Source organism: Ancylobacter sonchi, from assembly GCF_018390695.1.
Taxonomy (GTDB): Bacteria; Pseudomonadota; Alphaproteobacteria; order Rhizobiales; family Xanthobacteraceae; genus Ancylobacter; species Ancylobacter sonchi.
Genome location: NZ_JAHBGF010000010.1, coordinates 1 through 56548, shown reverse-complemented (window position 1 = coordinate 56548; position 56548 = coordinate 1). Strand labels below are relative to the sequence as shown.

Here is a 56548-nt window from a genome sequence, read left to right as displayed (position 1 = left end):
AGAAGCAGTGGTGATCCCATGCCCGGAACCGGCCTTGGCCACGTCGCAGTCCGCCCGATACGGCGGACCCTCGCTCCCGGCCGCGAAGCCCTCTGCCGGTGTCCGGTCCTGGCGAGACCGGCCCCCGGGCGACATCCGGGGAGCGCCAGGCCGTGAGCGCCCGCCTCTTCGTGGACATCTCCCTGCTGCGCCGCAACGCGTATTTCCGCAATCTGCTGATCGCGCGCACCATCTCGCTGATGAGCCTCGGCATGCTCACGGTGAGCGTGCCGGTGCAGGTCTACGAGATGACCGGATCGAGCGTGCAGGTCGGCCTCGTGGCGGCGCTGGACGGCCTCGGCATGTTCCTCGGCCTGCTGCTGGGCGGCGTGCTCTCCGACCTGCATGACCGCCGCCGGCTGATCCTGTTCGCCCGCTCCATCTGCGGGATCGGGTTTCTCGGGCTTGCCGCCAACAGCCTGCTGGAGACGCCCTCCCTCATCGCCATCTACGGCCTCGCCTTCTGGGACGGCTTCTTCGGCGCGCTCGGCGTCGCGGCGCTGATGGCGGCCATGCCCTTCATCGCCGGCCGCGAGAACCTGATGCAGGCCGGCGCCCTCGGCATGCTCGCCACGCGCTGCGCCACCATCGTCTCCCCCGCACTCGGCGGCATGGTCATCGCCTTCGCCGGCCTCGGATGGAACTACGGCATCGCCGCGGCGGGCACGCTCGCCACCGTGCTCACCCTGCTGTCGCTGCCGCGCATGGTGCCGGAGCGGCCGGAAGTCACCCATCCGCTCCGCATGATGGGCGAGGCCTTCGGTTTCCTGTTCCGCCATCGCAAGCTGCTCATGGTGTTCGCCATCGGCACGCTGCTCACCATCACCACCTCCATCCGCATCCTATTCCCGGCGCTGGTCACGAACACCTTCGGCGGCGGTGCGCTGGAGATCGGCTTCATGTATTCGGCCGTACCGGTGGGAGCGACCCTCGGCGCCCTGCTGAGCGGCTGGGCGCGCGGCCTCAACCGGCCGGAACTCACCATGTCCGGCCTGTGCGTGCTGGCTTTTGCCTGCGTCGTCGCGCTGGGCGCGGCGGGACATATAGCGGCGGCGATGCCGGTCCTCGTCGTCTACGGCTATGCCACCGCCATCGCCAACCTGCTGCAATACACCATCATCCAGGACCACACGCCGGACGCCTATCTCGGCCGCATCAACAGCCTGTGGGCGGCGCAGGACGTGACGGGCGACAGCATCGGCGCGGTCGGCATAGGCGCGCTGGCGCAACTGCTGCCAGGGGCCGGCGTCATGCTGCTCGGCGCGGCGGCGCTCGGCCTCGGCGGCCTGTTCACGCTGGGCTTCCACGCCATGGGGCGCGCCGATGTCGAGCCTGCGCTTCCCGCCTCGCGGCCCGTCGCGGAAGAGGGCTGAGGCATCATGGCCGCGTCCCGCCGAACCCGTCTTGCCCTGCGTTCCGCCGGCATCGTGGCCCTCATCGGGCTGGCGGCGGGTGGAGCGATGTTGCTGGCCGATGCCCGGCTGAATGCCGGCACGCCGGCTGAGGCCTTCGAGACCGCCCCCGTCACCCGCGGCGACATCGAGGAGAGCGTGTCGGCGCTCGGCAAGCTGCAACCGCGCGACTATGTCGATGTCGGCGCCCAGGCCTCCGGTCAGCTCCTGAAGCTGCATGTGCGCGAGGGCGACAAGGTCGAGGCGGGCCAATTGCTGGCAGAGATCGATTCCGCGCTGCAGGAGGCGCAGGTCGAGGCCGGCGAGGCCGAGCTGGCGCGGCTTCAGGCCCAGATCCTCGATCTCGAGGCGCGCGCGCGCTTCGCCGCCAGCCGCGAGGAGCGCCAGGCCCGGCTGGTCCGCAACCAGTTCACCAGCACCGAGGAACACGATCGCGCCGCCATGGAGGCCGAGACGGCGGCAGCGCAGCTGAAGATGACGCAGGCGCAGATCCGTCAGGTGAGCGCCACGCTGCGCTCGAACCGCGCGCAGCTGGACTATACCCGCGTCTACGCGCCGATGGCCGGCACCGTCGTCTCGGTGGAGGCCCGTCAGGGCCAGACGCTGGTGGCGACCTACCAGACGCCGCAATTGCTGCGCATCGCCGATCTGTCGGTGATGACGGTCTGGACGCAGGTCGCCGAGGCCGACGTGCCGAAGCTGAAGCTCGGCATGCCCGTGTGGTTCACCACTCTCGGCCACCCCGAACGGCGCTGGGAAAGCCGGGTACGGCAGATCCTGCCGGGGCCGAGCACCAGCGGCAGCGCCGGCGCCAGCAGCGGCACGACGGCAAATAGTGGCGTCGTCTTCTACACGGCGCTGTTCGACGTCCCGAATCCGGAAGGCGAGCTGCGCCCGCAGATGAGCGCCCAGACCTTCTTCGTCACCGCCGGTGCGCGCGGCGTGCTCGTCGTGCCGACGGTCGCCCTCGCGCCGGTCGAGGGCGAGGCCGACGTCTTCACCGCCCGCGTGCCGGGCGCGGACGGCAGGCCTGAGACCCGCCGCCTGCGCGTCGGCGTGCGCACCCGCTTCAAGGCCGAGGTGCTCGAAGGGCTGAAGGAGGGTGAGCACGTCATCGTCGGCGAGCGCAACGAGGAGGTGCGGACCGCCATCCGCTTCACTCAATGACAGCTGGTTCCCACGTCCCCCTCATCGCGCTTCGCGGCGTGCGCCGCGCCTTCACCCGCGGCAGCGTCACCACCGAGGTGCTGTGCGGCGTCGATCTCACCATCAATCGCGGTGAATTCGTCGCCATCGTCGGCGCCTCCGGCTCAGGCAAGTCGACGCTGATGAACGTCATCGGCCTGCTCGACCGGCCGACCTCCGGCAGCTACCGCTTTGACGGCCGCGAGGCGGGGGCGTTCGGTCGCAACGAGCAGGCCCGGCTGCGGCGCGAGGTGTTCGGCTTCATCTTCCAGCGCTATCTGCTGCTGCCGGGCGTCGACGCTTGCGCCAATGCGGAGCTGCCGGCGGTCTATGCCGGCATCCCCGCCGGGACGCGCCGGCAGCGCTCGACCGCACTGCTCGACCGCCTCGGACTAGCGGATCGGCTGGACCATACACCGGACCAGCTTTCCGGCGGGCAGCAGCAGCGCGTCTCCATCGCCCGCGCGCTGATGAACGGTGGTGCCGTCATCCTCGCCGACGAGCCGACCGGCGCGCTCGACAGCGCCTCGGGCGCAGCGGTGATGACGCTGCTCGGCGAGCTCGCCGACGAGGGACACACCGTCATCCTGGTGACCCACGACGCGCAGGCCGCGCGCGCCGCCCGGCGGGTGGTGGAGATCCGCGACGGCCTCGTGGTCTCGGACAGTGGCGAGACGATCCCCGCCATGCTTGAGCGGAGCGGGGAGGAGCGGCCGAAGCGGCACGCGCCCGGCCTGTTCGCGCTCACCGAGGCGCTGCGCTCCGCCTTCGCCGCGCTGGCGGGCAACCCGTTCCGGACGGCGCTGACCCTGCTCGGCATCGTCATCGGCACCGCCGCGGTGGTGGCGATGCTCGCCATCGGCGAGGGCACGCGGCGGGACGTGATGGCGCGCGCGGCAGCGACCGGCACCGACTGGATCGTCGTCATGCCCGACAACGACAATCCGACCCTGCCCGGCGGGCGCCTGACGCTCGCCGACGCCGAGGCGCTGGCCACGCTGCCCAATGTGAAAGCCGTGACGCCGGGCCGCTGGACCACCGTGACCCTGACCGCCGGCGCGACCAGCCTGCGTTCGGAGGCCTTCGGCACCTCCACCGCCTATCCCGAGACCTTCCAGTGGGGCACGCGCAGGGGCGGCTTCTTCACCCCGGCGGACGAGCGCGCCGGCGCGCCGGTCATCGTGCTGGGTACGGCGGTGGCCGCCCGGCTCTTCCCGGACGAGGAGGACCCGTCCGGGCGCTACGTGCTCGCCAACAACATCCCCTTCCTGGTCACCGGAGTCTTGGTTCCGAAGGGGCCCGACGAGCGCGGCACCGACCGCGACGACCGGGTCGTGGTGCCGCTGCTCACCGCGGCGAGCCGCCTGATCGGCAGCACGGATCTCGGCGGCATCCAGCTCACCGTCGCCGACACCGCGCGGCTGGAGGAGACCAAGCAGCTCGTGCGCGAGACGCTGCGCGAGCGCCACCGCATGGAAGATTTCTTCATCAACGACATGGCGGCCCGCATCGCGGCGGTGGCCGAGACCCAGTCGGCGATGGCCGGCCTGCTCGCCATGATCGCCGGCATCTCGCTGCTGGTCGGCGGCATCGGCGTGATGAACATCATGCTGATGAACGTCACCGAGCGCACGCGCGAGATCGGCATCCGCATCGCGGTCGGCGCCTCGGCCGCGGACATCCTGCGCCAATTCCTGCTCGAAGCCCTCGTGCTGGCGGGTGGCGGTGGAATCGTCGGCGTCGCGCTCGGCCTTGCCATCGGTGTCGGCGCGTCCCTCGTGCTCGGCCTCTCGGTGGTGTTCCAGCTTACCGCCATCGTGCTCGCCCTCGTCGCGGCGATGAGCATCGGCGTGCTGTTCGGCTACATGCCCGCCCGCCGCGCGGCGCGGCTCAATCCGGTGGAGGCGCTGGCGCGCGAGTAGATGCGCTCATGCCGCTCGCCAAACACCCTTATGGAGGTATCGATGACTGCTGCATCCCAGCCTGCCCATCTGCCACCGGCGTCGAAGGACGCCCTGCGCGTCCAGCTGATGCGCTTCCTCGACGAGGAACCGGAGGATGACGACAACCTGATGGACTACGGCCTCAACTCCATCACCGCCATGCAGCTGGTGACGGAATGGAAGGCGGCGGCCATCGATGTGAGCTTCGTCGAGTTCGCCCGCTGCCTCACCCTCGGCACGCTCTGGGCCCTGCTGGAAAGCAAGGGCGCCGGCCGCTCCTGACTTTATCCGTACCGAACCGAAGGCTCCGTCATGGACGACCATCATCTGAACCCCTTCGACGACGAGCGTCACCTCTTCCTGGCTCTCGTCAATGCGGACGGCCAGTACAGCCTGTGGCCGTCCTTCCGCGACGTGCCGGAAGGCTGGCGCTCCGTCCACGGCCCGGACGACCGCGCCTCCTGCCTGCAGCTGATCGAACGGGAGTGGCAGGACATCAGCCCCGCCACCCGCCGGATATCGGCCTAGCCCGACCGACCTGACCGCGGCGGCGCGACCGCCTCCGCATATCGAGGAAGAAGACTCTCACCCGGCCGGCCTGCGCCACAGGCCCGCCGGCGGGGTTTTTCATTGCCCGCAAGGACACCGCCATGCGCATCCTGCCGCTCGTCAGCACCCAGCTCGGCATCTGGCTCGCCGACCAGATCGCCGAACGGGGCAACGCCTATCTCATCGCCCATGCGGTGGAGCTCGCCGGCCCGGTCGACCCGGAGCTGCTGGCGGCGTCCATCACGGAAGGCCTCGGCGAGGCCGACACCGTCTCGGCCCGCTTCTTCGCCGACGAGGCCGGGGCCTGGCAGGTGCTGCGGGAGGCCGGCGACGAGAGCCGCCTGCCGCCGATCGAGCGGCTCGATTTCAACGACCATGCGGATCCGCAGGCGGCGGCCCGCGCCTTCATGCAGGCGGACATGGCCACGGAACTGCCGGCAGCGGGCGAGCATCCGCTTTCGCGGCAGGTGCTGATGAACCTGACAGGCAGCGACGGCGCCCCGCGCTGGTTCTGGTACCAACGCTATCACCATTTGATGCTGGACGGCTTCAGCTTCGCCGCCCTCACCCGCCGGATCGCAGAGATCTACACCGCCCGGCTCGCCGGACACACGCCCTCGCCCTCGCCTTTCACCGACGCCGCCTCGGTGGTGGAGGAGCACGACGCCTATGTCGCCTCTCCCGCCTTCGCCCGCGACCGGGAGTTCTGGCGCGGCTATTGCCGCAACCTGCCGCCGCCCTGCGACCTGTCGCTGCGCGACGTCCATGTCGACACGCCGAGCGGCACGGCGGCGGCGGGCGGAGAACCCGCCAGCCTGGTCACCCATACCCATGCCCTGCCGCCCCGCCTCCTCGTCGCCCTTGAGGAGACCGCCCGCGAGCACCGGCTCGCCGTGTTCGACCTCATCATGGCGGCGGTGGCGACCTATCTCTACCGCGTCTCGGCGACACCCTCGCAGGTGCTCGGCGTGCCCTTCATGCGCCGCATGGGCTCGGCGGCGGCGAGCACGGTGGTGCCGGCGGTGAACGTGCTGCCGGTGCGGATCGAGGTCGATCCGTCGGCGCCGCTCGCCGCATTGGGCGAGCAGGTCAAGCAGGCCCTGCGCGACGCGCGCCGGCATCAGCGCTACGATGCCGAGCGCATCCAGCGCGACCTCGGAGTGGTCGGCTCCGGACGGGCGCTGTACGGACCCGTCATCAATTACCGTATCTTCGACTACGATCTCGCTTTCGGCGCGGTCGCCGGCCTCACCCACCATCTTGCGGTCGGCCCGGTGGACGACATCGATTTCGGCGTGCTCATCGCCGACGGCCGGATCAAGCTCGAACTGCGCGGCGAACCCCGACGCTACAGCCGCGACGATCTCGCCCGCCACGCCCGTCGCCTCGAATGCCTGATCGACGGCTTCAGCCGCGACGCCGCGACGCCGGCCGGCCGGCTTCCGGTCACCGAAGGCCACGAAGGGCGCCTCCTCGCCGCCGCCGCCAGCGGCCGGACGGTCGCGCCACTCGACGGCGCCCGCACTGTCCTCGACCTCTTCGCCGCGCAGGTCGCCCGCACGCCCGAGGCGACGGCGTTGGTCGGCGGGGCGACACGGCTCTCCTTCGCCGAGGTCGCCGGGCGGGCGCGGGCGCTCGCCCGGCACCTCTCGGCCGAGGGCATCGGGCCGGGCGACATCGTCGCCCTGGCGGCGCCACGGGCGGCGGAAACGGTCACCAGCCTACTCGGCATTCTCGAAAGCGGCGCCACCTTCCTGCCGCTCGACCTAGACCATCCGCCGGAGCGCCTCGCCGCCATGTGCGAGGATGCGCGCCCGCGCCTCGTCCTCACCACGCGTGGCGCCCGGTGGCAGCTGCCCGCCGGCTTGCCGGTGCTGTGCCTCGACGAAGCGGAGATCGCCAGCCGCCTCGACGCGCTGTCCGGCGCATGGCTGGGCGAGGACGCGACGTCCGTGCAGCCCACCGCGCAGCACGTTGCCGCCCAAGGTGTCGCGGCCCATGACATCGCGGCCATCGTGTTCACCTCCGGCTCCACCGGCCGGCCCAAGGGGGTGATGCACACCCATGGCGCCCTGATCAACCTGATCTCCTCCCACTGGGATGACATCTACGCACCGGGTATCGCGGCGGCCCGCCATGCGCATCCGGGTCGGTCGCTCAGGGCGGCGCACACCCATTCCTTCTCCTTCGATTCCTCCTGGCTGCAGCTGTTCTGGCTGTTGCTCGGCCAGGAGCTTCACGTCATCGACGAGGAGATGCGCCGCGACGCCCACGGTCTCGTTGCCCATCTGCGCACGGCCGGCCTCGACGCCATGGACCTGCCGCCCTCCTTCTGCGCCCAGCTGATGAGCGCCGGCCTCATGGAAGGCGCTCATCGCCCCACCGTGCTGCTCATTGGCGGCGAGGCGGCCTCGCCGGCGCTCTGGCGCGCCCTGCGCGCGCATCCCGAGCTACAGGCGCACAACCTCTACGGCCCGACCGAATACACCGTCGACACGTTGCGGGCCCCGGTGCACGAGACGGCGCAGCCTGTGGTCGGCCGCCCCATCGGCAACACCCGTGCGCATGTGCTCGATTCCCATCTCCAGCCAGTTCCGGTCGGGGTGGTCGGCGAGCTCTACATCGCCGGCGAGGGACTGGCGCGCGGCTATCTCGGCCAGGCCGCCCGCACCGCCGAGCGCTTCGTCGCCAACCCCTTCGAGGCGGGACAGCGCATGTACCGCACCGGCGACCTCGTGCGCTGGACCGCCGACGGGCGGGTGGAGTTCATCGGCCGTGCCGACCATCAGGTGAAGGTGCGCGGCTATCGGGTGGAGACGGCGGAGATCGAGGCGGCGCTCGCCGCCCGCCCCGATGTGGAAACCGCCTTCGTCGTGGCAGAGGCCGTGAACGACAGCCACCGCCTCATCGCCTATTGCACGCTGCGCCGAGGCGATCCGCGCCAGCGCGACCAGCAGGCGCAGGAGCTCAGGAACAGCCTCCGCCAGCGGCTCCCCGACTACATGGTCCCGGCGGCGGTGATGATCCTCGACGCCTTCCCGCTCTCGGTGAACGGCAAGGTCGACCGTGCCCGCCTGCCCGCTCCCACCGCCCGCGTCGAGACGCTGCCCTCCACCCCGGAGGAGATGCGAGTGGCGCGCTCCATGGCCCGCGCCCTCAAGCTGTCGGCGGTAGGCGCGGAGAGCGACTTCTTCGCCCTTGGCGGCGACAGTATCAGTGCCATCGTGCTGTGCAACGCGCTACGGGCCGAGGGCTATCTCTTGCGCCCACGCGACGTGTTCCTGGCCCGCGACCCGCGCCGCATGGCCCGTGCGCTCACCCCGCTCGCCGCCGAGGCGGCGGACGCGCCCGGCACGGCCGAGGCTGCCTCGCCGGTAGAGGTCATGGCACTGCGCGCCCGCTATGGCGCGATCGCCGCAGTGCTGCCGGCGCTCTCCACCCAGAAGGGCATGTTGTTCCATGCCGCAACCGGCGGGCAGGCGGAGAACTACAACGCCTTCACCCGGCTGGAACTCGACGGCCGTCTCGATGCCGCCCGCCTGCATCGCGCCTTCGACGCCGTGCTGCGGCGCCATCCCCAGCTCGCCGGGGTGTTCGACACCGCCGGCGAGGAGCCGCTGCTGGCAGTGCCGCCGCTCCCGGAGGAAGGCCCGCTCTGGCCAATGGCCGAGCACGACCTGTCGACACTGGAAGGCGGGGAACTGGAAAGCGCGCTGGCCAAGCTGGAGGCTGCGACGATCGAGCGGGCGCTGGTGGCGCCGGCCTTCTGCCGGCTCATCCATGCCGAGCTCATCCGCCTCTCGTCGGAGCGGCATGTCCTGCTGATCCTCGTGCACCACCTGATGATCGACGGCTGGTCGACCCCGCTGCTGCTACGCGACCTCACGGAGGCCTATCGCGGTGACGCGCCGCTACCGCCGCTGGCGATCGGCTATGACCGGGTGGTGCGCCAGCTTGCCGCCCGCGACCGCTCGGCAAGCCGCGCGGTGTGGGCGGAAGCACTGTCCGGTGTCCGCCCCTGCACGCTGTTCGACCATCTCTCACCGACGGCGACCGTCGAGGAGCACGAGGTCGCGCTCTCGGCCGAGCACAGCGCTCTCCTCCTGGCGGAGGCGCGCCGGCGCGGGCTGACGCTCAACATGGTCATGCAGGCCGTGTGGGGAGCGGTGCTCGGCGCCATGGCCGGGCGCGACGAGGTGGTGTTCGGTACCCCGGTCTCCGGCCGCTCGGCCGAGATACCCGGCATAGGCGAGCAGGTCGGCCTATTCCTCAACACCGTGCCGATCCGCGTTCGCCTCGAACCGCATGCCGCGCTGTGGGACGAGATGGAGGCGCTGAAGGCCCAGCACGCCCAACTGATGGAGCATGACGGCCTGAGCCTCGGCGAGATCCAGGAGATCGCCGGCAGCGGCGCGCTGTTCGACACGCTGCTGGTAGTCGAGAACTATCCCGACAGCGACTATATCGGCCACGACCTCGGCGGCGTCGCGGTGCGCGACATCCGCAACCGTGGCTACAGTCATTATCCGCTGGCGCTGCTGGTGCTGCCCGGCCGGCGCCTGACGCTGCTGGTCGAGAATCGCGGCGCCGTCGCCGACGGGGCGGCGCTGGCCCGCCGCATCGCCGGCGTGCTGGAGGCGCTGGTGACACGTCCCACGACCACCGTCGCCGGCCTGCCGCTGACCACCGCCGAGGACGAGGCCCGCATCGCAGCCATCAACGCCACCGTCCGGCCGCTGCCGGCGCTCACCTTGCGCGACCTATTGGTGGCGCAGGCCGCGCGCACGCCCGAGGCGGCGGCGCTCGTCGATGCCGAGAACAGCCTCAGCTATCGGCAGGTGCGCCACCAGACGCTCGCCCTCGCCGGACGGCTGCGGGCGTCCGGCGTCCGGCCGGGCGACGTGGTCGCGGTGGCGCTGCCCCGCTCGGCACGCCTCAGCCTGGCGCTGCTCGGCGTGGTGGAGGCGGGAGCCGCCTTCCTGCCGCTCGACCTCAGCTATCCGCCGCAGCGGCTCGCCTTCATGCTGGAGGATGCCGGCCCGCGCCTCATCATCGCCGACGCCTCCTCGCTCGGCCTGCTGCCCGAGGGCACGCCCGTGCTGCGCTTCGACGCCCTCGCCAAGGAGGATGGCGAGGCCGGCGAGCTGCCCGCCGATGACGGGCTGCGCCCGGCCCATCCCTGCTACGTGCTCTACACGTCCGGCACCACCGGCCGGCCCAAAGGGGTGGTGATCTCGCACGCCGCCATCGTCAATCGCATCTTGTGGATGCAGCACGAATACCCGCTCGGCGCCGACGACGTGGTGCTGCAGAAGACCCCCTGCGGCTTCGACGTCTCGGTGTGGGAGTTCTTCTGGTCCTACATGGTCGGCGCCCGGCTGGTGATGGCGCCGCCCGGCGCCCATCGCGAGCCGGAGGAGCTCGCCGGCCTCATCGCCCGGCACGGCGTCACCACCCTGCATTTCGTGCCGTCCATGCTCGCCATCTTCCTCGGGCTGATCGCCGACGAGGCCGGGCACCGCGAGGGCTGCGCCGCCCTGCGCACCGTCTTCGCCAGCGGCGAGGCCCTGGAACGCAGCCTGGCCCGCCAATTCGCGACCCTGCTGCCGCAGGCGCGTCTTCACAATCTCTACGGCCCGACCGAGGCGGCGGTGGACGTCACCTACGCCCCGGCCGCCGGCGCGCATATCGAGGGCCGCGGCGGCGTTCCGATCGGCCGACCGGTGTGGAATACGCAGCTGCGCATCCTCGACCATCTGCTGCGGCCGGTGCCGGAAGGCATGGCGGGCGAGCTCTATCTCTGCGGCGTCCAGCTGGCCGACGGCTATCTCGGACGTCCCGACCTCACCGCCCAGCGTTTCGTCGCCGATCCCTTCGCCACCGGCGCCCGCATGTACCGCACCGGCGATCTCGCTCGCTGGCTGCCGGACGGCTCGGTGGAATATCTCGGCCGCACCGACCATCAGGTGAAGATCCGCGGCCAGCGCGTGGAGCTTGGCGAGATCGAGGCGCAGATGCTGCACCTGCCGGGCGTCGCGCGGGCGGTGGCGCATGCTGCCCGGCTCGGCGATGCCATGCATGGCGCCGATGCCCGGCAGATCGTCGGCTATGTAGTGCCGCAGCCCGGCGCCATGCCGGAGCCGGAGGCCATGCGCGAGGCGCTCAAGGCGACGCTGCCCGGCCACATGCTTCCCGTCGCCATCCTCGTGCTGGAGGACCTACCACTCTCGGCCAATGGCAAGCTCGACCGCAGCGCCCTGCCGCTACCCGACCGCGCCGCCGCAGGCATCGGCGGCCGGGCGCCGGCGGAGGGGCTGGAAACCCGGCTCGCCGCCATCTTCGCCGACGTGCTCGGCCGCGAGGCGGTGGGGGCGGAGGAGGACTTCTTCGCCATTGGCGGCCATTCACTGCTCGCCATGCGCCTCGCCGCCCGCATCCGCCGCGACCTGAAGCGGCAGGTGTCGGTGGGACAGATCGTGGTGATGCCGACGGTGGCGCGGCTCGCCGAGCACCTAATCGCCGGCGAACTGGTCGGCGACATGGCGAAAAGCGGCTTCGACCTCGTGGTGCGCCTCAGGGACGGGCACGGCGCACCGCTGATCTGCGTCTACCCGGCCTCGGGGGTCTCCTGGCAATACAGCGTGCTGTCGCGCTATCTGCGCGCCGACATGCCGATCATCGGCCTGCAGTCGCCGCGCCCGCATGGGCCGATCGCCATGGGCGCCGACATGGACGATGCGTGCGAGCGCCAACTCGCCATCCTGCGCGAGGTGCAGCCGCACGGGCCCTACTACCTGCTCGGCTATTCGCTCGGCGGGACGGTCGCCTACGGCATGGCGGTGCGGCTGCGGCGCATGGGCGAGGAGGTTCGCTTCCTCGGCCTGCTCGACACCTATCCGGCCGAGGCGCACGACTGGAGCGACCCGCAGGGCGCGGAAGCCAATCTTGGCGCCGAGCGCGAGCAGGAGCGCTTCATCAACGACGCCATGGCCGATGTGATGGACGACGAGTTCCGCCGCGAGAAGGAGGAGATGTTCGCCCACATCTTCGAGAACTACCGCGACGCCGTCACCCTGCTCTCGCAGGCCACCACCGAGGATTACGACGGAGAGATCACCCTGTTCGTCGCCGGCAAGTCGATGCTCCCCGGCATCGATCCGGAGGGCGTTTGGCGCCACCGGGTGGGCCGGCTCGCCATCCACAAGCTCGCCCATTGCTCGCACGAGGACATCGTATCCCCAGCCTCGCTCAAAATCCTCGGGCCGCTGCTCGACAACCTCATCGTCGAGGCCGACGCCGCCGGCATGCGTCACCGGCTGCCACGGCACCTCGCCGGATAGCAGGACGGCACGTCCTCTCGCCGGGCCGCGATGGCCCGTCATCCCCCTCGCAGGAGATCGGCCATGAACATGCTGACACGCCTCGACCCTTCCGTCCGCGCCGATGCCACCGCTCCCCTTCCGCCGCCGGGCGGCCGGGAGACCGTCTTCGCGTTCCAGTCGCCGCAGGGCCTGATGCACGGCCTCGGCGCGGCGGCGCCACTCGCCTCCGGCCCGGTCGCCACGCTGGAGGCGCGCCTGACCGCCGCCTTCCACGCCGCCGGCGCCGACGCCGTGGTCGCCGGTGCGCTGCCCTTCGACCGCGAGGCGGCGGATTGCCTCTGGCAGGTCGCCCAGGTCGCCCGCCGTCCCGCCGGCACCGCCCGGCCCGTCCCGCGTCCGGCGATCTGCCGCAACTGGCAAATCCACCATCAGCCCGACGCCGCCGGCTATGCGCGGTCCGTGCGCCGCGCGCTCGACATCATGGCCGGCGAAGCCTCGGCCCCTGACGGGCTGAGGAAGGTGGTGCTGTCGCGCAGCCTCCTCGCCACCGCCGACCGGGACATCGATCTCGCGGCACTGTTCGCCCGGCTGGCGGTGGATCCGGCCAGCACCGCCTTCCTGGTGCCGCTACCGCCACGCGATGGGGTGAGCCGGGTGATGGCGGGTGCGACGCCGGAACTGCTGCTCGCCAAGAACGGCGCGCGCATCTCCTCGCATCCGCTCGCCGGTTCCGCCCGCCGTCGTCCCGGTGACCTCGCGGCCGACGCGGCGGCCGGCGCCGGCTTGCTGCGTTCGCGAAAGGACCGGCGCGAGCATGCCATCGTGGTGGAGTTTATCCTCGACACGCTCGCCCCCTGGTGCCGCCGACTGTTCCGGCCGCAGGGTCTGGCGCTCACCTCGACCGCCAGCATGTGGCATCTCGGCACCGGCATCGAGGGCGAGCTGAAGGACCCGGACGTCTCCGCCGCCGTGCTCGCCGCCGCGCTGCATCCGACCCCGGCGGTGTGCGGCGTGCCGCGCGAGAAGGCGGCCCGCCACATCGCCGCGCTCGAGGAGTATGGCCGCGACTTCTATGCCGGCACGGTCGGCTGGTGCGACGGCCGCGGCGATGGCGCCTGGTACGTCACCATACGCTGCGCCGAGATCGCCGGCCGGCAGGCGCGGCTATTCGCCGGGGCCGGCATCGTACCGGGCTCCGATCCCCTCGCCGAGGCGGAGGAGACCGGCGCCAAGTTCGCCGCGCTGCTCAACGCCCTCGATATCCCGCTCGACCATGAGGTGCGCCGGTGACCGCCGTCCTCTCCCCGGCGCCGCAGCAACCGCCAGCCGACGCCCCGCCCGCCGGGACGCCCGCCTTGCCGCGCATCGCCCCCTACAGGTTGCCGGAAGCCGCCGAGCTGCCGCCGGCAAGGGCAAGCTGGCGGCTCGCACCCCGGCGAGCGGCGCTGCTGGTGCACGACATGCAGCGCTATTTCCTCCGGCCGTTCGCAGCCGACGCCGCCCCGCTGACACCGCTGGTCGCCAACATCGCCCGGCTCATCGCCGCCGCGCGCGTGGTCGGCATGCCGGTCTTCTACACCGCGCAGGAGGTGCGACAGGACCGCCGCGACCGCGGCCTGCAGGCCGATCTCTGGGGTGCCGGCATGAGCGATCCGGCCGAGCACCGCCCCATCCTCGACGCGCTCGCCCCGGCGGGGGGCGACCTCGTGCTGGTGAAGCACCGCTACAGCGCCTTCCAGCGCTCCAATCTCGAGACGCTGATGCGCGTGCGCGGTCGCGACCAGCTCGTCATCTGCGGCGTCTACGCCCATATCGGCTGCCTGCTCACGGCGGCCGATGCCTTCATGCACGACATCGAGCCGTTCTTCGTCGCCGATGCGGTCGGCGACTTCTCCCGCGTGAAGCACGACATGGCCGTTTCCTACGTCGCGAACGTCTGCAGCGTGCCACAGACGACGGGCCAGGTGGAAGAGACATGCGGCGCTGCAACGGATCGGCACCGGCCATGAACTACCTCAACATCCAGCGCACAGACTCCGGACAGCCGTGGAAGCCGGCGACGCCGGAAACCCTCCGCCGTCTCGACCCCGGAGAGGTCCGGCTCTGGCTGGTCGAAAGCGGTCCGCACGAGGATCCGGAAGATGTCGCGCTGCTGGATCCCGGCGAGAACAGGCGCGCGGAGGCGTTCCGCACCCGCCCGCTGCGCGCCGCCTATGTCACGGCGCACGCCGCCCTGCGCCGGGTGCTCGCCGCCGAGCTCGGCTTGCCGCCGGCAGACCTTGCCTTCTCGATCGGGCCATGGGGCCGCCCCGGCCTCGACGGCGGCGATCTCGACTTCAACCTGTCGCATAGCGGCGATCTCGCCTTGATCGCCATCAGCCGCGGCGGTCCGGTCGGCGTCGACATCGAGGCGATGCGGACCGCTCCGCCCTATGAGATCGCGCCGGACGTCTTCTCCTGGGGGGAACTCGCCTTGCTCGCCGGGCTGCCGGAGGAAGAACGCCGCCACGCCTTCTATCGGCTATGGACGCGCAAGGAGGCCGTAGCCAAGGGAATCGGTTGCGGCCTCGATATGGACTTCCGCGCCCTCGACGTCCGCACCGACCCCGTCGCCGAGCCGGGAGATTGCAGCCGGCGCTGGCACATCCCGCCGCTGCCCGCCCTCGCCGGCTTCGCCGCCGCGCTGGCGCTGGCAACGCTTCCGGCGCGGCTCATCACGCTGCGCTATCCGCGTCTCGATGCCGGCCGCCCTCAGCGCCGCTTATATTTGGGCGGCACGCCATAAACCTTCTTGAAGGCGACGGAGAAGTTCGACGGATCGGTGTAACCGGCCGCATAGGCAGCCTGGGCGATGGTGATGCCATCCCGCTCCAGCGCGAGGCAGGCGCGCTCCAGCCGCTCCTTGCGGATGAACTCGAACACCGTCATCTGGAAATGTTCCTTGAAGTGCCGCTGCACGGAAGACACGCTCGCTCCGACCGCGAAGGCGATCTCCTCGATGGTGAGGCTGCGGTCGAGGTGCTTCAGCACGAAATCCCGCACCCGCTCGCTCTGCCGCCGGCTGGCGAGCAGTGGCCGTCGGCGCTCCTCCTCGTCGCCGGCCAGCGCGAGGCAGGCGAGGCACATGATGTCGAGCGCGCGCGAATTCCGGTGGAGAGAGCGCAACTCGCCCTCCAGCGACGGCGGCGGCGCCATGATCTGCTCGGCGAGCTGGCGGACTTGCCCGCTCGCCGGGAAGCTGAACTGCGACAGATGACGAGCCAGGAACGGACGCAGCACCGAGCTTTGCGCCCCTTGCGTGCGCATCAGCCATTCCATCCAGGGATGCGGTGCGGAGATCATGATCTTGCGCAGCGGGACATTGCTGTCATTGACGAAATGCAGACGCGAGAAGCGTGCGACATTGAGCATGAAAACCAGGGGACGCATGTCCTCGCCCGATCCCGCATCGATCCGGAAATCGCGATCGTCGATGACGAAGTGCTGCGCGCCGCGCAACAACACCATCACGATGAATTTCGGCCAGATTTCATACACATCGGAGTCGGGAGCGCAATTTGGCTCCCCATCAACGGTCCCTACAAACAAATGCTGAGGTATCGGCTTGTTCACGGCAGCACCTTAGAACGTCTCTCACATGCAGAATGACATATCGTGCCTAAATTGTGATTCCCGCCTGCCAATATTGGGCCAATGACTCTTCAGCATATACAAATCTTCGTCAAGTTTATCTTGCTCGTAGAGATCGATATTTAGAATTCTTCCGATTGTATTGCACGCGCCGGATCTGGAGGCCGTCATGCAAAGAGAGATCAGAGCGGTTACGATCTGCAGGCGCCTCCCGTGGGCTCAGCGGCGACCAGGTCGTCAGCTGTGTCGACAGGGTGAGAGGAGGCACCACGAGCCGATGCTGGAATTCCCGGCATCGGAGATGACCCTCGATCCACCCGTCGGTGTAATGGGACGCGCGCTACGCGGCTCGTAGCTGGAGAGGGTTCCGAAGCAGACGCTCGAAGGCGCCGCATCGGGTCATCTCCGGAATTAGACGAGTACCAGTCCCGCGAGAATGCCAAGCATGTGCTGCGGGCCATGAAAAAGAACGCCCGGCAAGGCTTCTATAATGGCTCCCGCCTGCCGCTTGGTTTCACCCTTGCCGTAGGAGTGGATCAGCACGCCGTGCGGATCCACGGATCAAGGACAGTGCTGGAGAGAGCCGTACTAGCCAACAAAGTCCCCATCCGGGTGCTCGCGGCTTTGTACAGAAGTGGCGCGCCGACCAAGGCGAAACAGCGAACACGTATGTTGTTGAAATTGCATTGGTTTAGAAGATGTGGACGAAAGGGAGACAATGACCGTTTGCGGGCGGCCTCTTTGTACAAACCCGCTCAACGTAAGAAGGGGCGATGCAGATTGCGATCGTCGTCAAGCATGATATTTTAGAACAAAATAGCAACACGCAGGGCGGAGCGGAGTATGGATTCCGTCAACGTGGACGTGCCCGGCTGCAATTGTGGTGCATGGCGCACCCATGTGATGCAGATTATGTGCTCGAATCATTGATGGGGATATCAAGCCATGTCGGCGCGGGGCAAATCGATTCGAACCTCGGTAATCCTCCCCCAGGATGCCCATGTCCGGATTCAGGGGCTCGCAAGCGCCAACGACGTATCCGCCGCCTGGGTGATCCGTCAGGCGGTTCTCAGGTTTCTCGATGATTATCACGGCCAGACCGAACTGCCGCTTCGCCTGCCTAAGGAAGTTCGGACGAGAGACCAATGACAGATCGTTTCACCCACAAGGCAGCCCGTCTCCGCGCGGGGGCTAAGCCACGCCTGCTAGATCTCTTTGCGGGATGCGGCGGACTTTCTTTGGGGTTCAAGGCGGCGGGCTTCGAGATTAGCGGCGCAGTTGAATTCGATCCCGATGCCGCGCGGTCGCATGGAATCAATTTTCATGGCGGTGCCGTAGAACATTGCATCGCACGTGATATCACACGCACCGATCCCGCTGAGCTCGCTGCTGACCTGCAGCTCGGCCCTTTAGAAGATGCCATCGACGTGATAGTGGGGGGACCGCCATGCCAAGCATTTGCACGGGTCGGGCGGCCTAAACTGCGTGAAATCGACGCGCATCCACAAGCTTTCCGGAATGATCCCCGCGCCCGGCTCTATCAGGAATATCTTCGGTACGTTGATGCCTTCCAGCCGCTCGCGGTGTTGATGGAAAATGTGCCTGACCTGCTCAACCATGGCGGCCAGAACCTTGCCGAAGAGATTTGCGAGGTGCTGGAGGCGAAGGGCTATACCTGCGGCTACACGCTCTTGAACGCGTCGTTCTACGGCGTGCCGCAGATGCGGGAGCGGATGTTTCTTATTGGCTACCGGCGCGAGGTGGCGCAGCGTGTAACCTTCCCAAAACCGAGCCATTGGATGACGTTGCCTCCGGGCTATGAGGGGTCGCGCGCGGTCGCGCTGAAGGTGCTGAACAGCCTCCTAGACGACGCCCACGACTATCTCGATCCGCCAAGCCCACGCCGCGACCTGATACCGGCCGTGACGGCAGAACAAGCGATCGGCGATCTTCCGCCAATCTATGCGCGCCGGCAGCTCGCCGCTGGCGTGCTGAAGCGGGGCGCGCGCCGTTTCAATGAGACCATTCCTTATGATCGGCGCCGGAAGCCTTCGGCCTACGCGTCAGTGATGAGGTCTTGGTCCGGCTTTGAGGCGCCCGCTGACGGCCTCTCAGACCATGTGATCCGGTACCTTCCGCGCGACTATGAGCTATTCGCGAGGCTCAATCCCGGCGACCAATACCCGCAAGCGCACCAGCACGCGATGAACATGTTGGAAGAACGCCTCGCTGAGCTGCGCCGGCAGGGACAGATGATCCGCACCGGCTCGGCCGAATATGAGCGGCTAAAGGATGCGATCGTGCCGCCCTATGATGCGAGCAAGTTCCCGAACAAGTGGCGCAAGATGTGGCGGGACCAGCCGGCGCGCACGCTCATGGCCCATCTGGGGAAGGATGGCTACAGCCATATTCATTACGACAGCGAGCAGTCGCGTACGATCTCCGTGCGTGAGGCGGCTCGGCTGCAGTCGTTTCCGGATGGATTCGTGTTTAGCGGGACAATGAATCCAGCGTTCCGCCAGATCGGGAACGCGGTGCCGCCGCTCATGGCGAGGGCGTTGGCAGAGACAATGCTTATGGCCATGAGAGGCGAGCGGGAGGAGACGGCGGATGAACCTCGCCGAGCGGCAGCAGCGATATAAGGCGGCGGTCAAAGCCAATCCCGCAGTGACTGGGAAGACCCGTTTCTCGGACGCGTTCGGATTTTCCAACAGCGCCAAAGTTGTGGAACGTGGTCTTTTCGCATTCAATGTGAATTTTGACGCCCTGTCGGGTGACGCCGATCAGGTTGTTGTGCATTGTCTGTTGAGGTTTCCACCAGAGGACGAAATTTATTTCTCGCTTTTTGTTAGGAGCGGCCTTGCGACGTTCCGGGAGAGATTGGCCGAGATGCGCGCGGCCGGTGTGTCGCGCCCGCGGGGCTCGGCCCGGGCCGCTGAAGAGGATGACAGAGACAGCGAGGAGGAAGATGCGAAGACGACCGCAGATAACTCCGCTCCGACCGCGATTTCTCCTGATGGCCTGAACTATACCGACAATAATAAGAACGTTAAGGGATACGTTGCTAAAGACGGGCTGCTGTACATCCGGAACAAAAACTTCTGGGATAGTCTCCCGGAAGATCTGTCCGCAATCAGCCGCCCCGTTCCGATCGATCAGATTGTATTCAGTATCTGGCCACCTGCGGCGTCAGCGCGGCGCAGCCTGCTTGCCCGGCAATTCGTAGGTTATCTCGGCAGCTTGGTTGGCCACGAGAAGGTACACGAGCTTCAAGTTTGGGAGGATGCCGCCGCGGTCAGTGTCGGGATGCGGCGGCTGCCGCAGACGCTTCCGGTCGGGGAGATCGAGGCGGCCGTCACAGCTCTGGGCGGGCACTATACCGGCGGCGAAGTGCGCCACTATCACGCCGCGCTCAATTTCCTTACCCACAAGCATTTCGTGATCCTTGCGGGCCTGTCCGGCACCGGCAAGACACAACTTGCCCTGAAGTATGCGCGGGCGGTGCATGGGCTGACGGCGGATGCTGCGGATCCATTCCTGGTAGTCTGCCCGGTGCGCCCGGAATGGACCGACCCGACCGGCCTCACCGGCTACTATGATGTCCTGTCGAACCGCTATGTGGTGCCTCCCTTTCTCGAAGCCGTTCTCGTGGCGACGGCGCACCGGGACTCGCCCGTGTTCGTCATTCTCGATGAGATGAATCTGGCTCGGGTCGAATACTATTTCTCGGACGTGCTTTCGGCGATCGAGACAGGGGAGCCTCTTCAGCTTCATTCCAGCGGCGTACCGCTGGAAGGCTCGACCGGGACCAGCGTCCCGGCGCAGCTTCCTCTGCCGGGGAATCTCTACATCACGGGGACGATCAACATCGACGAAACCACAAGCGCCGTCAGCGACAAGGTTCTCGACCGCGCACTGGTAATCGACATGTCGGCGGTCGATCTTGCGGGCTTTCTTGTCGAGTTCGAGGCGCGAGAGCCGGCGCTGAAGGACGCACGCGCCGCCTGCGAGAGCCATCTTCTCGCGGCGCAGGCGATCATGGCGCCTCACGGCCTTGGCTTCGGTTACCGTGTAGCGGAAGAAGTCGTTCGCTACCACGCCTTTGCCGCCGAACACCTGAAGGATGATGCTGCGGGCGTTACTGACGCCCTGATGGTGCAGAAGGTCCTAATCAAGCTCAGGGGGGCTGAACGCCAAAGGCCTATGCTCACGGAACTCCTGAAAGCGCTCGGCCCGCTTCCCCGTTCGCAGGCTTTTCTCAACCGTCTGGTGGCAGATCTCGATGAGTTTGGCTCGTTCCAGGCGACGCGATGAGGCCGCCCTATGCCAGCTCTGATGATGCTGAACGAGAGGACGGGCGCGGCGTGGCGGGTCTGGCCCGAGCCCGAGGTTATCGCGCCCGGCATGATTCAGGAAACCGGGCGGTATCTCTTTGAGCTGCGGAACAGTCCCGAAGCGCCCGACGCCGACCTTCTGATCGACGATGTGAAGCTGGAGGCGCTGCGGGCGCCGGCGCCGGATGCTGCGCGCTGGCGCTGGTCGCCGGGGTTCCATGCCGGGACGGTCGAGGCGGAGCTGCGCATAGCCGGGACGCCGGCGCGCCGCTTCGAAATCGTCACCGATGCCGATCAGCGCAAACTAACGCGCGACGATTTCGATGAAATGGTGCGGGAGATCCTCGGCGACACTTTCGCGCTTTTCTCGTTGAGCGGATTCCGTAAGGGCGTTGCACGCGGAAGCGGAACCCGGCCGCCCGGCATCGCGCGACTCGAGTTTCTGCGCGCGCGGGTCGACGAGCTAGAAGCGATCGTCGCCGGAATCGCACGCAACCCACGCCGACGCCTTGCCGCCGAAGATACTGCTGTGCCGTATCACCGCGCCAGCCGGGCGACCGGGCCGGAAGTGCTGCGCTCCTTCCGTGCAGGGCGTATTCTCCAAGAGCGCGACACGCCCTCGCGCCTTCCTGCGCCGCTCAAGGGATTCCTACCCGAGCACATCCGGGTCAGGCGCCGGCTCAGTTCACTCGACCTGCCGGAGCACCGGCAGATGGGAGCCTGCCTGCGGTTTTGGGCAGCGTGGCTGGCTGCAGCGGCGGAACTGCTCGAGCGCAGCCCGGCCGGTGGCGAGGCGGAACAGCGCCACAGCGCAGTTCAATGGGCACAACGCTGCCGTCGACTTGCCCGCCGCATAGGTCAGTTCGCAGGCTTGCCGCCCTTCGCAGAAGCCGGTGAAGCTCCGGCGCACCTTGTGCTCTCGGCCGTGTTCCGCAATGACCCCACCTATCGCCGTTTCTACAGGCTGTGGCAGGACATGAATCTCGGGATCGCCGCAGTATTCGGCGATTTCCTCAACTTGCCGCTTGCCCGGACTTTCGAGCTTTACGAGTTGTGGTGCTTCCTGCGCCTCGTGCGGGCCGGCGGAGAAGCGTTCGGGCCAGAAGGACTAGAAGTTGGCGACCTGTTCATCGCTGATGCTGCCGGGGGAGTGACGTTGGCAGCTGGCGCTGTCACCGTGCCCGTGGGGGGCGGCTGGAAACTCTGCTTTCAAAAGCAGTATCGCGAATTCTGGAAAGAGCCGGACGGGCGCGGCTCGATGAGCCGTACCATGGCGCCCGATATTGTTGCGGCGCATTCCACGGCTGCAGGCGGGACGGCAGACCGGCTGATCGTGCTCGATGCAAAGTACCGTATCGAGGAAGGCCTGAACGACGCCTTGAGTTCAATCCACACCTACCGCGACGCGCTTGTGCGGGAAGTCGAGACGGGAGGTGTGACTGGAATTGTGAGCGCCGCCTATCTGCTCGCCCCCTATGTTCCGTCGCTTGTCTCAGGCTACAGAGATACGCAGTTGCCGGGCCGGCTTTTTCACCCCGAATACCGGGCCGGATTCCGGTTCGGCGCCGTGACACTGCGGCCGGGCATGAGCACAGGCGAGATCGGCAGGGCGCTGCAAGCGGTCGTGGCCGACGCTACCACGACGTGACACGCCATGCCGGATGTGCTCTCGCCCGAACAGCGCAGCCTGAACATGAGCCGCATCCGCGGCCGTGACACCAAGCCGGAGCTTCTGATCCGGCGGGGGTTACACGCGACCGGCCTGCGGTTCCGTCTGCACCGGCGCGGGCTGCCCGGTCGGCCCGATCTGGTGTTCCCGCGGCACCGAGCCATCATCTTCGTGCATGGCTGCTTTTGGCACGGACATCAGTGCCCAATGTTCCGGCTGCCAGCGACGCGTGCCGAATTCTGGGCTGGCAAGATCGGCAGCAACTCCGCGCGCGATCGGCGTGATCGGGAGGACCTCGCCGCTGCGGGCTGGCGCGTGCTCACCGTATGGGAGTGCAGTCTCAAAGGACCTGCGCGGTGGCCCCTCGCGGACGTGATCTCCTGCTGTGCGGCCTTCGTCAGAGGCGATCAAAACCGCATAGAACTTGCCGGTGCATGGTCGGAACGATCGGGCTTGAAGAGCGGCCACCAACCCGACAGATGATGCCGCGCGCACAAACGCAATGAGTTGGCGGACCTGTCAGCGGTGACTGACAGGTCCGCTTTGACTTAGGCTTCGCGGCGGCTAGGCAGCTCAAGCTTCCAGCGGATCATATCCGCCAGAAGCGGGAAAATGTCATTGTGCTTTGCGCCAAAGCGGAAGTAGTCGCCCTGCATCGCTCCAATATCGCGGTTGGCGGTGCCGTTTTCGTCCGGCAGATAACCGGCTAAGCCGCTGAGTCCAGCATTAAGACGCTCGTCTTCGCTCATCTGATAATAGCGCCACATCGGATTCTCGTGGCTGAAATCGATTTCTGGGATTCCTGCAAGGAGACGAGCGTAAAGCTCTTCGGCATTTTCAGGCCGACGATTGTTAAAGTTCAAATCGTAGGTGAGCTTCGCAAGCGCTTTCAGGATTACCGGCTGCGCTGCGACGGTCTTTTCCTTTGCACACTCGTCTCCGAATCCCGGAATTTGGACGATCTGCCCCCAGAGTTCCAGAACGGTCGTCTCGCGAGGCTCGATGATAGCCGGCGTCGCTCCGGCGATGTTCCCTTTGTTGAGAAAAGCGATTGCGTTAATTGCAACTACATCCTTGAGCACAAGGGCCCCGGTATCGAGCGACCAATCCTTTACTTCGGTGTCAATAATCCGAATTCCAAGGTCATCAGTCAGCTTGTGTTTGATAAAGTGTGTGACCGGATTCGAGCCATCGAACTGAAACGCAAGCGATGCGTCTACCTTCTTTCCGAGCCTGTTCAGATCATGAAAGAGCTGACGCTCCTGATCGATGTCGAGCCCGAGATGAACTTCCACAGTTAACGTCGCGAATGCGCGTGCGGCTTCATAAGCTTCCGTCCAGACCAGCATGTCGGCATCGCTGACCGGCTTGCCCTTCTCAAAGAACAGCACTGCCCCCTTGCCAGGGTAGCGACCAGTTTGACGGACGGAGTCGAGAAAGTTCATTGCCATTTCAGCGGCATGACGGCGATGCTGGCCGTCAATCACCCACAGAATGTGCCTCTCCGACAAAAACACCTTGAACCCAGCGGTTTCGCCGCTTTTGGTTTCAAGACGGAGGCCACGGATGCCGCCCGCCCCTGTTCCGCCGGGCGGAACATCCCGTATGTTGCAGACGATCGGCTGAAGCGAGAAATAAGGCTGCTCACCAAGCGCACGAAGCACCGAGTCGAACGCTTCGGACACGTCTTTTCCAAGGGCAAGCCGCCGCATCTTTGCGGCCGAGACCAGCCCTTTGACCATATAGACGGCAAGCTTCTTGGCGTGCCCTTCGTCGAGGGGACGCTGCGCGACAGGGCCGTGTTCGCGATCATTTGCGACGTCCGAAATGTCGTAGAACTTCCGGAAGGGCACTGCCATCGTGAAGACGCGGTGACCGAGGTTATGGCCAATGAAGACGTTGAACGGCGTCTCGTTCACATCTCCGCTGTCAGTTAGGACATCAAGCGTATCCAGCTCCTGGGGAGTCTGGAGGGGAATGGGCAGTTCACCCGTTCTGGGATACATCGTTAGCTCCTTGTTCCACGTTGCGCTTGACGTGATGACTGGCGGTTACTCGTCGGCGCAATGAGAGCATGGCCCATGGGAGGCGCTTTCGTCAATGAAAAACCTCCCATGGGATATTTTTATATCTCCCCCGCGCATTCTCAGTCTGATCGTGCGTCGGAGGCCCCAGTCGGCGTTGCAGAATAGGGGGCTCTCTACCTCAAAGCGTTGATCTTCCGGCGCACCGGTATCCGCCCGTGCGCTTCATAAACCCAGCGGATGCGCCGCCTCAAAACGAGCGCATGACCGTCATCCTACAGGCTTCCCGCACCTGCAGTGCTGCTTGAAGCTATGTTTTCGACTACGTTTTGGCACTGTGGTTTGCATCAAGCACGCAACATCTCTGCGCATGCGCCGCACCTCCGGCCACGGAAACTGCCGCCCCTCGGCGCCATCAGCACCGATTGCGATCAGCACATCGAGCTTTGCAGAGAGGCCGCGCAGAGACGTCGCGTCTGCCGCAAGGAGCCTTGCGACCAGACACTCTTCATCGGCGGAAGCCGCCTCCTCTTGCTGCCGAGCGACGGAGTAGCCGATGGCGCGATCCGCGTCGTCCCAGCGCTGCTGATGTGCGCGCAGCACCGCAGCGACTTCGGCGCGCCGCATGCACAGCGACGGGAGATCGGCCGCCAGCTCATCGAAGTGCCGCAGAGAGCTGACCCGCACCGGGGACGGCAGTTCGGCTACAACAAGAACTACCTGCGGAAAGCCGATTGTCCGCGCGAGCTCGGATTCCAATCTCTGCTGTTTCCGGCACAGAGCGAGCGTCCGCCGATGCGCGGCTCGCCATCGTTTCCATGCAAGGACGGCGGCATCTATTTCGCTGTCGTCCTGCGGCGCGGCCGCAGCTGAACTGTTGAAGGAATTGCTGCCGACTGTCAGGAGGGCGGCAGACAGAACGTCCCTCCGGGATGGCCGGGACAGACTCGTGCTAATCTCAGAATCAGCCATGATCCGAGCTCCAAGCAGCCTGGGTTGTGGTCAGGCCGGACATCGTGTTCCCGCACTTTGTCCGGCCGCTTGCACGGCGAAGCCTACATGAAGATCGAGCATGACGGAAGATATTCGCCACCAGATGGCGATTTTGTAATGAGCCCGATTCAGTGCCGAATGGCACGCACGGCGTTGAATTTCAGCGTGCTGGACCTCGCTCGTGCCGCCGAGGTTTCGTCCAACACTGTGGTTCGGTTTGAACGCGGGGAGGCGTTGAAGGCGGCCACAGTTGAGCGCCTTCAAGCGGCGTTCGAAGCTGCTGGCATCGACTTCATTCCGGAGAATGGTGGCGGTGCCGGTGTGCGCTTCCGCAAACCATCAGCGTCGGAATAAGTCTCAGCGACCGGAGCTCCAATGCAAGACCGATGCGGCTTGGGCGCGATTTGGCCGCAGTTCCTTTGCAGCTTCTCTGCACCGCGACCGCCGATCTGTAGCAGTTCGGCTGCGCATCACCGACAGCAGTTTCACGTTAGGCATGGCGATGAATGGCTACGTCGCTGCTCATGCGGCGGCCTGTGGAACACCCAGTTGGCGTATTTTCGGAGAACTTGAGGTAAATTCGGTAGCTCTAGGCGCCTATGTCGCGTTGTCTGCCGCTTTGTCATAGTATCGCAGCGATGTGACGTGCTCTTATTTGTGTCCGGCGAAGCAGGGCAACTTGATGGCAGGATAAAAGCGCGCACATTGCGCGGCGGTCGGGCCGTTGATTTCGTAGAATATTTTATAGATCTCGGCACATTGCGCCGCTGGACAGAAATGTGTGGGCTTCACGAAGATCTTGTTGGCTGAACGCTTAGCCGCACATTGGCATCGTCTGATGCCCGCCGAAGGCTATCGCCTCCTGGTTTTGGATCGCGAGGACTGCCACTTCTGGATCGTAGCCGAAAAAACGGCTTCTCGGCAGAAACGCCGCCCTTAATCGAGGCGAGTCGCCTCCCCATAACGTGCCTGCACTGATGCCGATGCCCCGTACGAGCTTCGCGCGCATGTTGGTGAAGTTCTGCCAGCAGCGTGCACCGACCGTGCTGTCGCCTCGCGACGCCGACCTGTTCCAGAACTGGCTCCTCGATCTCCTCGCCGCGCGCGTGCCACCGCCCCTGGCGGAGCGCGATTATGACTGGCACGCGATCGCTCACGCCTCCGGTGTGGATCACGCCGATCTGCAGCGCGCCGGCCCCGTTCTTGCGCCCGGCCTTGATGCACTGCGCCGTGAACTGGCGCGCCGCGGCCACGTCACGGTGAAGCGTGCCGCGGCGCGCCGGGCACCGCCGAGCTCGGAGCGGGGCAACCCCCATCGGGGCGCCGACCAGCCGGAAGCTATGCCGCGCCGACGCGGCCCTCGGGCGAAGCCCATTATCGAGTTCCCTGAGAGCGACGGGCGGCCCTGGACCGACCCTCCCTCATTCGCCGATGCGCTCGACCTTCACATGCGCCGCCATGGCGACACGGCCAAGCATCTCGCCCGTGTCCTTGAGGCGAGCGCGGCCCAGGTCGATGCCACGGCACTCAATCTGTGGCGCCGCGGCGTGAAGGTGCCGCGCGCCTCGCGAAGTCTCGCGGCGCTGGAGCTCATCGAGCGGCGCTACCGCCTGCCGCCCGGCTACTTCCGCTCGAAGCTGCCGAACGGAGACCGCTGCACCTTGGCGGGCACCATCGCCGGCATCAGCCGCGCGGAGCGGCGGCGCCTCGCCTGGCACCTGCCGCATGATTTTGACCGCCGCCCGTTGAGGGAGAGGGAGGAGATCCTCGACTGGGTGCAGCGCGTGGTGATTTCGGGAACGACCGACTATCGGCGCTTCCAGGCTGCCGCCATGAAGCAGCGCTACTCGATCCGCTTTCCCGGCCTGCTCGACCAATCCTCCCGGCCGCGCGGGGTGTACCGGTTTTGCCGGGAAGAGGATGGATCGCTGCCGGATCCGGACCTCGCGAGTGCGGCGCTCGATGCGCCGCCACAGCTGGCCGAGGAGATGGCGGACCTTGTCCGGTTCAAGACGGCGACCCTCACGGCGTTTGGCTATCAGCGCAACGGCGTCTGGGGTGAGGAGACGGCGTCGCAGAAAGTCGAGCATCTCGGTCTGATGTTCGGTGCGCTGACAGCGTCACCCAGCGGCGCGGTCCATGGCTTTGGCGTGCCGCCGGAGAATCTGAGCTTTGGCCTTCTGGTCTTCCCGATCGTGTGGGACTGGTACATTCAATGGCGGGAGCGTCGGCGCGGCTTCTACACCGCGTGGGAAGTCGACATGCTGCGGATCGCTGCCGCGCTCACCCGCGCCGAGACGGGTTGGCTGCGGCAGAACCCGCAGTTAGCAGAACGCATCCGTCCTATTCCCAATCTGATCACCGAGCGCGACGTTGCCGCTGCCCGTGCTGACTGGGACGCGGCCTGCGAGCAGATGCATCGCCATGGCCTCGCCCGCGCACGGGAGGTGCAGCGCGTAGCCCGTATCCATCGTGATCCCTTCGAGCCGATCATCGCGGTTCTGGAGGCGGACAGCCCGGTCGCCGAGTATCGCAAGATCACTGAGGAAATCCTGCGCTTGATGCCGGACGAGAAGCGCTACCCGCGCGCCGCGGCCGAAGCGGTGCGGGCCTTCCTGATGCTGCGGCTCGGCCTGCATCTGGGGCTGCGGCAGAAGAACCTGCGTCAGCTGCTCGTCTGTCCGCGCGGCCGGCTACCCACCTTGGAGCGCCGCCTCGCCGAGCTGAAGCGTGGCGAGTTGCGCTGGAGCGAGCGCGACCAGGGATGGGAAGTGCTCATCCCGTCCGTCGCCTTCAAGAACGCGAACTCGTCCTTCTTTGGGAGCAAGCCGTTCCGGCTGATCCTGCCGGACCTCGGCGGCCTCTATCACTATCTCGACGCCTATATCGACCGCCACCGCCGGGTACTGCTGAAGCATGCTGCAGACCCAGGCACGCTGTTCGTCAAGACGGTGAAGCTGACCAGCAAGGATGCCGCGTACTGCCAGAACACCTTCTATGAGGCCTGGCGTCTGGCGATCCAGCGCTATGGCATCCACAACCCCTATACCCGTCGTGGTGCCATCAAGGGCCTGCTCCCGCACGGCCCGCACAATGTCCGGGACGTGCTCGCGACCCATATCCTCAAGACGACCGGTTCCTATGAGCAGGCGAGCTACGCCATCCAGGACACCCCCGAGATGGTCGCCAAGCACTACGGGCGCTTCCTTCCGCAGGACAAGGCCGCCCTCGCGGCGCAGATCCTCAACAAGGTGTGGGAAGCGGCGTGAGGGGCAGAGGGAACGATGCGCGCCTCTCTTCGCAGCCTACGCACCGCGATGGCACGTTACCGTATGGGCAATCCGCTTCCGCAGCAGACAGATGCGGACAGCGGCGTAAGGGGCAGATTGACGAGCCGCTCACTCAGGTGAGGAACGGTGCAATCGGGGCGGGGAGCGGACAGGCAGCCCTCGATTACCCATGCGCATGAAGCGGACGGTCGTTAAGCTTGGTTTCGAGATCTGAGTCGACAGATCATCCCGTCGGCCGCTGGCGACGAGGTCATATGCTGAGCTAGCGCGCGTGCTGCTCGATGACATTCAAACATTGGTGCGCTGTCAGAACGGATGATTCGAAAAGACGTCCACCCTTGTTCGCCAAGTGAACTTGCCGAGCTCCTCGCCTAGGGTCAGGCGGGCGGATCGCCGGTCCAGTCCTGCACGAGCGCAGGCCAGTCGATCACGCGCGGGCTCTTACCGGTCCACACGTCCCAGAAATCAGGGTCTGAGGATTGAGGCCGATGTTCCTCGGCCAGTTCGTCCATTTCAACCAGCAAAGGGATCGGCGTCGCCCAACCGAGAAGCACGGCCTGACGCGATGGCAGACTGGGAAGCTCCTTCAGCAGACCCGCAACATTATCCGGAACAAGCCGTGCGACCAAAGCCTGGTCAAGGTCATTCACGATCCGATGAAGCAGGAAGGTGTTGCACTGGGCAAGGATGGTCGGCGAGAGTTCGGACGGTCGCTGGGAGGATAGCATGAGGCCCAAGCCGAACTTTCGTCCTTCGCGCGCGATCTTTTCAAACGTCTCGCGGCAGAGTTGCGCGGGGTTCTCAGGAGCGCCCTCATCGTTCCCGCCGCGGCGAATAAAGCTATGCGCCTCTTCTAGCACCAGCGTCGTGGGAAGCGGCTTTCCGTCCGGATGCAGCCGTCTGTAGCGCTGCAATGCCTCGAAGGTCAGTCGGCCGAGCACGGCGACAACGATATGGATGATCTCGGAGGGAACGAGCGAAAGATCGATGATCGCCACCTGACCGTTCGCCGACGCGTTGCTGCCGATTAGGTCGTCGAGCCAAGTATCGAAGCTGATCTGCGGTTCGCTTCCGACAACCTGACCGAGCCGAGGATCTGCCATCATTCCCCTGATTCGCATGCCAAGCGTGCTGATGAAGCCCGCAAGCCCGCCGCCTTCGGTCGCGGCGATCCGCTCAAGGTGATCCGGCAACATCTGTACGTCGAAGGGGATCGGCGCATCCTCGGTGATCTGCGCGACCGCCAAGGCATCCTCGACCTGATCGAGGAATGATTGCAGGGCAGCCTGAACGGATTCGATTTCCGCGACGGTGAAGCTGTTGAACCAACCGTTGTTTCCGCGGCGATTGTTAGCGACGTCCCGGATGGTCGCGGCAATGTCGGTAAGCGTTGCCGCAGGGTCGCCGTCGAGCCGCGCGCTCATCGCGTCGCAATCCGCCGCCATGTTGTCCAGCAGGTCGCCGCATTGGCGTCGTGGCCCGGCATCGCCCGCAAACGCTGCCGGCCCGCGCGCAAGCAAGGCATCGACGAGCAGCCTGTACGAGTAGATGTGCCGACGAACCAGCGCCTCCGCCGGCACGCCGGAGAGATTGCCGCTTTTCAGGTCACGGAGGGCTTGGAGCAACAGCGGTCGCTGCGCGCCCGGTCGGGCGAACGACACCGCCGTCCATTCATGGCCGTTCCAGAGCCAGGCCGGCAGGCGCAGTGCTCGCTCACCCTTCTGATCGTCGACGGGTGGCACACGGAACAGGCGGACATTGTCCGCGCGATCGGCGAACGCCTTGGCATATTCTCCGTTGGGGTCGAGAATGATGAACCGAGCGTTCGGCCCTTGAGCCGGGTTTGTAAGCGCAGTTTGAGCGGCGTCGAGCGACCATCGGATTAGACCTGCAACCGAGCAGGACTTGCCGCTGCCGGTGTTGCCGAGCACAGCGACGTGCCGCCCGAAAATCTTGTCCGGATCGACCATGATCGATGTATTCGCGGCAAGCGGCGAAGAGCCAATCCGGACGCGGCGGTCCCTGTCCTTTGCACCAACGATTGCTGCGATCTGCTCGGGCGTCGGTATGAGAATCTGATCGCCGACCGACGGAAAGGCGACAACGCCGCGGCTAAGGTCATAAACACTGGTGCCTGCGCGGCGGTCGCGGCGCACCGTCAGCGTCCCGATCGGCGTGAGTGCCATTTTTCGCAGCGGGAACGGCAGATCGATGAGGCCGAAGTCCTTCAGCCCCGAGCGTTTGGGAAATGGCGAGCGTTCGATGCCGATCCAGGTGACGTAAGCCACGGTCGCGCCGGCCTCATTGGGTATCAAGACATAGCTGTTGAGGCGGGGAAAACTGGTCGGCGTGCCTGTGTTGAGCGCGGTGGATTGCGGAGCGTCGAGATCGAGCATGACGCGGACTTCATCTGACGAGATGGACTCGACCGTACCGATGACAAGCTCGGACAACCGCTCGATAGGAGAGCTCATGCGGCACCGCCCGGTTGAGCCGGCGCATCCGCAGCCGGCGCCGCGACAACAACCGGCGCTTCGGTGAAGGCTCGGTTCTTCAGGAGCTCCGACATCCTTCCGGTGATATAGTCGAGCGCGGGTTTTGGCAGATAGTCGTCGACCAGACGCTGAAGGCTTCCGAAATGGCGGCCGGCAAGGAGGCTGACCTGGGCCGCCCGGGTTTGCGCCAGGAACCCCTTGATGCGATCGTCGAGATCGAACGCGATGATTACTAGATGCGCCGACGGCACCGAGAGCATGTCGAGTAGCACGCGGTTGATATGGTCGTCACCGAAGCCATAGCCGTAGGTAACAACGACGGAATTTGGCTTGCACGTTGCAGAAGCGAAATCACGAAACAGCTCGGCATAGGGATATTGGGTGGTCTCGACATCTTTCGCAGGATTCGGATAAATCATGACGGTATCAACGGGAGAGTCCGGCAGGCTTGGGTGATCCTCCGCCGCACCAAAGGGGGTTTCTGCACGATAGATGCGCCGCGTAGCCTCATCGAAGCGCCAGTCGAGACTGCCGTGTAACTTCGTCAGGCGAACGACGCCTTCCATGAAGCGCGGTTCGCCACGGATCCCTGGCGGATTATAGTGATAATCCAGCTCGATACGGGTGTTACGGAATAAGGGTCGCAGGGTGCCTACGAACCGATCGATGATGCGCAGGCCGGCATCGTCGCACCCGCGTTCGATTAGTCGGTCATAGTTGGTCGTGAAGACGTGCAGGCGTTCGCGTGACGCCGCACGGCTGGCAAAGCTTAGAAGAAAGGACTGAAGCATGGCGGAGGCTGGCGCGCTGTCGGCGTTGGCGATGCCCCGTTCGGTCGCAAGCAGTGAATTTAGAAAGGTCTCAATCGCGGTGTTGATGTCGGCACGAACAGCGTCCGCAGCATCCTTATCGATGATATCGAGCCCGTCGAGAACAGCGATGGCGCTGCGCAGCTGATCCTCGATATTGGCTTCGCCGCGCCCCATCTTCTTGGCGCTGGCAGCAGCATGGTCCATGATGGCCTTGGCATGGGCAGAAGTGCCCGCGGCGACATCCATTCCTGTAGCGGCTACCCCCGCGGCGAACGCGACAGATGTCGTGAAGCCACTGCCAAGCAGCAGATTCAGATGCTCTGCCTGAAACACCGCCGACAGCCAGGGTTCGATCCGGCGACGGTGAAGTGCGACGAACTGATCGAGCTCATCGGCGTCCATCGGGATATCGTCGAAGGTCTCGGTCGAAGATCCCACTCGGTAACCGTGCGCTTTCCACTCCATACGTTCCCCCCGACTTCTATGTGTGAAGTTGTGCCACAACCGATCCGGTCGACCGAGACAGAATTGCTCCGAAATTCGAGAACGATGTGCGCGATGCGCAGACCGCCGATCAGCGTCTCCAGTACCCCCCCCCCTCGAAAACCTAACGACACAATCTCCCGACCAATCAAATGCCGCTAGATGGTCGGAATGCTCGTCGTGCGCAGCACTTCATTCAGCTCATCGACTGACCGTTGCCGCAACTCCTCAAGAAACCGGAGCAGCGCCTGGTCTTGGATGTCGAGACATGTCCCGACCTCCCGGATCGCTCCGCTCTCTACGCCCTGCTCAAGCTGGGAGCGCAGCGATTTCAGCGTTTCGTTGACTTTCCCAAGCCCCTCGCGGGCATGAGCGTCGTCCAACTCGCGATAGCCACCGATCGCCTTGCGGATGACGTGCCTGCTTTCGCGATCGACAAGCTCGCCGGTCCGGAGGGCTTTCTGAGTGTCGGCAAGCGCCTGGAAGAATGCCTTCGGCGTCTCACAGTGCAGAGGAACCTCGAATGCTGGGCGCTCGAACGCCATCGCAATCGTCCGCAAGATTATTTCGTCAAGATCCTTCGGCGTGCGAACCTGGATCACGTCCCGATAATATTTTCGTTGAAGGTCGGGATAACTGTTAAGATGGGAGATGCATTCGTCCCAAGTCCAGATGATTGCGATCCGTTGGCGGCCGGCCGATCGCCACTCGTCGTTCAGTTGTTCGACCCATGCTTGGACCTTAGTGTCTCGACGTGCGGTGGTTGCCAGTATCCAGAGCTTGAGATCGGACTTGAATTTTAGCGCTTTCTTGGCCTCGTCCCGCAACAGCGTCCGCGTGATCGGGCCTCCGGGATAGGGATGGCCATACTCATCGAGGTCGGCTAGCCGCTTGCACTGGATGCCGATCCGGCCATAGCGCGAAGACTGGCCGAAGACGTCGACGCCGTCCTGAGCCTGGCCGGGACGGCCGACCTGCTGGGCATTGGGGACATCATAGACCTCTGCGAGCAATCCCGTGCATAGTTCCTCGAACTGTTGCCAGTAAAGCGGAGGTTGAAAATGTTGCCATATACCTGCCATCGAAGCTTCCCCAAACCCTTCGGCCAACGCGATCAGGAATGGCCGAAAGCGATGCGACCGCGCAAGTGCGCATTCGTGATCTGCAAGCCATCTCCCTGATGTCCTGTTCAGGATGCCAGGGGAGCAGGCTTGCTTGGGTTCGGTGGCGCGGGTTCTCGCCGCTGAAGCGATTGCACGGCGAGGGTCATGACGATCTCATCTCGACCCGTGAGCGCGCCAAAGATCTGATACTCAGAACCGGAAATTACCGCTCCCAGCTGAAACCCCGCAGATCGAGATATTCCAGTTAGTCTCCTTTAGCGGCTAACCGGCGCGCGCATAAAAATCTGGTCGGCATATTGGCGGCGGATGTCCGTTATTTGGGCCTTCGGAAAATTTGCCGAATGACCGAATACGCGGCGCAAAGCAGACATCGCTGCAAGGGGCAATCGAACACCAAGTATCGGTCACTGCCGCCAGAGGACTCCCCTAAGCGTATCCTCGGAAAGTGTCCCGCGCCGCATCTGACAAGTATTTTTGCGCTGCTGTCCGCGGTCGTTCTGCGGCGTAGAATTGGCGCCTTGGCTAGGTGGGGAATGCCCGCGATCCTCCGCGCATGCGCCACTCGCGTCCGTTTTGTCTGAAGAAGATATTCAGTGTGGGCGGCGATGCTTCATCGCCAGCTTCGAGCTTGGCTGGCGCACCACTCTCAAAGATTCCGCACCGTGATACGCGCGTCATTCGAGATGCTGAGCAAAACCTTGCGCCCGCTGACTCCCTCGAGCATGATTCCAATGTCGCGCATGTCACCGACGACTGGCCGCCGAGCGTTCCGATCACATCTGAAGAAGTCGATGTGATCGAGGCCTTCCTCAGGCGGGAGATTGATGCGCTCTTGAGATGACGGTGCTGCAAAGCGACCTGAGGGAGACGATTGGACCATGAACGTCACCTTGCCGATCACCAGCCGCGCCGCCCTCTATCTCCGGGTTTCCACCACACGGCAGGCCGACGTCGATCTTTCCATTCCCGACCAGCGCTTGCAGACCGCCGCCTATTGCGAGCGGCAGGGCTGGTCCGTTGTGGCGGAGTATGTGGAGCCGGGCGCGTCGGCGATGGACGACAGCCGGCACGAATTCCAGCGGATGATCGAACGGGCATCTGATGACGATCGCCCATTCGATGTCATCGTCGTCCACAGCTTCAGCCGGTTCTTTCGCGATGCGTTTGGGCTGGAGATGTACATCCGCCGCCTCGCGAAGCACGGCGTGCGGCTCGTCTCCATCACCCAGGAGCTCGGGGATGATCCGGCTCAGGTCATGATGCGACAGGTCATCGCCCTGTTTGACGAGTACCAGTCCCGTGAGAACGCCAAGCACGTGCTGCGGGCCATGAAGGAGAATGCCCGGCAGGGCTTCTATAACGGCGCCCGGCTGCCGCTCGGCTTCACCCTTGAAGAGGTCGAGAAGCGCGGCCATCGCATCAAAAAGCGGATCGTCGTCGATCCCGTGGAGGCCGAGCTCGTGCGGCTGATGTTCGATCTCTACCTGAAAGGAGATGGCACATCCGGCCCCATGGGCATCAAGGAGATAACTAAGCACCTCAACGCCAAGGGCTACCGTACCCGTCTCGGAGCCCGCTACGGTGTCGGCACCATCCACGGGATCCTGACCAATCCCGTTTATGTCGGGGAATGGAGCTTCAACAAGCGCAGCTCCAAGACGGGGCAGGTGAAGCCTCAGCACGAGGTTATCCCGATCTCGGTGCCGGCCATCCTGGAGCGCCGCACCTTCGACAAGGTGCAGAAGGCTCTCAGGGCTAAAAGCCCGCACAACAGCCCGCCACGGGTGATCTCGGGTCCGATCCTGCTGACGGGGCTGGCCTATTGCGCCTGTTGCGGCAGCGCCATGACGCTGCGCACCGGCACCTCGAAGAGCGGCAGGGTCTATCGCTATTACAGCTGCTCGACCTCCGGCCGAGTTGGCAAGTCCGCCTGCAAAGGGCGAACGGTGCCGATGGAGAAGCTCGACCATCTGGTCACACGCCACGTCGCTGAACGCGTCCTGATGCCCGAACGGCTGGAGGCGCTGCTGCAGTCCGTGGTCGATCGGCGGGTGAAAGCCGATGCCGAGGTCCAGGCGCGGATCGATGAACTCTCTCGCGAAAGAACGACGGCGGAAGACAAGCTGCGGAGGCTCTATCAGCTTGTCGCCGACGGCATCGCCGAGCCGGACGACATGCTCAAGGAGCAGATTGCGAAGCTCAAGGCAGATCGGGACCGTGCACATTCGGCGCTGGAGCGGATCGAGAATCAAGGTACAGCCGCAAGCCGGCTTGATCCGGACAAGCTTGCCCGCTTCGGGCAGCTCATGCGGTCAAACATCACAGAGGGCGAGGTACCGTTCCGCAAAGCCTATCTGCGGTCGCTTATCGACGCAGTCGAAGTCGACCAGCACGTCGTGCGCATCCACGGATCAAGGACGGTACTGGAGAGAGCCATACTCGCCGACCGAGCCACCCAGCCGGGTGTTCGCGGTTTTGTACGGAAGTGGCGCGCCCTAGGGGAGTCGAACCCCTCTCTCCACCGTGAAAGGGTGGCGTCCTAACCGATAGACGAAGGGCGCGCAGGCGGGGCACCTTATAGGGGCGCGCGACGGATCGCACAAGTCATCCCGCATATGGCCATCCACAGCTTTGCGTCGGACGATCCTCGTTCGGGGCGCCAACGCAGGAAACGAGCGCAGCATCGCCAGAGAGCGGCACACCGGCCGCCGAAGAGCCCCTCTCCCCGCTCCCCGCTTTGCCGGCGCGGATCTCGCGCTGGCGCGCTACCATATCGTCCAGGCGGCATAGACACCGCCGGCCACTACCACCAAGACGACCAGCAGGCTGTTCAGCAGCACGAGCCGGATCAGGGCGCGCTTGGCTTCAGGATCGTCGGCCATGGTCACTCCCTCGTCGACGGCGGCGCTCGCCGACCTCGCGCACAGTACAAGCGGGTATCGGGGGCCTCTACGGCACGAGACGTCGCAGCACCGGTAACCGGCGGCTTGGAAGCTGAGGCCTTTCGTCGCTTATGGCGACGTCCCAGCGGTGGCCGGCCCGCGCGGCACCACATGGACCACCCGGTAGCCGCGCTCCTTCATCGCCTTCAGCAGCGCCGGCACCATCCGGGCGGTCTGTAGCCGGGTGTCGTGGAACAGCACGATGCCGCGCCCCGCATGCTCCATCCGCGTCAACACCAGATCGAGCTCAGCATCCGGCGTCATGGCGTTCCAGTCGCTTGCCCACAGATCGGCGCCGAACACGCCCATCTTCCGGCTGGCGACATAGGCCAGCAACTGCGGCGACGAACCGAAGCCGGGAAAACGGAAGAAGGGAAAGCGCGGCGAGGCCGTCACATTGCCATAGGCCGCACGATCGACGCTGGCGATGCCGCGTTCGATATCCCGCACCGCCTTGTCGTAGGGCAGGTCCGCCAGCGTCATCGGATGGGTCTGGCTGTGATAGCCGATGCCGTGCCCCTCGGCGAGGATGCGCTTGACCAGCGCCGGGCTCTCGGCCGCACGTGTTCCCACCAGGAAGAAGGTAGCGCGGACGCAGCCGGCGGCCAGTGCCTTCAGCACCATCGGCGTCGTGCCGGCAGAGGGACCGTCGTCGAAGGTGAGGACGAACTCGCCTTCGGCCAGATCGAGCGTCTGCGGAAAATGCTTGAGGCCAACCTCTAGGCCCGCGGGATCCACCTCCAGCACCCGCGCGGTGCCCGGCCCGGCGGAACAATCGCCGGCGGCCAGCGCCGGCACGGAAAGACCCGGCAGCAGCGCCGCCAAAGCCAACAGACAGGTCAGAGATCGCATGACGCCACCGGAATGCGTGGAACGGCGTGTCCTACTCCAGCGCCACGCGCGCCGCCAGCCGCGCACGGCATGGCTGCCCTTCCGCCTGCTCATTCGATACGGCGTGAAGGTCGGGAATGTTGAGCGTTGCAATCCGAAAAGCGAGAGCCTGGCGACGGCACCCTGCTCCGGGCGCGTCCGGGCCAAGCGAAACGCGAATTCGCGCGCAAAGCCGGCGAACTGGACGATCCAGCTCGGGCAGCCACACGCCAAACACTCTCTCAATGTCGTGGAGGAAGTGAAAGCTTCGGTCGCCCGCAATGCCGACCGAAGCTTTCCTCAAACGTCTAAAAAGTGCTCAAACGACCACTTCGGGCTACAGGAGCCCAGTATTGACTAGCAGACAATCAACCTTGCGGTTGATGCCTATATGCTCAAATCAACTGCCACCTATGGCACCGCATTGCAGCATAACTTTCAAGCCCTAAAATTAGGCAGTCACTTACTCAAAAATCGGCACCCTCTACAAATTCCTAACGATCGACATGACGTTACGTAGGATCAAGTCTCCGGCGCGTCGACAATGGGGTCATATTGCGACGCATCAAACCCAAGTACGCTCCAACTCTGCTGCATATGCGGGGGAAGCGGCGCCGACACGTCGATCAGCCGCTCCTCCCGCGGATGCGGGATTACCAGCCGGCGCGCCAGCAGGTGCAGGCGATTCTGCAACCCACCGGGCAGCGGCCAGTTCTCGATATCGAAATACTTCGGGTCTCCGACAATTGGATGACCAATATGCGCCGCATGGGCGCGCAGCTGGTGCGTGCGCCCCGTCACCGGCTTCATCGACAGCCAGGACAGCTTCTGCGCCGCCTGGTCGACCACGGCGTAATAGGAGACGGCATGGCTCGCCTCGTCGTCGCCGTGGCGGGCGACCCGCATGCGCTCGGCCGCCTCGTCCTTGGCAAGATAGGTGGAAATGCGCCCCTGCCGCGGCTTGGGCACGCCCGGCACCAGCGCCCAGTACACCTTGCGCGCCGAGCGGGAGCGGAAGGTCTTGGCGAGCGTCGACGCGGCGAGCCGGCTCTTGGCAATCAACAGGATTCCCGAGGTGTCCTTGTCGATGCGATGGACGAGGCGCGGCTTCTGGCCATCCTCGGCGCGCAGCGATTCCATCAGCCCGTCGACATGGCGGTAGGTGCCGGAGCCCCCTTGCACCGCGAGGCCGTAGGGCTTGTTCAGCACCATCACGTCGCGATCCTCATAGAGGGTGATGGATTTGAGGAAAGCCGCATCCTTGTCATCAGCCACCGCGCGCTTCACCGCCGGCGCCGCCAGTGTGCCCTCCCCTTCCGGGGCGCGAGGCCGGGGGGGCGGCGCCTCCCCGCGCGCGACGGCTTCCTGAATTTCCAGATAGTCGGCGGCGGAAGGCTGCGGCTTCTCCTCCAGCGGCGGGATGCGCACGCTCTGCCCGGCGGCCAGCCGCGTATTGGTCTTCACCCGGCCACCGTCGACCCTCACCTGGCCGCTGCGCAGCAGCTTCTGCAGGTGGCCGAAGGACAGGTCGGGAAAATGCGTCTTGAACCAGCGGTCCAGCCGCATCTCATCTTCGTCGCGGGCGACGGTACGTATCTCGACGGCCATGATGATGTCTCCTTGGCCAAGGAGATAGCCGAGCCGGGCCCCTGCGTCACGCGAATGCGCGTATGAGGGCCAACCCGGCAAACACCGCGACGAGCGACAGCCCGACGCTGCCTGCAACATAGGCAATCGCCGACCAGGCCTCGCCGCGCTCGATCAGCACCGCCGCATCCAGCGAGAAGGCGGAAAAGGTGGTGAACCCACCCAATATGCCGGTCACAGCGAAAAGGCGCGCCGGCAGCGACCACGCCTCGCCGATACGGAAGGCGAGCCAGCCGGCGAACACGCCGATCAGAAACGAGCCGAGCACATTGATGGCCAGCGTCCCGCCGGGAAAGTCGGTGCCGATCATTCGCGGCGCGGTCACGTTCACCGCATGCCGCAGCATGCCACCCAGCCCGGCGCCGACAAAAACCAGCAGCCAATTCATCGCCCCGCCTCCGGAATCGTCCCTTGTCCGCCCATCGTCCGCGCCAGCCTACCGCCCGCGCCGCTCGGCCTTCAGCTTCGCCCAGTATTCAAGCCGCTTCTTCACCTCGCGCTCGAAGCCGCGCTCATTGGGAGCGTAGAAATCGGCACGGCGATCGCCGGCAAGCTCGTCGGGAAAGAAGGTCTGGCCTGCATAGGCGTCCGGATAATCGTGATCGTACCGGTAGCCCTCGTGGTAGCCGAGCTCCTTCATCAGCTTGGTCGGCGCGTTGAGGATGTGCTTGGGCGGCTGGAGCGAGCCGGTCTTCTGCGCCAAGGCGAGCGCGGCGTTGAAGGCCGAATAGGCGGCATTGGATTTCGGCGCGGTGGCGACATAGGCGATGGCCTGCGCCAGGAACAGCCGCCCCTCCGGCCAGCCCACCCGATCGAAGGCGGTCCAGGCGGCCACCACCTGCGGCATCGCCTGCGGATCGGCCATGCCGACATCCTCGGACGCCGCGCAGCACAGCCGGCGGAAGATCGTGCCAGGGTCCTCGCCGCCGGTGAGCATCCGCGCCGCCCAGTACATGGCGCCGTTCACGTCGGAGCCGCGCAGGCTCTTATGGAAGCAGCTCAGCAGGTTGTAGTGCTCGTCCTGCCCCTTGTCGTAGATCGGCGCCCGCTTCTGCATGGTCGCGGCGAGACCGGCGACGTCGAGGTCCTTCTCCGGCGGCAGCCGGAACAGTTCCTCCACCATGCCCAGCAGATAGCGCCCGTCACCATCCGCCATGTCGACAAGCGCGCCGCGCGCTTCCGGCTCCAGCGGCAGGCGATGCCCCTCCAGCTCCTCGGCGCGGGCCAGCAGCCGCTCCATGGCGAGCGCGTCGAGTGGCTTGAACACGAGTACTCGGGCGCGCGACAGCAGCGCCGCGTTCAGCTCGAAGGACGGGTTCTCCGTGGTGGCGCCGATCAGGGTGATGGTGCCGTCCTCCATCACCGGGAGGAAGCTGTCCTGCTGCGCGCGGTTGAAGCGATGGATCTCGTCGACGAACAGCAGCGTACCGGTGCCAACGGCGCGGCGGCCACGCGCCGCCTCGAACACCTTCTTCAGCTCGGCAACGCCGGAGAAGATCGCCGAGACCTGCTCGAAATGCAGGTCGGTCTCGCGCGCCAGCAGCCGCGCCACCGTGGTCTTGCCGGTGCCGGGCGGACCCCAGAAGATCAGCGAGCCGATGGAGCGCCCCTCGGCCATGCGGGTGAGGATGCCGTCCGGGCCGGTCAGGTGTTCCTGCCCGACCACCTCGTCGAGCCGACGCGGGCGCAACCGGTCAGCGAGCGGGCGCGGCGCCCCCGCGTCCATTCCGGCTTGCGCGAACAGGTCGGCCATGGCGCGCTCAGCCCGGCAGCATGGCGGAGATCTTGCGCCCGCCGCGCTGCACGGTGATGCGCCAGACGCGGGACGGCGTCTGCGTCACCCGGGAGAGATCCGCCGTACGGGCGATGGGAAGGCCGTTCACCTCCAGCACCACATCGCCGACGCGCAGGCTGCTGCGGTCGGCCGGCGAACCCTCCTCGATGGCGGTGACCACCACGCCCTGGTCGACGTCCACGGTGCGCAACTCCTCCACCACGGCCGGCGACAGGTTGACCACCGTGGCCCCGGTGAGCGGCGAGCGCCCGCCAATGGTGGTCTCGTCACGCGGCGAGGTTTCCGGCGCGGTCTCCAGCGGCAGGTCGAGCGTCAGCTCCCTGCCCTGCCGCATCACCGTCACCGCCACCGCGCCGCCGAGCGGACGGGTGGCGAAGCGATAGCCGAACGCATCGGGGTCATCGACTTCCTGGCCGGCAATCGCGGTCACCAGGTCACCAACCCGCATGCCGCCCTTCTCCGCCGGGCTGCCGGGCGTCAGGCTCTGCACCAGCGAGCCGACCGGGCGCGGCAGGTCGAGCCCCTCGGCGATGTCCGGGGTGACGCGCTGCAGCTTGGCGCCCAGCCAGGGCCGGCGCACCGACTTGCCGCCGTCGAGCGCCGACTGCACCACCACCCGCACCATGTCCGCGGGAATGGCGAAGCCGATGCCTTGCGAGCCGCCAGAGCGGGAGAAGATCGCCGTATTGATGCCGACCACCCGGCCGGCGATGTCGACCAGCGCACCACCGGAATTGCCGGGATTGATGGCGGCATCGGTCTGAATGAAGAACTGGTAGTCGGTAATGCCGATCTGGGTGCGGGCGAGCGCCGAGACGATGCCCTGCGTCACCGTCTGCCCGACGCCGAACGGATTACCGATGGCGAGCACGATGTCGCCCACCTCCAGGTCGTCGGAACTGCCGAGCTCGGCGAAGGCGAAATTGCCCTTGCCACCCTTCAGCTTCAGCACGGCGAGATCGGTGCGCGGGTCGCGCAGCAGGATGTCGGCGTCGAACTCGCGCTTGTCGGCGAGCGCGACGCGCACTTCATCGGCGCCCTCGATCACGTGGTTGTTGGTGATGACGAGCCCGCTCGCATCGACCACGACGCCGGAGCCGAGCGCCCGCTGCATCCGCTCGCTCGGCCCGCCGAAACCGGGACCGCCGGGGCCGCCCGGACCGTTCGGCACGCCGAAGAAGCGCCGGAAGAACGGGTCGTCGAACAGCGGGTTGCTCTGGCGCGCCTGGACGGTGCGCAGAGCATAGACGTTGACGATCGCAGGCGCCGTGCGGGCGACCACCGGGGCGAAGCTGAGCGAGATCTCGGCGCGCGCGGCCGGCACCCGGGGCGTCTGCGCCGCCGCTGGCTGGAAGGTTGCGACGAGGGCGAGAAGCGCGAAGGAAAGAGCGATACGTTGCATGGCGGAAATATAAGCTCCGGCCCATGGCGGAGAAAGGGCAGCCCCGGCGGCAATGCCGAAACGGGCCGTGAAAATGAGCCCCGAATCGACGACCGCCAGAACGACGAAGGGCGACCCTAAGGCCGCCCTTCGCTGGATGCATTCGAAAATAGCCGGCGGGATCAGGCCGCGGCGGTCTCTTCCGACTTCGAGGCCTCGTGGCGGGCCAGATCGGCGGCGCCCTTGGCGCTCTCGTCGCGATCGACCAACTCGATCACCGCGATCGGAGCCGAATCGCCGTGGCGGAAGCCGGCCTTGATGATGCGGGTGTAGCCGCCGTTGCGCTCCTTGTAGCGCGGGCCGACGACGTCGAAGAGCTTGCGCACGACGGCGACGTCGCGAATCTCGGCGATCGCCTGGCGACGGGCGTGCAGGCCGCCACGCTTGCCGAGGGTGATCAGCTTCTCGACCACCGGGCGAAGATCCTTCGCTTTGGGAAGGGTGGTGATGATCTGCTCGTGGGTGATGAGCGCCTGGGCCATATTGGCGAACATGGCCTTGCGGTGCTCCGCGGTCCGGTTGAACCGGCGATATGCCTTGCCGTGGTTCATGGCGAAATTCCTACAAATGCGACGGCTTTCGAGCCGGGGATGGGTGGAGCGGCTCGAACGCCGCGCTCAATGCTCAGTAATGATCTTCGAACCGCTTGGCGAGATCCTCGATGTTCTCCGGCGGCCAGCCCGGCACTTCCATGCCGAGATGCAGGCCCATGCTGGCGAGCACTTCCTTGATCTCGTTCAGCGACTTGCGGCCGAAGTTCGGGGTACGGAGCATCTCCGCCTCGGTCTTCTGGATCAGGTCGCCGATATAAACGATGTTGTCGTTCTTCAGGCAGTTGGCCGAACGAACCGACAGCTCGAGCTCGTCGACCTTCTTGAGGAGCGCCGGGTTGAAGGGCAGCTCCTGCATCGCCGGGCTCTCGGCTTCGCGCTTGGGCTCCTCGAAGTTCACGAAGATCTCAAGCTGGTCCTGCAGGATTCGCGCGGCATAAGCCAGCGCATCCTCAGGCCCGATCGAGCCGTTGGTCTCGATGGTCATGGTCAGCTTGTCATAGTCGAGAATCTGGCCCTCACGGGTGTTCTCGACCTTGTAGGAGACCTTCTTGACCGGCGAGTAGAGGCTGTCGACCGGGATGAGACCGATCGGCGCGTCCTCGGGACGGTTGCGGTCGGCGGCGACGTAGCCCTTGCCGGTGTCGACCGTGAACTCCATGCGAATCTCGGCGCCGTCGTCGAGGGTGCAGAGCACCAGCTCGGGGTTCAACACCTGCACGTCGCCGACCGTCTGGATGTCGCCGGCGGTGACGATACCCGGACCCTGCTTCTTCACCACCATGCGCTTGGGGCCATCGCCAGCCATCTTGATGGCGATGTCCTTGATGTTCAGCACGATGTCGGTCACGTCCTCGCGGACGCCCGGAATGGACGAGAACTCGTGCAACACGCCGTCAATATGCACCGAGGTCACCGCTGCGCCCTGCAGCGACGACAAGAGGATACGGCGCAGCGCATTGCCGAGCGTCTGGCCGAAACCACGCTCCAGCGGCTCGGCGACCACGGTCGCGAAGCGCTTCGCATCGCTTCCGGCGGAGACTTCGAGCTTTTCGGGCTTGATGAGCTCTTGCCAGTTCTTCTGAATCACTTGCGTCACCCTTGCTCTCGACGGTGCCGCGGGCACCCTGCCCTGCGGCCGCCGCTCCCGCCCGGAGGCCGGAGAGAATGCCAAACGCAGCGGAACCGGCGGCACCGAGTGCCGCCGGCCGACTCATGCGTCAGACGCGCCGACGCTTGCGCGGACGGCAGCCATTGTGCGGGATCGGGGTCACGTCGCGGATCGACGTCACCATGAAGCCGGCCGCCTGGAAGGCACGCAGCGCGGATTCACGGCCCGAGCCGGGACCCGACACCTCGACCTCAAGGGTGCGCATGCCGTGCTCGGCGGCCTTGCGGGCGCAATCCTCGGCAGCGACCTGCGCCGCGTAGGGGGTCGACTTGCGGGAACCCTTGAAGCCCATGGCGCCGGCGGAGGACCACGAGATCGTGTTGCCCTGCGCGTCGGTGATGGTGATCATGGTGTTGTTGAACGAGGCGTTCACATGCGCCACACCGGAGGCGATGTTCTTGCGCTCGCGACGCTTAACGCGGGTAGTATCCTTGGCCATCGACTTCTCGATCCTTCAGGCGCGCCCGTAGTGCCAGGCGCTCGGGACAAACATAAACGCGAAGCCCGCGGCACGCGCCGCGAGCACGAAAGAAGCGGGCCAGAGGCCCGCCTCAACTCACTTCTTCTTGCCGGCGATCGGCTTCGCCGGACCCTTGCGGGTGCGGGCATTGGTGTGGGTGCGCTGGCCGCGCACCGGCAGACCGCGACGATGACGCAGGCCGCGATAGCAGCCGAGGTCCATCAGACGCTTGATGTTCATCGCGACTTCGCGGCGCAGATCGCCTTCCACGATGTAGTCGCGATCGATGGTCTCGCGGATCTGCAGCACTTCCTGGTCGCTCAGCTGATTGACGCGACGATCCAGAGCAATGCCGACCTTCTCGACGATATCGGCGGCGTGCTTCGCGCCGATGCCGTGGATATACTGCAGCGCGATGATGACGCGCTTGTTGGTCGGAATGTTAACGCCTGCGATACGGGCCACTTGCCGTCTCCATGTGAACCGGCGAACCGGAATAAACCAAACCCGCGTCCGGTGGAGGCCGGCCCATGCGGGTACACACAAGGCGCCGCCCGACATCACGGAGGATGTCGAAAGACGACGCCTGCTTAAGTGAAGCGCGGCTCTTAGTGCGATTCCGGCGCCGAGTCAAGCCCGGCGCCGGAAACCACGCTCAGCCACTAAACGGTCTCGAGGACCTCGGCGATCGCCGCCTCGACCTCGTCGATCGGACGCATACCGTCGACACTGACCAGAAGCCCGCGCTCCGAATAGTAGGGAGCGACCACGGCGGTATCGCGGTTGAAGGCCTCAAGCCGGGTCTTGAAGATCTCCGGATCGTCATCCTTGCGCACCGGCTCGCCGCGCTCGCGCGCTTCGTTCGCCCGCTGGAGGATGCGGCCGACCAGCTTCTCCTGGTCGACCTTGAACTCGATCACCGCATCGAGCTTCTGCCCCTTGCGGGACAAGAGCGTATCGAGCGCCTCGGCCTGCGGCACGGTGCGCGGGAAGCCGTCAAGGATGAACCCCTTGGCGGCATCCGGTTCGTCGATGCGATCGGAGATGATGCCGATCACGATCTCATCGGACACCAGCTTGCCGGCATCCATCACTTCCTTGGCCTTGAGGCCGACCGGCGTTCCGTTCCGCACGGCCTCACGGAGCATGTCACCGGTAGACAGCTGCACGATGCCGTGCCGCTGCACCAGACGTTGGGCCTGAGTTCCCTTGCCCGCTCCAGGCGGACCAAGAAGAATCAGTCTCATCGACGCTTCCCCCTGAGCTTGGCCTTCTTGACCAGCCCTTCATATTGATGCGCCAGCAAGTGCCCCTGCACCTGGGCAACCGTGTCCATCGTCACGCTCACCACGATGAGCAGCGATGTACCGCCAAAATAGAACGGCACGGCAGCATAGGAGATCAGGATCTCGGGGAACAGGCAGACGATCGCTAGGTAAGCAGCGCCGATGACGGTGATGCGAGTCAGCACATAGTCGATGTACTCGGCGGTGCGCTCGCCCGGCCGGATGCCGGGGATGAAGCCGCCATGCTTCTTCAGATTGTCCGCGGTCTCGGTCGGATTGAACACGATCGCGGTGTAGAAGAAGCAGAAGAACACGATCAACAGCACATAGAGCAGCATGAACAGCGGCTGGCCGTGGCCGATCAGCGTCGTCACGGTGGTCAGCCACGCCGGCCCCTGCCCCTGCATGAAGCTGGCGACCGTGGTCGGGATCAGCAGCAGCGAGGAGGCGAAGATCGGCGGGATGACACCCGAGGAGTTCAGCTTCAGCGGCAGGTGCGAGGACTGGCCCTCATACACCTTGTTGCCGACCTGACGCTTCGGATACTGGATCAACAGCCGGCGCTGGGCGCGCTCCATGAACACGATGAACGTGATGACCGCGACGGCCATCAGGATCACCGCAATGATCAGGCCGGTGGAAATCGCGCCCTGACGGCCGAGCTCCAGCGTGTTGGCCATCGCGGAGGGCAGTTCCGCGACGATGCCGGCGAAGATGATCAGCGAGATGCCGTTGCCGATGCCGCGCGAGGTGATCTGCTCGCCGAGCCACATCAGGAACATGGTTCCGCCGGTCAGCGTGATCACCGTCGAGATGCGGAAGAACCAGCCGGGATCCGCCACCACGGCGCCCGAGCCCTCCAGGCCGACGGCGATGCCGTAGGACTGGAACACCGCGAGCACCACCGTCAGGTAGCGGGTGTACTGGTTGATCATCTTGCGGCCGGACTCACCCTCCTTCTTCAGCGCTTCCAGCGTCGGCGAGACGGTGGTCAGCAGCTGCACGATGATGGAGGCCGAGATGTACGGCATGATGTTCAGGGCGAAGATGGCCATGCGCGAGACGGCGCCGCCCGAGAACATGTTGAAAAGACCGATGATGCCCTGCTGCGCGGTGCGGAACACGTCCGCAAGCGCGTCGGGATTGATTCCCGGCATCGGAATGTAGGTGCCCAGCCGATACACGAGAAGCGCACCCAGTGTGAACCAGATGCGCTTCTTCAGTTCTTCGGCTTTTGCCAGAGCACCAAAATTGAGGTTAGCCGCGAGTTGTTCCGCTGCGGACGCCATGGTGGCTGCGCTCCTCGCCTGTGCCCTGTATCAATTCGGTAGGCCTGACTTAAGCGTCAGGCCCCCGCTTCGCCAGTGGTCTCCGGCGCCGCCGGCAGCGTCACGGTGCCGCCAGCCTTCTCGACCGCCGCGATCGCTGACTTGGTGGCATGCGCCACGTCGAGCGAGATCTTCGCGGTCAGTTCGCCGGAACCAAGCACGCGCACGCCGGCCTTGGCACGGCGCAGCGCGCCGGCGGCGACCAGGGCCGCCTCGGTCACGGGCTGCTTGGCATCCAGCTTGCCGGCATCGATCGCGGCCTGGATGCGGCCGAGGGTGACCTCGTTCCAGTCCAGCGCGAAGATGTTGTGGAAGCCGCGCTTGGGCAGACGGCGATGCAGGGGCATCTGACCGCCTTCGAAGCCCTTGATAGCGACGCCGGTACGCGAGGTCTGACCCTTCACGCCACGGCCGCCGGTCTTGCCCTTGCCCGAACCGATGCCACGACCGACGCGCATGCGCTTCTTGCGCGCGCCTTCGTTGTCCGAGATCCCGTTAAGGTTGCTCATAACCAATCTCCTCCCGCCGTCAGGCTTCGACGACGCGAACGAGGTGGCGGACCTTCTGGATCATGCCACGCACGGCCGGGGTGTCTTCGAGCGTCGACTGACGCCCGATCTTGTTCAGTCCGAGACCAACGAGCGTCGCCCGCTGCTCGACCGGCCGACGGATCGGGGAACCGACCTGCTCGACCGTGATCGTCTTGGTGTTGTTCGACATGATACGCTCCAATCCCTGTCCGAAGCGCGTCAGTCAGTCGCTTCGGCGTCGTCGATGCGACGGCGCGACTGAAGCTGCGACACCTTGAGGCTGCGGCGAGCCGCAACCAGGCGCGGGCTGTCCTGGTTCTTCAGCGCATCGAAGGTCGCCCGAACCATGTTGTACGGGTTGGACGAGCCGAACGACTTCGCCACCACGTCCTGCATGCCCAGCGTCTCGAAGACGGCGCGCATCGGGCCGCCGGCGATGATGCCGGTACCCGCCGGGGCGGCACGCAGCACCACCTTGCCGGCGCCGTGGTGACCATGCACGTCATGGTGCAGGGTACGGCCTTCGCGCAGCGGCACGCGGATCAGCGCGCGCTTGGCGGCGTCCGTGGCCTTGCGGATGGCTTCCGGCACTTCACGGGCCTTGCCGTGGCCGAAGCCGACGCGACCCTTCTGGTCGCCGACAACGACCAGCGCAGCGAAGCCGAAGCGACGGCCACCCTTCACAACCTTGGCAACACGGTTGATGTGGACCAGCTTGTCCACGAACGTGTTGTCGCGATCCTCGCGTTCACGCTCACGTTCACGAGCCATGATCTTATCCTCGTCGTTCCGCGGGGGATCCCGCTCGTGATTAGAAGTTGAGACCGCCTTCGCGGGCGGCCTCGGCGAGCGCCTTGACGCGGCCGTGATAGATGAAGGCGCCACGGTCGAAGACCACGTCCTTCACACCGGCCGCGACGGCACGTTCCGCCACGAGCTTACCGATCGCCGCAGCCGCCGCGACATCCGCGCCGGTCTTGAGGCTTCCCCGCAGATCCTTCTCGATCGTCGAGGCGGCGGCGATGGTCACGCCGCGCGCATCGTCGATGACCTGCGCATAGATGTGCTTCGACGAGCGATGCACCGAGAGGCGCGGCCGCCCGTTCGCCGCCGAGCGCAGGGCCCGGCGGACACGCGCCTTACGGCGCTCGGTAGCGTCCTGAAACTTTGCCATGGTACCGATCCGTTACTTCTTCTTGCCTTCCTTGCGGAAGATGAATTCGCCGGCGTACTTGACGCCCTTGCCCTTATAGGGCTCGGGTCCGCGATAGTCGCGGATCTCGGCGGCGACCTGCCCGACCTTCTGACGGTCAATGCCGGCGACGACGATTTCCGTCGGCTTCGGCGTGACGATCTGAATGCCTTCCGGGATCGCGTAGATCACGTCGTGGCTGTAGCCGAGCGAGAGGTTCAGGTTCTTGCCCTGCACCGCCGCCTTGTAGCCGACGCCGCTGATCTCGAGCTTCTTCTCGAAGCCCTTGGTCACGCCTTCGACCAGGTTCGACACCAGCGTGCGGGACAGGCCCCACATCGCCTTGTGACGGTTGGACTCGCCGCGCGGCTTGAAGGAAATGACATTGCCATCGAGGGTCGCGTCGATCTCGTCGACGATCTTGACCTCGAGAGCACCCTTCGGGCCCTTAACCTTGACGGTCTGGCCGTCAATGTTGGCGGTGACGCCAGCCGGGACGGTGATGGTAGCTTTGCCGATCTTGGACATGTGCTCTCTCTCCTTCCCGATCAGAAGACCGTGAAGAGGACCTCGCCGCCCACGTTCTTATCGCGGGCTTCGTGGTCCGCCATCACGCCCTGGGGCGTGGAGACGACAGCGACGCCAAGACCGTTGGCGACGCGCGGAAGGGTCTTGACCGACGAATAGACGCGGCGACCCGGCTTCGAGACACGGGAGATCTCGCGGATCACCGGCTCGCCGTCATAGTACTTCAGCTCGATCTCGAACTCGCTACGGCCGTTGACCGGCTCCGAGGCGGAATAGCCGCGGATGAAGCCTTCAGCCGCGAGAACCTCGAGAACCGACGCACGCAGGCGCGAGCCGGGGGTCGAGATCTTTTCCTTGCGGCGCATCTGCGCGTTGCGGATGCGGGTGATCAGATCGCCAATGGGATCGGACGTGGACATGGGTCGACCCTCCTCACCAGCTCGACTTGACGAGGCCGGGCACCTGGCCCTGCGAGCCGAGCTCGCGGAGCGCAATGCGGCTCATCTTCAGCTTGCGATAGAACGCGCGCGGACGCCCAGTCACTTCGCACCGGTTACGGATGCGGGTCTTGGACGAATTGCGGGGCATCTCGGCCAGCTTAAGGACCGCGGCGAAGCGCTCCTCGATCGGCAGTTCCTTGTCCTGGACAAGGGCCTTGAGACGCGCGCGCTTCGCGGCGGCGTTCCTCACCAGCGTGCGGCGGTGTTCGTTCTTCTCGACGGCGCTTTTCTTCGCCATATGCTCTGCTCCTAGCTCTCCGCGTTTGGGGCTGCGCCCCACGGCCGGAAGGGGATGCTTACTGCCGGAACGGGAAGTTGAAGGCCTTCAGAAGCGCGCGCGCCTCTTCGTCCGTCTTCGCCGTCGTGCAGACGATGATGTCCATGCCCCACATCTGATCAACCTTGTCGTAGTTGATCTCGGGGAACACGATGTGCTCCTTGATGCCCATGGCGAAGTTGCCGCGGCCATCGAAGCTCTTCGGGTTCAGGCCGCGGAAGTCACGAACGCGCGGCAGCGCGATGGTGACCAGGCGATCGATGAACTCGAACATGCGGGTCTTGCGAAGGGTGACCTTCGCGCCGACCGGCTGGTTCTCGCGCAGCTTGAAGTTGGAGATCGCCTGGCGGGCACGCGTCACCACCGGCTTCTGGCCGGCGATCTGCGCGAGGTCCGCCGCTGCGGTCTGCACCTTCTTGGTATCGGCGGTGGCTTCGCCAACGCCCATGTTGATGACGACCTTCTCGATGGTCGGCACTTCCATGGGGTTCTTGTAGCCGAACTGCTCGATCATCTGCTTGCGGATCTCGTCCTGATAAATGGACTTCAGCCGCGGGCTGTAGCTGGTCTCAGCCATCGATCTTCTCCCCCGAGCGCTTGGCGACGCGCACCTTGGTGCCGTCCGCCTGCACAAGGAAGCCGACGCGGGTCGGCTTGCCGTCCTTAGGATCGGCGATCGCGATGTTGGACAGGTCGATCGGGGCCTCCTTGGAGATGATCCCGCCTTCCTGGTTCGCGCTCTGCCGCTGGTGGCGCTTCACGAGGTTCACGCCGCGAACCTTCGCGGTGCCTTCCTTGGGAAGAACCGAAATGACCTCGCCGGAACGACCCTTGTCGCGGCCGGCGAGAACGACGACTTTGTCGCCCTTCTTAATCTTCGCCGCCATCACAGCACCTCCGGCGCCAGCGAGATGATCTTCATGTGGTTCTTCGCGCGAAGCTCGCGCGGAACCGGCCCGAAGATACGGGTGCCAACCGGCTCCTTGTTGTTGTTGATCAGCACGGCCGCGTTGCGGTCGAAGCGGATCACCGAACCGTCGACGCGACGGATGTCCTTGGCGGTGCGAACGACCACCGCCTTCATCACGTCGCCCTTCTTCACGCGGCCGCGCGGAATGGCTTCCTTCACCGACACCACAATGATGTCGCCGACATGAGCGTATTTCCGCTTAGAACCGCCAAGCACCTTGATGCACATAACGCGACGCGCACCGGAATTGTCCGCCACGTCGAGATTGGTCTGCATCTGGATCATGACGCACCTATTTCTCGTAAAACGGCGCGCTGCTTTGAAGCTGGCGCACCCTCAACCCCGTTTCCGGGAAGCTCATTCGTGGAGTCCAGACAGGAAGCTCAGACTTCCGCCCGCTTCTCGCCCTGGACGACGACCCAGTTCTTCAGCTTGGACAGAGGACGGCTCTCCTCGATCCACACGGTATCGCCTTCCTTCCACGCATTCGCCTCGTCATGGGCGTGATACTTCTTGGAACGGCGGACAGTCTTCTTCAGCAGCGGATGCGTGAAACGACGCTCGACACGGACCACGACGGTCTTGTCCTGCTTGTCGCTCACCACGACGCCCTGCAGCAAACGCTTCGGCATCGTTATCTCCTCACTTCGCCTGGGCCGCGGCAGCGGCCTTCTGCGCCTGGATCGTCTTGATCCGCGCAATGTCGCGACGGATCTGACGCACGCGCGCGGTGTTCTCCATCTGACCGGTCGCCTTCTGGAAGCGCAGGTTGAACTGCTCCTTCTTCAGGCCGAGCAGCTGATCGCTGAGCTCGTCGACGGTCTTGGTCCGGATGTCGGAAGCCTTGGTCATCTATCCCTCCGTCACTCGGCGATACGTTCGACGAAACGCGTCTTGATCGGCAGCTTGGCAGCGGCCAGCGTCAGCGCTTCCTTGGCGATCTCCTGGCTCACGCCATCGATCTCGAACATGATTCGGCCGGGCTTGACCTTGGCGGCCCAGAATTCGGGAGCGCCCTTGCCCTTACCCATGCGGACTTCGGTCGGCTTCTTCGACACCGGTACGTCCGGGAACACCCGGATCCACACGCGGCCCGCACGCTTCATGTGACGGGTCAGCGCGCGGCGCGCGGCTTCGATCTGGCGAGCGGTCACCCGCTCCGGCTCAATCGCCTTCAGCCCAAACTGGCCGAAGTTGAGGTCAGTTCCGCCCTTCGCAACGCCGTGGATACGGCCCTTGAACTGCTTGCGGAACTTCGTGCGCTTTGGTTGCAGCATGTCGCGCCTCTTAATTCCTTATCCGTCAAAACTCACGCCGCGTCGCGGCGCGAGGGACGACCACCCGACGGCTCGTTGTCCGAAAGACGCTTATCCTGCGCCATCGGATCGTGCTCGAGGATTTCGCCCTTGAAGATCCAGACCTTGACACCGCAGGTGCCGTAGGTCGTGAAGGCCGTGGCAGTACCGTAATCTACGTCCGCGCGCAAGGTGTGAAGCGGCACGCGGCCTTCACGATACCACTCAAGACGCGCAATTTCCGCGCCACCGAGGCGGCCGGAGCAGTTGATACGGATGCCTTCGGCCCCGAGACGCATCGCCGACTGCACCGCGCGCTTCATCGCGCGGCGGAAAGCGACGCGACGCTCGAGCTGCTGGGCAATCGATTCGGCCACCAGGCGCGCATCGATTTCCGGCTTGCGGATCTCGACGATGTTGATGAAGACCTCCGAGCTGGTCATCTCGGCGACCTTCTTGCGGAGCTTGTCGATGTCGGCGCCCTTCTTGCCGATCACCACGCCCGGACGAGCCGAGTGGATGGTGACGCGGCACTTCCGGTGCGGACGCTCGATCACGATCTTGGAGACAGCCGCCTGCTTCAGCAGCTTGAACAGCATCTCGCGGATCTTGATGTCTTCGTGCAGCAGCTGGCCGTATTCGCCCTTGCCGGCGAACCAGCGCGAATCCCAGGTGCGGTTGATGCCGAGCCGGAGCCCGACCGGGTTGACCTTCTGACCCATCAGGCCTTCTCCTCGACTTCACGCACCACGATGGTGATATGCGAGAACGGCTTCTCGATGCGGCTCGCACGACCGCGGGCGCGGGCGGCGAAACGCTTCATGACGAGGCCCTTGCCGACATGAGCCTCGGCGACGATCAGATCGTCGACGTCCAGCTCATGATTGTTCTCGGCATTCGCGATCGCCGATTCCAGGCACTTCTTCACGTCGCCGGCGATCCGCTTGCGGGAGAACTGAAGGTCAGCGAGCGCAGTCGCGACCTTCTTCCCGCGGATCAGGCCCGCAACGAGGTTGAGCTTCTGGGGGCTGACGCGAAGGTTACGCGCAACCGCCTTGGCTTCCGTATCCGCGAGCGTGCGCGGACGAGCTGCCTTTCCCATGACCCCTGCCTCTACTTCCGCTTGGCTTTCTTGTCCGCCGCATGCCCGTAATAGGTACGGGTCGGGGCGAACTCGCCGAACTTGTGGCCGACCATGTCCTCGTTCACCGAGACCGGGACATGCTTGTTACCGTTATAGACGCCGAAGGTGATGCCCACGAACTGGGGCAGGATCGTGGAGCGACGGCTCCAGATCTTGACAACCTCGTGGCGCCCCGAAGCGCGCACGGCTTCCGCCTTCTTGAGGAGGTAGCCGTCGACGAACGGACCTTTCCAGACCGATCGAGACATAATTCAGATTCCCTCGCTCACTTCTTGCGGGCGTGACGGCTCGACACGATGAACTTCGTGGTCGACTTGTTCTTCCGGGTCTTCTTGCCCTTGGTGGGGAAGCCCCAGGGGGTGACCGGGTGACGGCCGCCCGAAGTACGGCCTTCGCCGCCGCCGTGCGGATGGTCGACCGGGTTCATGGTCACACCACGGTTATGCGGCATACGGCCCAGCCAGCGCTTGCGGCCGGCCTTGCCGAGGTTGGTGTTCATGTGGTCCGGGTTGGAGACCGCACCCACCGTACCGCAGCACTCGCCGTGGATCAGACGCTGCTCACCCGAGTTTAGGCGGATGATCACGTAGCCGTTGTCGCGGCCGACGATCTGCGCATAAGAGCCGGCGGAACGGGCGATCTGGCCGCCCTTGCCGATCTTCATCTCGACATTGTGCACGATCGTGCCGACCGGCAGGTTGCCGAGCGGCGCGGTGTTGCCGGGCTTCACGTCGACGCTCTTCGAGGCGATCACCTGGTCGCCCACAGCGAGACGCTGCGGAGCGAGGATGTAGGAGAGCTCGCCGTCCTCATACTTGATGAGGGCGATGAACGCCGTACGGTTCGGATCGTACTCGATCCGCTCGACCACGGCCGGCACATCGCGCTTGGCGCGCTTGAAGTCGACCAAGCGGTACGACTGCTTGTGGCCGCCGCCGCGGAAGCGGACGGTCACGCGACCGGTGTTGTTGCGGCCGCCAGCTTCCGTCTTGCCCTCGGTCAGCGTCTTGACCGGCTTGCCCTTGTACAGGCCAGAGCGGTCGACGATGACGAGCTGACGGAGGCTCGGCGTTACCGGCTTGAAGGTTTTGAGCGCCATGTCTCTGATCCCTTGTCCCGGCTCACAGACCCGTCGTGATGTCGATGGTGTGTCCCTCGGCGAGGGTCACAACCGCCTTCTTCACGTCGTTCTGCACGCCCTTGCGGCCCTTGAAGACCTTGGTCTTCCCCTTGCGGACCAGCGTGTTGACGCTCACGACCTTGACGTCGAAGAGCTTCTCGACCGCTTCCTTGATCTGCGGCTTGGTAGCCGTCAGAGCAACCTTGAAGACGACCTTGTTATGCTCGGACGCAGCCGTGGCCTTCTCGGTAATCACCGGGGACACGATCACGTCGTAGTGGCGCGGATCGAGACTCATTTGAAGCGCGCCTCCAGAGCGTCGACAGCCGCCTTCGTCAGCACCAGGGTCTGGCGACGCAGGATGTCGTAGACGTTGATGCCCTGCACGGGCAGCACGTCGAGGTGGACGATGTTGCGCGAGGCGAGCCCGAAGTTCGGATCCACCTCGGCGCCGGAGATCACCAGCGCGTTCGACAGGCCGAGAGACGCCAGCCGCTCCTTGAGCAGCTTGGTCTTCGGCTCGGCGAGGGTCGCGTCATCGAGAACGATGATCTGCTGTTCCTTCGCCTTCACCGACAGCGCGTGCTTCAGCGCCAGCGCCCGGACCTTCTTGGGAAGGTCGGAGGCATGGCTGCGCTGCACCGGGCCGAACGCCTTGGCGCCGCCGCGGAACTGCGGAGCGGAAGCCGCACCGTGGCGAGCGCCGCCGGTGCCCTTCTGCTTGTACATCTTCCGCTTGGTGCGGTTGACGTCAGCGCGGGACAGGGTCTGGTGCGTACCGGCCTGACGGCGGGCAAGCTGCCACACCACCATGCGGTGCAGGATGTCCTGGCGGGGCTCGAGACCGAAGATCTCGTCCGACAGCGTCACGGAGCCGGCATCGGCCCCTTCGAGAGTTTTGACGGCGAGTTCCATCACACGGTCTCCTCGGTCGCAGCCTCAGCCGCCGGAGCGACGTCGGCGGCAGGAGCTTCAGCCTCGCCCGGCAGCCGGAACTTGCCCGGCTTCGGCGCTTCGGCCGGCAGCGCCCGCTTCACCGCGTCGGCGACGATGATCCAGCCACCCTTGGTGCCCGGAACCGCGCCTTCGACGGCGATCAGGCCGCGCTCCACATCCGTGAGCACCACCTTGAGATTCTGGGTGGTCACGGTTTCGACACCCATGTGACCGGGCATCTTCTTGTTCTTGAAGGTCTTGCCCGGGTCCTGACGGCCGCCGGTCGAACCGATCGAACGGTGCGACACCGACACGCCGTGGGTGGCGCGCAGACCGCCGAAGTTGTGACGCTTCATGCCGCCGGCAAAACCCTTACCGGTGGAGGTCCCCGTCACGTCGACGAACTGGCCGACCACGAAATGGTCCACCGTGAGCTCGGCCCCGACCGGGATGAGCCCGTCTTCCTCGACGCGGAACTCCGCGAGCTTGCGCTTGGGCTCGACCTTCGCCACGGCGAAGTGCCCGCGCATGGCGCGCGTCGTGTTCTGCGGCTTCGCGCGGCCGACGCCGAGCTGAACCGCGACATATCCGTTCTTGTCGACAGTCCGGTGGGCAACCACCTGGCAATTATCGACTTTCAGCACAGTGACCGGAATATGTTCGCCTGCATCGGTGAAGATGCGGGTCATTCCGACCTTCTGGGCGATGACGCCTGACCGCATGGCCGTGTCCCCTCGCCTTTCTCAGAGCTTGATCTCGACGTCGACACCCGCAGCGAGGTCGAGCTTCATCAGCGCGTCCACGGTCTGGGGGGTCGGGTCGACGATGTCCAGCAGACGCTTATGCGTCCGCATCTCGAACTGTTCACGCGACTTCTTGTCGACGTGAGGCGAGCGGTTGACCGTGAACCTCTCGATCCGCGTCGGCAGCGGAATGGGTCCGCGGACCTGGGCGCCGGTGCGCTTCGCCGTGTTGACGATCTCGCGCGTCGAGGCGTCCAGGATGCGATGATCGAACGCCTTCAGGCGGATCCGAATGTTCTGGCCGTTCATTTGACTTCAAGGCTCCCAGAGGGCTCGCCAATAGGGCTCTATTACGAGCTCCACGAAAAAGGGGCGCCGGGCGAACCGACGCCCCTCGGGATTTGCTTCCTACTTCACTCGATGATGGCGGCGACGACGCCGGCACCGACGGTACGCCCGCCTTCACGGATGGCGAAGCGCAGCTTCTCTTCCATCGCGATCGGCACGATCAGCGCCAC

57 protein-coding genes, 1 tRNA gene and 1 pseudogene are annotated in these 56548 nt (G+C 65.4%); 19 read left to right on the top strand and 40 right to left on the bottom strand.

Annotation, left to right across the window (positions count from 1 at the left end):
* Window positions 1–152: 152 nt before the first annotated feature.
* The 9 genes from entS (at window position 153) to KHC28_RS01760 (ending at window position 15235) form a co-directional block, all read left to right on the top strand.
* Window positions 153–1412 (top strand): enterobactin transporter EntS, encoded by a 1260-nt coding sequence (gene entS / locus KHC28_RS01800; protein WP_214006619.1) that lies wholly within the window; start codon window positions 153–155, stop codon window positions 1410–1412.
* Between the two features lie 6 nt (window positions 1413–1418).
* Complete coding sequence (locus tag KHC28_RS01795; RefSeq protein WP_214006618.1) at window positions 1419–2618, top strand: efflux RND transporter periplasmic adaptor subunit; 1200 nt, start codon at window positions 1419–1421, stop codon at window positions 2616–2618.
* Window positions 2615–4558, top strand: coding sequence for an ABC transporter permease (locus tag KHC28_RS01790; RefSeq protein ID WP_214006617.1), 1944 nt, complete (start codon window positions 2615–2617; stop codon window positions 4556–4558). The genes KHC28_RS01795 and KHC28_RS01790 overlap by 4 nt, the downstream gene beginning before the upstream one ends.
* Window positions 4559–4600: 42 nt before the next feature.
* Window positions 4601–4861 carry a phosphopantetheine-binding protein gene (locus KHC28_RS01785; RefSeq protein WP_214006616.1) on the top strand — a complete coding sequence of 87 codons (261 nt, stop codon included), beginning with the start codon at window positions 4601–4603 and terminating at the stop codon, window positions 4859–4861.
* 30 nt (window positions 4862–4891) lie between these two features.
* Window positions 4892–5107, top strand: coding sequence for an MbtH family protein (locus KHC28_RS01780; protein WP_214006615.1), 216 nt, complete (start codon window positions 4892–4894; stop codon window positions 5105–5107).
* Window positions 5108–5229: 122 nt separating this feature from the next.
* Window positions 5230–12468: a non-ribosomal peptide synthetase gene (locus tag KHC28_RS01775; RefSeq protein WP_214006614.1), complete on the top strand. Its 7239-nt coding sequence runs from the start codon at window positions 5230–5232 to the stop codon at window positions 12466–12468.
* Window positions 12469–12531: 63 nt separating this feature from the next.
* A complete protein-coding gene (locus KHC28_RS01770; protein WP_214006613.1) occupies window positions 12532–13740 on the top strand; it encodes an isochorismate synthase in 1209 nt (402 codons plus the stop codon).
* Window positions 13737–14459, top strand: a complete 723-nt coding sequence (locus tag KHC28_RS01765; protein WP_312893048.1) for an isochorismatase family protein — start codon at window positions 13737–13739, stop codon at window positions 14457–14459. Before KHC28_RS01770 ends, KHC28_RS01765 begins: the two co-directional genes overlap by 4 nt.
* Window positions 14456–15235, top strand: coding sequence for a 4'-phosphopantetheinyl transferase family protein (locus tag KHC28_RS01760; RefSeq protein ID WP_214006612.1), 780 nt, complete (start codon window positions 14456–14458; stop codon window positions 15233–15235). Before KHC28_RS01765 ends, KHC28_RS01760 begins: the two co-directional genes overlap by 4 nt.
* Here KHC28_RS01760 and KHC28_RS01755 read toward each other — a convergent pair.
* Both KHC28_RS01755 and KHC28_RS27635 read right to left on the bottom strand, forming a co-directional pair.
* Window positions 15202–16062 carry a helix-turn-helix transcriptional regulator gene (locus KHC28_RS01755; protein ID WP_512699543.1) on the bottom strand — a complete coding sequence of 287 codons (861 nt, stop codon included), beginning with the start codon at window positions 16060–16062 and terminating at the stop codon, window positions 15202–15204. The genes KHC28_RS01760 and KHC28_RS01755 overlap by 34 nt on opposite strands.
* Window positions 16063–16491: 429 nt before the next feature.
* Window positions 16492–16623, bottom strand: a complete 132-nt coding sequence (locus tag KHC28_RS27635; RefSeq protein ID WP_281419061.1) for a hypothetical protein — start codon at window positions 16621–16623, stop codon at window positions 16492–16494.
* A 402-nt stretch (window positions 16624–17025) separates the two neighbouring features.
* Between KHC28_RS27635 and KHC28_RS01750 the strand changes: the two genes are divergently transcribed.
* The 5 genes from KHC28_RS01750 to KHC28_RS01730 are packed head-to-tail and all read left to right on the top strand — an operon-like array spanning window position 17026 to window position 22566.
* A complete protein-coding gene (locus KHC28_RS01750) occupies window positions 17026–17229 on the top strand; it encodes a ribbon-helix-helix domain-containing protein (RefSeq protein WP_214006611.1) in 204 nt (67 codons plus the stop codon).
* Window positions 17226–18722: a DNA cytosine methyltransferase gene (locus tag KHC28_RS01745; RefSeq protein WP_214006610.1), complete on the top strand. Its 1497-nt coding sequence runs from the start codon at window positions 17226–17228 to the stop codon at window positions 18720–18722. The genes KHC28_RS01750 and KHC28_RS01745 overlap by 4 nt, the downstream gene beginning before the upstream one ends.
* Window positions 18691–20394 (top strand): McrB family protein, encoded by a 1704-nt coding sequence (locus tag KHC28_RS01740; protein WP_214006609.1) that lies wholly within the window; start codon window positions 18691–18693, stop codon window positions 20392–20394. The genes KHC28_RS01745 and KHC28_RS01740 overlap by 32 nt, the downstream gene beginning before the upstream one ends.
* 9 nt (window positions 20395–20403) lie before the next feature.
* Window positions 20404–22062: a DUF2357 domain-containing protein gene (locus KHC28_RS01735; protein WP_214006608.1), complete on the top strand. Its 1659-nt coding sequence runs from the start codon at window positions 20404–20406 to the stop codon at window positions 22060–22062.
* A gap of 6 nt (window positions 22063–22068) precedes the next feature.
* Window positions 22069–22566, top strand: coding sequence for a very short patch repair endonuclease (locus KHC28_RS01730; protein WP_214006607.1), 498 nt, complete (start codon window positions 22069–22071; stop codon window positions 22564–22566).
* 65 nt (window positions 22567–22631) lie between these two features.
* Here the strand turns inward: KHC28_RS01730 and KHC28_RS01725 are convergent, their stop codons facing one another.
* Window positions 22632–24089 carry a DNA sulfur modification protein DndB gene (locus KHC28_RS01725; RefSeq protein WP_214006606.1) on the bottom strand — a complete coding sequence of 486 codons (1458 nt, stop codon included), beginning with the start codon at window positions 24087–24089 and terminating at the stop codon, window positions 22632–22634.
* Window positions 24090–24638: 549 nt separating this feature from the next.
* Here KHC28_RS01725 and KHC28_RS01720 point away from each other — a divergent pair.
* The 3 genes from KHC28_RS01720 to KHC28_RS01710 all read left to right on the top strand — a co-directional run bounded on the left by KHC28_RS01720 (window position 24639) and on the right by KHC28_RS01710 (window position 28369).
* Complete coding sequence (locus KHC28_RS01720) at window positions 24639–24980, top strand: hypothetical protein (protein WP_214006605.1); 342 nt, start codon at window positions 24639–24641, stop codon at window positions 24978–24980.
* Between the two features lie 237 nt (window positions 24981–25217).
* The gene (locus tag KHC28_RS01715; RefSeq protein ID WP_214006917.1) at window positions 25218–25454 is read left to right on the top strand and encodes a helix-turn-helix domain-containing protein; all 237 of its coding nucleotides are present in this window, start codon (window positions 25218–25220) and stop codon (window positions 25452–25454) included.
* A 653-nt stretch (window positions 25455–26107) separates the two neighbouring features.
* Entirely contained in the window at window positions 26108–28369 is a 2262-nt protein-coding gene (locus KHC28_RS01710) for a hypothetical protein (protein ID WP_214006604.1), read from the top strand.
* 398 nt (window positions 28370–28767) lie between these two features.
* On the opposite strand, the gene KHC28_RS01705 is transcribed toward KHC28_RS01710, so the two are convergent.
* From KHC28_RS01705 to KHC28_RS01695, 3 genes are all read right to left on the bottom strand, one after another.
* The gene (locus KHC28_RS01705; RefSeq protein ID WP_214006603.1) at window positions 28768–30864 is read right to left on the bottom strand and encodes an ATP-binding protein; all 2097 of its coding nucleotides are present in this window, start codon (window positions 30862–30864) and stop codon (window positions 28768–28770) included.
* Window positions 30861–32099: an SIR2 family protein gene (locus KHC28_RS01700; RefSeq protein ID WP_246564149.1), complete on the bottom strand. Its 1239-nt coding sequence runs from the start codon at window positions 32097–32099 to the stop codon at window positions 30861–30863. Before KHC28_RS01700 ends, KHC28_RS01705 begins: the two co-directional genes overlap by 4 nt.
* 239 nt (window positions 32100–32338) lie before the next feature.
* Window positions 32339–33262, bottom strand: a complete 924-nt coding sequence (locus KHC28_RS01695) for a hypothetical protein (protein ID WP_214006601.1) — start codon at window positions 33260–33262, stop codon at window positions 32339–32341.
* Between the two features lie 595 nt (window positions 33263–33857).
* On the opposite strand from KHC28_RS01695, the gene KHC28_RS01690 reads away from it, so the two are divergent.
* Together KHC28_RS01690 and KHC28_RS27810 are read left to right on the top strand one after the other, a co-directional pair.
* Entirely contained in the window at window positions 33858–34145 is a 288-nt protein-coding gene (locus KHC28_RS01690) for a hypothetical protein (RefSeq protein ID WP_214006600.1), read from the top strand.
* Window positions 34146–34182: 37 nt separating this feature from the next.
* Window positions 34183–35232: pseudogene (locus KHC28_RS27810) on the top strand (recombinase family protein); the annotation flags it as partial.
* 558 nt (window positions 35233–35790) lie between these two features.
* Here the strand turns inward: KHC28_RS27810 and KHC28_RS01680 are convergent.
* The 34 genes from KHC28_RS01680 to KHC28_RS01515 all read right to left on the bottom strand — a co-directional run.
* Window positions 35791–35865 (bottom strand) — tRNA-Glu (locus KHC28_RS01680).
* A gap of 450 nt (window positions 35866–36315) precedes the next feature.
* Window positions 36316–37098, bottom strand: a complete 783-nt coding sequence (locus KHC28_RS01675; protein ID WP_214006599.1) for a polysaccharide deacetylase family protein — start codon at window positions 37096–37098, stop codon at window positions 36316–36318.
* Window positions 37099–37638: 540 nt separating this feature from the next.
* The gene (locus tag KHC28_RS01670; protein WP_376772574.1) at window positions 37639–38850 is read right to left on the bottom strand and encodes an RluA family pseudouridine synthase; all 1212 of its coding nucleotides are present in this window, start codon (window positions 38848–38850) and stop codon (window positions 37639–37641) included.
* Window positions 38771–39151 (bottom strand): fluoride efflux transporter CrcB, encoded by a 381-nt coding sequence (gene crcB / locus KHC28_RS01665; RefSeq protein WP_214006597.1) that lies wholly within the window; start codon window positions 39149–39151, stop codon window positions 38771–38773. Before crcB ends, KHC28_RS01670 begins: the two co-directional genes overlap by 80 nt.
* Before the next feature lie 48 nt (window positions 39152–39199).
* Complete coding sequence (locus KHC28_RS01660) at window positions 39200–40516, bottom strand: replication-associated recombination protein A (RefSeq protein ID WP_214006596.1); 1317 nt, start codon at window positions 40514–40516, stop codon at window positions 39200–39202.
* Between the two features lie 7 nt (window positions 40517–40523).
* Window positions 40524–41960, bottom strand: a complete 1437-nt coding sequence (locus KHC28_RS01655; protein ID WP_214006595.1) for a Do family serine endopeptidase — start codon at window positions 41958–41960, stop codon at window positions 40524–40526.
* Window positions 41961–42121: 161 nt separating this feature from the next.
* Window positions 42122–42550, bottom strand: a complete 429-nt coding sequence (rplQ, locus tag KHC28_RS01650) for a 50S ribosomal protein L17 (RefSeq protein WP_214006594.1) — start codon at window positions 42548–42550, stop codon at window positions 42122–42124.
* A gap of 73 nt (window positions 42551–42623) precedes the next feature.
* Window positions 42624–43649 (bottom strand): DNA-directed RNA polymerase subunit alpha, encoded by a 1026-nt coding sequence (locus KHC28_RS01645; RefSeq protein WP_370638254.1) that lies wholly within the window; start codon window positions 43647–43649, stop codon window positions 42624–42626.
* A gap of 121 nt (window positions 43650–43770) precedes the next feature.
* Window positions 43771–44160, bottom strand: a complete 390-nt coding sequence (gene rpsK, locus KHC28_RS01640) for a 30S ribosomal protein S11 (RefSeq protein WP_214006593.1) — start codon at window positions 44158–44160, stop codon at window positions 43771–43773.
* A 117-nt stretch (window positions 44161–44277) separates the two neighbouring features.
* Window positions 44278–44646, bottom strand: coding sequence for a 30S ribosomal protein S13 (gene rpsM, locus KHC28_RS01635; RefSeq protein ID WP_214006592.1), 369 nt, complete (start codon window positions 44644–44646; stop codon window positions 44278–44280).
* A gap of 197 nt (window positions 44647–44843) precedes the next feature.
* Entirely contained in the window at window positions 44844–45428 is a 585-nt protein-coding gene (locus KHC28_RS01630; RefSeq protein WP_214006591.1) for an adenylate kinase, read from the bottom strand.
* The gene (gene secY, locus KHC28_RS01625; protein ID WP_214006590.1) at window positions 45425–46756 is read right to left on the bottom strand and encodes a preprotein translocase subunit SecY; all 1332 of its coding nucleotides are present in this window, start codon (window positions 46754–46756) and stop codon (window positions 45425–45427) included. The genes KHC28_RS01630 and secY overlap by 4 nt, the downstream gene beginning before the upstream one ends.
* Before the next feature lie 56 nt (window positions 46757–46812).
* The gene (rplO, locus tag KHC28_RS01620) at window positions 46813–47304 is read right to left on the bottom strand and encodes a 50S ribosomal protein L15 (RefSeq protein ID WP_214006589.1); all 492 of its coding nucleotides are present in this window, start codon (window positions 47302–47304) and stop codon (window positions 46813–46815) included.
* A gap of 19 nt (window positions 47305–47323) precedes the next feature.
* The gene (gene rpmD / locus KHC28_RS01615; RefSeq protein ID WP_214006588.1) at window positions 47324–47515 is read right to left on the bottom strand and encodes a 50S ribosomal protein L30; all 192 of its coding nucleotides are present in this window, start codon (window positions 47513–47515) and stop codon (window positions 47324–47326) included.
* A 29-nt stretch (window positions 47516–47544) separates the two neighbouring features.
* Window positions 47545–48096 carry a 30S ribosomal protein S5 gene (gene rpsE, locus KHC28_RS01610; protein WP_213356496.1) on the bottom strand — a complete coding sequence of 184 codons (552 nt, stop codon included), beginning with the start codon at window positions 48094–48096 and terminating at the stop codon, window positions 47545–47547.
* 40 nt (window positions 48097–48136) lie between these two features.
* A complete protein-coding gene (gene rplR, locus KHC28_RS01605) occupies window positions 48137–48499 on the bottom strand; it encodes a 50S ribosomal protein L18 (protein ID WP_214006587.1) in 363 nt (120 codons plus the stop codon).
* Window positions 48500–48511: 12 nt separating this feature from the next.
* On the bottom strand, window positions 48512–49045 hold the full coding sequence (gene rplF, locus KHC28_RS01600) for a 50S ribosomal protein L6 (protein ID WP_214006586.1): 534 nt from the start codon (window positions 49043–49045) through the stop codon (window positions 48512–48514).
* A 20-nt stretch (window positions 49046–49065) separates the two neighbouring features.
* Window positions 49066–49464, bottom strand: a complete 399-nt coding sequence (rpsH, locus tag KHC28_RS01595; RefSeq protein WP_214006585.1) for a 30S ribosomal protein S8 — start codon at window positions 49462–49464, stop codon at window positions 49066–49068.
* A 13-nt stretch (window positions 49465–49477) separates the two neighbouring features.
* Complete coding sequence (gene rpsN / locus KHC28_RS01590) at window positions 49478–49783, bottom strand: 30S ribosomal protein S14 (RefSeq protein ID WP_214006584.1); 306 nt, start codon at window positions 49781–49783, stop codon at window positions 49478–49480.
* Between the two features lie 58 nt (window positions 49784–49841).
* On the bottom strand, window positions 49842–50399 hold the full coding sequence (gene rplE / locus KHC28_RS01585; protein ID WP_214006583.1) for a 50S ribosomal protein L5: 558 nt from the start codon (window positions 50397–50399) through the stop codon (window positions 49842–49844).
* Entirely contained in the window at window positions 50392–50709 is a 318-nt protein-coding gene (gene rplX, locus KHC28_RS01580) for a 50S ribosomal protein L24 (protein ID WP_214006582.1), read from the bottom strand. Before rplX ends, rplE begins: the two co-directional genes overlap by 8 nt.
* Window positions 50709–51077 carry a 50S ribosomal protein L14 gene (gene rplN / locus KHC28_RS01575; RefSeq protein ID WP_018390610.1) on the bottom strand — a complete coding sequence of 123 codons (369 nt, stop codon included), beginning with the start codon at window positions 51075–51077 and terminating at the stop codon, window positions 50709–50711. Before rplN ends, rplX begins: the two co-directional genes overlap by 1 nt.
* Before the next feature lie 98 nt (window positions 51078–51175).
* Window positions 51176–51424 (bottom strand): 30S ribosomal protein S17, encoded by a 249-nt coding sequence (rpsQ, locus tag KHC28_RS01570; protein WP_213356482.1) that lies wholly within the window; start codon window positions 51422–51424, stop codon window positions 51176–51178.
* Window positions 51425–51434: 10 nt separating this feature from the next.
* Window positions 51435–51644 (bottom strand): 50S ribosomal protein L29, encoded by a 210-nt coding sequence (gene rpmC, locus KHC28_RS01565; protein ID WP_214006581.1) that lies wholly within the window; start codon window positions 51642–51644, stop codon window positions 51435–51437.
* 11 nt (window positions 51645–51655) lie between these two features.
* Entirely contained in the window at window positions 51656–52069 is a 414-nt protein-coding gene (gene rplP, locus KHC28_RS01560) for a 50S ribosomal protein L16 (RefSeq protein ID WP_214006580.1), read from the bottom strand.
* A gap of 32 nt (window positions 52070–52101) precedes the next feature.
* Window positions 52102–52809, bottom strand: coding sequence for a 30S ribosomal protein S3 (rpsC, locus tag KHC28_RS01555; RefSeq protein WP_214006579.1), 708 nt, complete (start codon window positions 52807–52809; stop codon window positions 52102–52104).
* Window positions 52809–53189, bottom strand: a complete 381-nt coding sequence (gene rplV, locus KHC28_RS01550; protein WP_018390605.1) for a 50S ribosomal protein L22 — start codon at window positions 53187–53189, stop codon at window positions 52809–52811. Before rplV ends, rpsC begins: the two co-directional genes overlap by 1 nt.
* A gap of 11 nt (window positions 53190–53200) precedes the next feature.
* Window positions 53201–53479 carry a 30S ribosomal protein S19 gene (gene rpsS, locus KHC28_RS01545; RefSeq protein WP_213356476.1) on the bottom strand — a complete coding sequence of 93 codons (279 nt, stop codon included), beginning with the start codon at window positions 53477–53479 and terminating at the stop codon, window positions 53201–53203.
* Between the two features lie 17 nt (window positions 53480–53496).
* Window positions 53497–54330: a 50S ribosomal protein L2 gene (rplB, locus tag KHC28_RS01540; protein WP_214006578.1), complete on the bottom strand. Its 834-nt coding sequence runs from the start codon at window positions 54328–54330 to the stop codon at window positions 53497–53499.
* Between the two features lie 22 nt (window positions 54331–54352).
* Window positions 54353–54649: a 50S ribosomal protein L23 gene (locus KHC28_RS01535; RefSeq protein ID WP_214006577.1), complete on the bottom strand. Its 297-nt coding sequence runs from the start codon at window positions 54647–54649 to the stop codon at window positions 54353–54355.
* Window positions 54646–55266 (bottom strand): 50S ribosomal protein L4, encoded by a 621-nt coding sequence (rplD, locus tag KHC28_RS01530; protein ID WP_214006576.1) that lies wholly within the window; start codon window positions 55264–55266, stop codon window positions 54646–54648. Before rplD ends, KHC28_RS01535 begins: the two co-directional genes overlap by 4 nt.
* Window positions 55266–56009, bottom strand: a complete 744-nt coding sequence (rplC, locus tag KHC28_RS01525; RefSeq protein ID WP_214006575.1) for a 50S ribosomal protein L3 — start codon at window positions 56007–56009, stop codon at window positions 55266–55268. The genes rplD and rplC overlap by 1 nt, the downstream gene beginning before the upstream one ends.
* A gap of 21 nt (window positions 56010–56030) precedes the next feature.
* Window positions 56031–56339, bottom strand: coding sequence for a 30S ribosomal protein S10 (gene rpsJ / locus KHC28_RS01520; RefSeq protein WP_170010341.1), 309 nt, complete (start codon window positions 56337–56339; stop codon window positions 56031–56033).
* 104 nt (window positions 56340–56443) lie between these two features.
* Window positions 56444–56548: EF-Tu C-terminal domain-related protein (locus KHC28_RS01515; protein WP_446680404.1), on the bottom strand; the 105-nt coding region annotated here is incomplete at its 5' end.

Coding starts and splice junctions, on each gene's coding strand:
- KHC28_RS01775 (WP_214006614.1), top strand. CDS start 5,230: ATGCGCATCCTGCCGCTCGTCAGCACCCAGCTCGGCATCTGGCTCGCC.
- KHC28_RS01780 (WP_214006615.1), top strand. CDS start 4,892: ATGGACGACCATCATCTGAACCCCTTCGACGACGAGCGTCACCTCTTC.
- secY (WP_214006590.1), bottom strand. CDS start 46,756: ATGGCGTCCGCAGCGGAACAACTCGCGGCTAACCTCAATTTTGGTGCT.
- rplN (WP_018390610.1), bottom strand. CDS start 51,077: ATGATCCAGATGCAGACCAATCTCGACGTGGCGGACAATTCCGGTGCG.
- KHC28_RS01790 (WP_214006617.1), top strand. CDS start 2,615: ATGACAGCTGGTTCCCACGTCCCCCTCATCGCGCTTCGCGGCGTGCGC.
- KHC28_RS01795 (WP_214006618.1), top strand. CDS start 1,419: ATGGCCGCGTCCCGCCGAACCCGTCTTGCCCTGCGTTCCGCCGGCATC.
- KHC28_RS01705 (WP_214006603.1), bottom strand. CDS start 30,864: ATGAGCTCTCCTATCGAGCGGTTGTCCGAGCTTGTCATCGGTACGGTC.
- rplE (WP_214006583.1), bottom strand. CDS start 50,399: ATGGCTGAGACCAGCTACAGCCCGCGGCTGAAGTCCATTTATCAGGAC.
- rpmC (WP_214006581.1), bottom strand. CDS start 51,644: ATGACCAAGGCTTCCGACATCCGGACCAAGACCGTCGACGAGCTCAGC.
- KHC28_RS01725 (WP_214006606.1), bottom strand. CDS start 24,089: ATGTATCCCAGAACGGGTGAACTGCCCATTCCCCTCCAGACTCCCCAG.
- rpsS (WP_213356476.1), bottom strand. CDS start 53,479: ATGTCTCGATCGGTCTGGAAAGGTCCGTTCGTCGACGGCTACCTCCTC.
- rplX (WP_214006582.1), bottom strand. CDS start 50,709: ATGGCGGCGAAGATTAAGAAGGGCGACAAAGTCGTCGTTCTCGCCGGC.
- rpsJ (WP_170010341.1), bottom strand. CDS start 56,339: ATGAACGGCCAGAACATTCGGATCCGCCTGAAGGCGTTCGATCATCGC.
- crcB (WP_214006597.1), bottom strand. CDS start 39,151: ATGAATTGGCTGCTGGTTTTTGTCGGCGCCGGGCTGGGTGGCATGCTG.
- KHC28_RS01660 (WP_214006596.1), bottom strand. CDS start 40,516: ATGGCCGACCTGTTCGCGCAAGCCGGAATGGACGCGGGGGCGCCGCGC.
- KHC28_RS01710 (WP_214006604.1), top strand. CDS start 26,108: ATGTTGGTGAAGTTCTGCCAGCAGCGTGCACCGACCGTGCTGTCGCCT.
- rplB (WP_214006578.1), bottom strand. CDS start 54,330: ATGGCGCTCAAAACCTTCAAGCCGGTAACGCCGAGCCTCCGTCAGCTC.
- KHC28_RS01745 (WP_214006610.1), top strand. CDS start 17,226: ATGACAGATCGTTTCACCCACAAGGCAGCCCGTCTCCGCGCGGGGGCT.
- rpmD (WP_214006588.1), bottom strand. CDS start 47,515: ATGTCGAACAACACCAAGACGATCACGGTCGAGCAGGTCGGTTCCCCG.
- rpsC (WP_214006579.1), bottom strand. CDS start 52,809: ATGGGTCAGAAGGTCAACCCGGTCGGGCTCCGGCTCGGCATCAACCGC.
- rplF (WP_214006586.1), bottom strand. CDS start 49,045: ATGTCCAAGATCGGCAAAGCTACCATCACCGTCCCGGCTGGCGTCACC.
- KHC28_RS01690 (WP_214006600.1), top strand. CDS start 33,858: ATGCGCCACTCGCGTCCGTTTTGTCTGAAGAAGATATTCAGTGTGGGC.
- rpsQ (WP_213356482.1), bottom strand. CDS start 51,424: ATGCCGAAGCGTTTGCTGCAGGGCGTCGTGGTGAGCGACAAGCAGGAC.
- rpsE (WP_213356496.1), bottom strand. CDS start 48,096: ATGGCTCGTGAACGTGAGCGTGAACGCGAGGATCGCGACAACACGTTC.
- rpsH (WP_214006585.1), bottom strand. CDS start 49,464: ATGTCCACGTCCGATCCCATTGGCGATCTGATCACCCGCATCCGCAAC.
- KHC28_RS01700 (WP_246564149.1), bottom strand. CDS start 32,099: ATGGACGCCGATGAGCTCGATCAGTTCGTCGCACTTCACCGTCGCCGG.
- rpsN (WP_214006584.1), bottom strand. CDS start 49,783: ATGGCGAAGAAAAGCGCCGTCGAGAAGAACGAACACCGCCGCACGCTG.
- KHC28_RS01770 (WP_214006613.1), top strand. CDS start 12,532: ATGAACATGCTGACACGCCTCGACCCTTCCGTCCGCGCCGATGCCACC.
- KHC28_RS01535 (WP_214006577.1), bottom strand. CDS start 54,649: ATGAGTCTCGATCCGCGCCACTACGACGTGATCGTGTCCCCGGTGATT.
- KHC28_RS01785 (WP_214006616.1), top strand. CDS start 4,601: ATGACTGCTGCATCCCAGCCTGCCCATCTGCCACCGGCGTCGAAGGAC.
- KHC28_RS01715 (WP_214006917.1), top strand. CDS start 25,218: ATGAGCCCGATTCAGTGCCGAATGGCACGCACGGCGTTGAATTTCAGC.
- KHC28_RS01675 (WP_214006599.1), bottom strand. CDS start 37,098: ATGCGATCTCTGACCTGTCTGTTGGCTTTGGCGGCGCTGCTGCCGGGT.
- rplR (WP_214006587.1), bottom strand. CDS start 48,499: ATGGCAAAGTTTCAGGACGCTACCGAGCGCCGTAAGGCGCGTGTCCGC.
- KHC28_RS01630 (WP_214006591.1), bottom strand. CDS start 45,428: ATGAGACTGATTCTTCTTGGTCCGCCTGGAGCGGGCAAGGGAACTCAG.
- rplC (WP_214006575.1), bottom strand. CDS start 56,009: ATGCGGTCAGGCGTCATCGCCCAGAAGGTCGGAATGACCCGCATCTTC.
- KHC28_RS01735 (WP_214006608.1), top strand. CDS start 20,404: ATGCCAGCTCTGATGATGCTGAACGAGAGGACGGGCGCGGCGTGGCGG.
- KHC28_RS01655 (WP_214006595.1), bottom strand. CDS start 41,960: ATGCAACGTATCGCTCTTTCCTTCGCGCTTCTCGCCCTCGTCGCAACC.
- rpsK (WP_214006593.1), bottom strand. CDS start 44,160: ATGGCCAAGGATACTACCCGCGTTAAGCGTCGCGAGCGCAAGAACATC.
- rplP (WP_214006580.1), bottom strand. CDS start 52,069: ATGCTGCAACCAAAGCGCACGAAGTTCCGCAAGCAGTTCAAGGGCCGT.
- KHC28_RS01760 (WP_214006612.1), top strand. CDS start 14,456: ATGAACTACCTCAACATCCAGCGCACAGACTCCGGACAGCCGTGGAAG.
- rplQ (WP_214006594.1), bottom strand. CDS start 42,550: ATGAACCACGGCAAGGCATATCGCCGGTTCAACCGGACCGCGGAGCAC.
- rplV (WP_018390605.1), bottom strand. CDS start 53,189: ATGGGAAAGGCAGCTCGTCCGCGCACGCTCGCGGATACGGAAGCCAAG.
- rplD (WP_214006576.1), bottom strand. CDS start 55,266: ATGGAACTCGCCGTCAAAACTCTCGAAGGGGCCGATGCCGGCTCCGTG.
- KHC28_RS01695 (WP_214006601.1), bottom strand. CDS start 33,262: ATGGCAGGTATATGGCAACATTTTCAACCTCCGCTTTACTGGCAACAG.
- rplO (WP_214006589.1), bottom strand. CDS start 47,304: ATGAGCAACCTTAACGGGATCTCGGACAACGAAGGCGCGCGCAAGAAG.
- KHC28_RS01730 (WP_214006607.1), top strand. CDS start 22,069: ATGCCGGATGTGCTCTCGCCCGAACAGCGCAGCCTGAACATGAGCCGC.
- KHC28_RS01750 (WP_214006611.1), top strand. CDS start 17,026: ATGTCGGCGCGGGGCAAATCGATTCGAACCTCGGTAATCCTCCCCCAG.
- KHC28_RS01740 (WP_214006609.1), top strand. CDS start 18,691: ATGAACCTCGCCGAGCGGCAGCAGCGATATAAGGCGGCGGTCAAAGCC.